General features: G+C 53.0%; 47 protein-coding genes (2 of these 47 cut by a window edge). 39 read left to right on the top strand and 8 right to left on the bottom strand.

Going from position 1 to position 57,671, the window contains the following annotated elements:
* Positions 1-17 carry the end of a 3'-5' exoribonuclease YhaM family protein gene (locus N0M98_RS12510; protein ID WP_259618071.1) on the top strand. 940 nt of this gene lie to the left of the window's left edge, so only the last 17 of its 957 coding nucleotides appear in the window; its start codon lies off the left edge, out of view; its stop codon occupies positions 15-17.
* A gap of 5 nt (positions 18-22) precedes the next feature.
* On the opposite strand, the gene N0M98_RS12515 is transcribed toward N0M98_RS12510, so the two are convergent.
* Positions 23-1,114 (bottom strand): sensor histidine kinase, encoded by a 1,092-nt coding sequence (locus tag N0M98_RS12515; RefSeq protein ID WP_259618072.1) that lies wholly within the window; start codon positions 1,112-1,114, stop codon positions 23-25.
* Positions 1,111-1,815: a response regulator transcription factor gene (locus N0M98_RS12520; RefSeq protein ID WP_249861266.1), complete on the bottom strand. Its 705-nt coding sequence runs from the start codon at positions 1,813-1,815 to the stop codon at positions 1,111-1,113. The genes N0M98_RS12515 and N0M98_RS12520 overlap by 4 nt, the downstream gene beginning before the upstream one ends.
* Positions 1,816-2,246: 431 nt before the next feature.
* On the opposite strand from N0M98_RS12520, the gene N0M98_RS12525 reads away from it, so the two are divergent.
* Both N0M98_RS12525 and N0M98_RS12530 read left to right on the top strand, forming a co-directional pair.
* Positions 2,247-2,879: a DUF2306 domain-containing protein gene (locus tag N0M98_RS12525; protein WP_259618073.1), complete on the top strand. Its 633-nt coding sequence runs from the start codon at positions 2,247-2,249 to the stop codon at positions 2,877-2,879.
* Positions 2,880-2,899: 20 nt separating this feature from the next.
* Positions 2,900-3,937 carry a DJ-1/PfpI family protein gene (locus tag N0M98_RS12530; protein WP_249861268.1) on the top strand — a complete coding sequence of 346 codons (1,038 nt, stop codon included), beginning with the start codon at positions 2,900-2,902 and terminating at the stop codon, positions 3,935-3,937.
* 132 nt (positions 3,938-4,069) lie between these two features.
* Here N0M98_RS12530 and N0M98_RS12535 read toward each other — a convergent pair whose 3' ends face one another.
* Both N0M98_RS12535 and N0M98_RS12540 read right to left on the bottom strand, forming a co-directional pair.
* Positions 4,070-5,689, bottom strand: a complete 1,620-nt coding sequence (locus N0M98_RS12535; protein ID WP_249861269.1) for an NAD(P)H-hydrate dehydratase — start codon at positions 5,687-5,689, stop codon at positions 4,070-4,072.
* A gap of 56 nt (positions 5,690-5,745) precedes the next feature.
* The gene (locus tag N0M98_RS12540; RefSeq protein WP_310943616.1) at positions 5,746-6,483 is read right to left on the bottom strand and encodes a phosphotransferase family protein; all 738 of its coding nucleotides are present in this window, start codon (positions 6,481-6,483) and stop codon (positions 5,746-5,748) included.
* Positions 6,484-7,624: 1,141 nt separating this feature from the next.
* Between N0M98_RS12540 and N0M98_RS12545 the strand changes: the two genes are divergently transcribed.
* The 4 genes from N0M98_RS12545 to N0M98_RS12560 all read left to right on the top strand — a co-directional run bounded on the left by N0M98_RS12545 (position 7,625) and on the right by N0M98_RS12560 (position 12,667).
* Positions 7,625-8,890: a class I SAM-dependent methyltransferase gene (locus N0M98_RS12545; protein ID WP_249861270.1), complete on the top strand. Its 1,266-nt coding sequence runs from the start codon at positions 7,625-7,627 to the stop codon at positions 8,888-8,890.
* 4 nt (positions 8,891-8,894) lie between these two features.
* Entirely contained in the window at positions 8,895-11,483 is a 2,589-nt protein-coding gene (locus N0M98_RS12550; RefSeq protein ID WP_259618075.1) for a metallophosphoesterase, read from the top strand.
* Positions 11,484-11,685: 202 nt separating this feature from the next.
* On the top strand, positions 11,686-12,033 hold the full coding sequence (locus tag N0M98_RS12555; RefSeq protein WP_375295479.1) for an ester cyclase: 348 nt from the start codon (positions 11,686-11,688) through the stop codon (positions 12,031-12,033).
* A 205-nt stretch (positions 12,034-12,238) separates the two neighbouring features.
* A complete protein-coding gene (locus N0M98_RS12560) occupies positions 12,239-12,667 on the top strand; it encodes an ester cyclase (RefSeq protein ID WP_249861273.1) in 429 nt (142 codons plus the stop codon).
* Between the two features lie 55 nt (positions 12,668-12,722).
* Here N0M98_RS12560 and N0M98_RS12565 read toward each other — a convergent pair whose 3' ends face one another.
* Positions 12,723-13,046, bottom strand: a complete 324-nt coding sequence (locus N0M98_RS12565) for an ArsR/SmtB family transcription factor (protein WP_375295480.1) — start codon at positions 13,044-13,046, stop codon at positions 12,723-12,725.
* Between the two features lie 395 nt (positions 13,047-13,441).
* Between N0M98_RS12565 and N0M98_RS12570 the strand changes: the two genes are divergently transcribed.
* From N0M98_RS12570 to N0M98_RS12595, 6 genes are all read left to right on the top strand, one after another.
* Entirely contained in the window at positions 13,442-13,801 is a 360-nt protein-coding gene (locus tag N0M98_RS12570; RefSeq protein ID WP_249861274.1) for a DUF3870 domain-containing protein, read from the top strand.
* Between the two features lie 134 nt (positions 13,802-13,935).
* The gene (dppA, locus tag N0M98_RS12575) at positions 13,936-14,760 is read left to right on the top strand and encodes a D-aminopeptidase DppA (protein WP_259618076.1); all 825 of its coding nucleotides are present in this window, start codon (positions 13,936-13,938) and stop codon (positions 14,758-14,760) included.
* Positions 14,761-14,898: 138 nt separating this feature from the next.
* Positions 14,899-15,831, top strand: coding sequence for a S66 peptidase family protein (locus tag N0M98_RS12580; RefSeq protein WP_259618077.1), 933 nt, complete (start codon positions 14,899-14,901; stop codon positions 15,829-15,831).
* Between the two features lie 13 nt (positions 15,832-15,844).
* Complete coding sequence (locus tag N0M98_RS12585; protein ID WP_249861276.1) at positions 15,845-16,948, top strand: dipeptide epimerase; 1,104 nt, start codon at positions 15,845-15,847, stop codon at positions 16,946-16,948.
* Complete coding sequence (locus tag N0M98_RS12590; RefSeq protein ID WP_259618078.1) at positions 16,945-17,880, top strand: C40 family peptidase; 936 nt, start codon at positions 16,945-16,947, stop codon at positions 17,878-17,880. The genes N0M98_RS12585 and N0M98_RS12590 overlap by 4 nt, the downstream gene beginning before the upstream one ends.
* A 350-nt stretch (positions 17,881-18,230) precedes the next feature.
* Positions 18,231-23,903 (top strand): right-handed parallel beta-helix repeat-containing protein, encoded by a 5,673-nt coding sequence (locus N0M98_RS12595; protein ID WP_259618079.1) that lies wholly within the window; start codon positions 18,231-18,233, stop codon positions 23,901-23,903.
* 80 nt (positions 23,904-23,983) lie between these two features.
* Here the strand turns inward: N0M98_RS12595 and N0M98_RS12600 are convergent, their stop codons facing one another.
* The 3 genes from N0M98_RS12600 to N0M98_RS12610 all read right to left on the bottom strand — a co-directional run bounded on the left by N0M98_RS12600 (position 23,984) and on the right by N0M98_RS12610 (position 28,109).
* Complete coding sequence (locus tag N0M98_RS12600; protein WP_259618080.1) at positions 23,984-24,310, bottom strand: hypothetical protein; 327 nt, start codon at positions 24,308-24,310, stop codon at positions 23,984-23,986.
* A gap of 137 nt (positions 24,311-24,447) precedes the next feature.
* Positions 24,448-27,210, bottom strand: coding sequence for a right-handed parallel beta-helix repeat-containing protein (locus N0M98_RS12605; RefSeq protein WP_249861280.1), 2,763 nt, complete (start codon positions 27,208-27,210; stop codon positions 24,448-24,450).
* Positions 27,211-27,254: 44 nt separating this feature from the next.
* A complete protein-coding gene (locus N0M98_RS12610; RefSeq protein ID WP_249861281.1) occupies positions 27,255-28,109 on the bottom strand; it encodes a fibronectin type III domain-containing protein in 855 nt (284 codons plus the stop codon).
* A 535-nt stretch (positions 28,110-28,644) separates the two neighbouring features.
* Here N0M98_RS12610 and N0M98_RS12615 point away from each other — a divergent pair.
* From N0M98_RS12615 to N0M98_RS12740, 26 genes are all read left to right on the top strand, one after another.
* Positions 28,645-29,406, top strand: coding sequence for a YveK family protein (locus N0M98_RS12615; protein ID WP_259618081.1), 762 nt, complete (start codon positions 28,645-28,647; stop codon positions 29,404-29,406).
* The gene (locus tag N0M98_RS12620) at positions 29,387-30,046 is read left to right on the top strand and encodes a CpsD/CapB family tyrosine-protein kinase (RefSeq protein ID WP_259618082.1); all 660 of its coding nucleotides are present in this window, start codon (positions 29,387-29,389) and stop codon (positions 30,044-30,046) included. The genes N0M98_RS12615 and N0M98_RS12620 overlap by 20 nt, the downstream gene beginning before the upstream one ends.
* A gap of 73 nt (positions 30,047-30,119) precedes the next feature.
* On the top strand, positions 30,120-31,427 hold the full coding sequence (locus N0M98_RS12625; protein ID WP_249861284.1) for an efflux RND transporter periplasmic adaptor subunit: 1,308 nt from the start codon (positions 30,120-30,122) through the stop codon (positions 31,425-31,427).
* A gap of 17 nt (positions 31,428-31,444) precedes the next feature.
* Positions 31,445-33,154 carry a hypothetical protein gene (locus N0M98_RS12630; RefSeq protein ID WP_259618083.1) on the top strand — a complete coding sequence of 570 codons (1,710 nt, stop codon included), beginning with the start codon at positions 31,445-31,447 and terminating at the stop codon, positions 33,152-33,154.
* A 192-nt stretch (positions 33,155-33,346) separates the two neighbouring features.
* Entirely contained in the window at positions 33,347-35,287 is a 1,941-nt protein-coding gene (locus N0M98_RS12635; protein WP_259618084.1) for an asparagine synthase-related protein, read from the top strand.
* Between the two features lie 17 nt (positions 35,288-35,304).
* Entirely contained in the window at positions 35,305-35,445 is a 141-nt protein-coding gene (locus N0M98_RS12640; protein WP_249861287.1) for a paeninodin family lasso peptide, read from the top strand.
* Positions 35,446-35,547: 102 nt separating this feature from the next.
* Positions 35,548-36,477, top strand: a complete 930-nt coding sequence (locus N0M98_RS12645; RefSeq protein WP_259618085.1) for a phosphoenolpyruvate carboxykinase (ATP) — start codon at positions 35,548-35,550, stop codon at positions 36,475-36,477.
* 3 nt (positions 36,478-36,480) lie between these two features.
* Complete coding sequence (locus N0M98_RS12650; RefSeq protein ID WP_249861289.1) at positions 36,481-36,771, top strand: lasso peptide biosynthesis PqqD family chaperone; 291 nt, start codon at positions 36,481-36,483, stop codon at positions 36,769-36,771.
* Positions 36,762-37,226, top strand: coding sequence for a lasso peptide biosynthesis B2 protein (locus N0M98_RS12655; protein WP_259618086.1), 465 nt, complete (start codon positions 36,762-36,764; stop codon positions 37,224-37,226). The genes N0M98_RS12650 and N0M98_RS12655 overlap by 10 nt, the downstream gene beginning before the upstream one ends.
* Positions 37,227-37,237: 11 nt before the next feature.
* Positions 37,238-38,428 carry a nucleotidyltransferase domain-containing protein gene (locus N0M98_RS12660; protein WP_375295481.1) on the top strand — a complete coding sequence of 397 codons (1,191 nt, stop codon included), beginning with the start codon at positions 37,238-37,240 and terminating at the stop codon, positions 38,426-38,428.
* Positions 38,425-40,257, top strand: coding sequence for an ABC transporter ATP-binding protein (locus N0M98_RS12665; protein ID WP_259618087.1), 1,833 nt, complete (start codon positions 38,425-38,427; stop codon positions 40,255-40,257). Before N0M98_RS12660 ends, N0M98_RS12665 begins: the two co-directional genes overlap by 4 nt.
* A gap of 20 nt (positions 40,258-40,277) precedes the next feature.
* Positions 40,278-41,318, top strand: a complete 1,041-nt coding sequence (locus N0M98_RS12670; RefSeq protein WP_259618088.1) for a glycosyltransferase family 2 protein — start codon at positions 40,278-40,280, stop codon at positions 41,316-41,318.
* Between the two features lie 47 nt (positions 41,319-41,365).
* Positions 41,366-42,532, top strand: a complete 1,167-nt coding sequence (locus tag N0M98_RS12675) for a polysaccharide pyruvyl transferase family protein (protein WP_259618089.1) — start codon at positions 41,366-41,368, stop codon at positions 42,530-42,532.
* Between the two features lie 8 nt (positions 42,533-42,540).
* Complete coding sequence (locus N0M98_RS12680) at positions 42,541-43,734, top strand: glycosyltransferase (RefSeq protein WP_249861295.1); 1,194 nt, start codon at positions 42,541-42,543, stop codon at positions 43,732-43,734.
* Between the two features lie 50 nt (positions 43,735-43,784).
* Entirely contained in the window at positions 43,785-45,029 is a 1,245-nt protein-coding gene (locus N0M98_RS12685) for a glycosyltransferase (RefSeq protein ID WP_249861296.1), read from the top strand.
* A gap of 23 nt (positions 45,030-45,052) precedes the next feature.
* Positions 45,053-46,234 carry a glycoside hydrolase family 88 protein gene (locus N0M98_RS12690; RefSeq protein ID WP_259618090.1) on the top strand — a complete coding sequence of 394 codons (1,182 nt, stop codon included), beginning with the start codon at positions 45,053-45,055 and terminating at the stop codon, positions 46,232-46,234.
* Between the two features lie 16 nt (positions 46,235-46,250).
* The gene (locus tag N0M98_RS12695; protein ID WP_259618091.1) at positions 46,251-46,784 is read left to right on the top strand and encodes an acyltransferase; all 534 of its coding nucleotides are present in this window, start codon (positions 46,251-46,253) and stop codon (positions 46,782-46,784) included.
* 48 nt (positions 46,785-46,832) lie between these two features.
* A complete protein-coding gene (locus N0M98_RS12700; RefSeq protein WP_259618108.1) occupies positions 46,833-48,395 on the top strand; it encodes a lipopolysaccharide biosynthesis protein in 1,563 nt (520 codons plus the stop codon).
* 495 nt (positions 48,396-48,890) lie between these two features.
* Positions 48,891-50,723 carry a polysaccharide biosynthesis protein gene (locus N0M98_RS12705; protein WP_283942783.1) on the top strand — a complete coding sequence of 611 codons (1,833 nt, stop codon included), beginning with the start codon at positions 48,891-48,893 and terminating at the stop codon, positions 50,721-50,723.
* 17 nt (positions 50,724-50,740) lie between these two features.
* Positions 50,741-51,619, top strand: coding sequence for a UTP--glucose-1-phosphate uridylyltransferase GalU (gene galU / locus N0M98_RS12710; RefSeq protein ID WP_283942784.1), 879 nt, complete (start codon positions 50,741-50,743; stop codon positions 51,617-51,619).
* Positions 51,620-51,628: 9 nt separating this feature from the next.
* The gene (locus N0M98_RS12715) at positions 51,629-52,795 is read left to right on the top strand and encodes a glycosyltransferase family 4 protein (protein WP_249861301.1); all 1,167 of its coding nucleotides are present in this window, start codon (positions 51,629-51,631) and stop codon (positions 52,793-52,795) included.
* Complete coding sequence (locus N0M98_RS12720; protein WP_259618092.1) at positions 52,758-53,825, top strand: glycosyltransferase; 1,068 nt, start codon at positions 52,758-52,760, stop codon at positions 53,823-53,825. The genes N0M98_RS12715 and N0M98_RS12720 overlap by 38 nt, the downstream gene beginning before the upstream one ends.
* Positions 53,826-53,861: 36 nt before the next feature.
* Positions 53,862-54,947 carry a glycosyltransferase family 1 protein gene (locus N0M98_RS12725; protein ID WP_249861303.1) on the top strand — a complete coding sequence of 362 codons (1,086 nt, stop codon included), beginning with the start codon at positions 53,862-53,864 and terminating at the stop codon, positions 54,945-54,947.
* Between the two features lie 7 nt (positions 54,948-54,954).
* The gene (locus N0M98_RS12730) at positions 54,955-55,860 is read left to right on the top strand and encodes a glycosyltransferase family 2 protein (RefSeq protein WP_249861304.1); all 906 of its coding nucleotides are present in this window, start codon (positions 54,955-54,957) and stop codon (positions 55,858-55,860) included.
* Positions 55,861-55,894: 34 nt separating this feature from the next.
* On the top strand, positions 55,895-56,953 hold the full coding sequence (locus N0M98_RS12735) for an EpsG family protein (RefSeq protein WP_259618093.1): 1,059 nt from the start codon (positions 55,895-55,897) through the stop codon (positions 56,951-56,953).
* A 26-nt stretch (positions 56,954-56,979) separates the two neighbouring features.
* Positions 56,980-57,671 carry the 5' portion of a glycosyltransferase family 32 protein gene (locus tag N0M98_RS12740; RefSeq protein ID WP_259618094.1) on the top strand. Its footprint extends 52 nt past the window's final position, so only the first 692 of its 744 coding nucleotides appear in the window; it begins with the start codon at positions 56,980-56,982; the stop codon falls past the right edge of the window.

The following is a 57,671-nucleotide window of genomic DNA, read 5'->3' on the forward strand; positions in this document are numbered from 1 at the left end:
ACCGGACGAAGCTGTAGCCGCCTTATTCGGATTCCGCTCCCGATGTACGGGGAATCCACCCGGTCAGCCTCGCGCCGCCTTGCGGATGGTTGTCCGCCGTCAAATCGCCGCCGTGCGCCCGGAAGATGCGTCTCGCTATCGTGAGTCCGAGGCCGGTTCCGCCGGACTCGCGGTTTCGCGACGACTCGCCGCGGTATAAGGGCTCGAACACGCGCTCAAGATCGGCCTCGGGAATACCCGGACCCGAATCCAGGACGGTCACTGCCGCCTTGTCCGGCGTCAAGGAGCAGATCGCTTCAATGACGCCGCCATGCGGCGTATGCCTGACGGCGTTATCCAGCAGGTTGTTGAACGCCCGTTCCAGCAAATAAGCGTCCCCGGTTACAAGTCCCGATTCGGCATCGGCCGGGGGCATTCGGAGGCGCAAGGCGATCGACTTGGCTTCGGCCGCATGACGCACGGTCTCAAGCGATTGTTGAACGATATCCGCAAGCTCGAACGCATCTTCCCGCTGCACGCTTTCCGTATGCTCCGTTTTGGCGAAGGCGAGCAGGTCGGAGACCAGCCGGTCCAATTGCTCGGATTTTTGTTTACATACTTTCACATAATGATTCCTTTGTTCAGGGCTGGAGGCGATATTGCGCTCCAGCCCTTCCAAATATCCCCGGAGAGCAAACAGCGGCGTGCGCAAATCATGCGCGATGGCGCCGATGAAAAACCGCCGTTCTTCTTCCAGCGCGGATTGCTGCCGGACGGACTCGCGCAGCCCGGCCGCCATCTTATCGAAGCCGCGGCGAACCTCCGCAATCTCCCGGACCCCCGAAGGCGGCAGCTCAATATCCAAATTTCCCTCCGCAATTTGCCCGGCGGCTCTGCCCATCGCCTCCAATGGCTCGATGATCCATTTGCGAAAGCCGTAACCGAACACGGCAATTGCGGCCAGAAAGCCGACGGACGCAGCCAGCCATATCCCGATTCGGCTCGGCCCTTGTTCCGCACCGATCTGTATCGATTTGGTTTCGATGAGATGAACGACGACGTAAACGATCCAAGCAAGGCTCGAGATCATAAACAGCGAGCCGAACAGCACCGTGCGAACCTTAAACGCCCTCATTGCGGTAGTCCCTCAAACCGGTATCCGATTCCCCAAACATTCGTGATGTACGGCGGCTGACCGGGTTCGGCCTCGATTTTTTCACGCATTCTCGCCATGAGCACCCGCACGGTATGTTTATCTCCGACCCCGTCCCAAAACTGGTCCAATAACTGTTCATAAGTAAATACTTGCCGGGGATGCTCGGCCAATAGTCGGAATACTTCAAATTCCTTGGGGGTCAAGAATACCTGTTCTCCGTTAACGCTGATTTCCCTCGTGGCGAAGTTTAGCTGAAGCCGCCCGTAATCGATGACCTTTCCGGCTGTCTGTCCGGTCCCCTGCCCGGACGCTGCGGCACGGCGCAGCACCGCCTTGACCCGGGCGATCACTTCAACGGGGGAAGCGGTTTTCACGATATAGTCGTCTCCCCCGATGCCGAGTCCCCGGATTTTGTGAATGTCGTCGTCCCGTGCGCTTAGAAACAGGATCGGGACATTGCTCGTCTCGCGGATTTTTCGGCACAGCTCGAATCCGTCTTGCCCCGGCATCATGACGTCCACAATGAGACAGTCCGCCGGTTGCCGGCGGAACGCGGCCAAGGCGGAGTTCGCATCATGGGCCGTGACGACCCGAAACCCGTCATTGATCAAAAAGTCTCTCATCAGTTCGACGATGCTGACATCGTCGTCGACGACCATAATTGTTTTCGGCTGATTCATGGAAACCACGACCTTTTCGGTACGACATAAGCGTGTCTACACACACTGACAGTATATCATGTTCCTTTGAGACGGCGCATACGATGACCGGTTAGAGACCGGTTAGAGACGGTTTTGTGACAGTTTCGGTCCCCGTTCTGCAACAGATTCGGGTTATGCTGGAAGCGCGGTGAAAAACGAGCGGAGGGGCCATTTGAATCTGGAAAAGCGATAGCGTTCGCCTTTGAAACCGGATGTTCTCCATGTAAAAAGAAAGTAACCATCTACAAAATCCGGTTTCAACAGCGATTGGAGGATCAAATGGGCGCAGCGGACTTTTTCACCACACTTCAAAGGCCGGATAGGAAATCGGTCAAGAAAGGAGCAGACATGTATGAAACAGGGAAAAGGTCCAAGCCGGGCCCATTTGAAGCAGACGGGAGAGGAGCCGGATGAGTAGGAAGCGCCTCTATCAAGCCGTGGCGGCGCTCGCGGTCGTTTCTATTGTCTGGGCGCTCTTGAACCGATATGTATCGGACCCGGGCGCAGCGGAATTCCTGGCCCGCAAGAGCGGCCTCAGGCGCGCGGTTCATGTACCGGCATGGCTCACCATGCTGGATGTGCATATTCTTTTTGCTTCCGTCGCTTTGCTGGCTGGCGCCGTGAATTTCTCGAATCGGCTGCTTCGGCAGTATCGGAGCGTGCATCGCTTGAACGGGTACGTTTATTTATTGAGCGTGCTTGCGGTGCTGCTGACATCCGGGTACTTGGCGCCGTATGCGACGGGAGGGAAAGCCGTCAGCGTCATGTTTAACTTGTGGAACATCGTTTGGTTTGCTGCGACGCTGACCGCATTTGTGTACATCAAACGGAAAAAGATAGCCGAGCACCGCCGTTGGATGATGCGAAGCTACGCCTTTTGTTTCACTAATCTGGCGATTCATTTATTTATGCTCTTGTTTGCCGACGGGCTTGGCTTGGAATATGAGACAGCCTATTCCTATAGCGTCATGGCGGCCATGCCGTCGCTGCTGCTGACCGCCGAAGCGGCTATCAGGGCAGGCGGAGCCGGCGGTCATGCATGAAAGAAAAGGGGAGAGTAGCGATGTTCAATATTCAAATCGTTTTATTCGATGGCTTTGATCTTATGGATGCCATCGGTCCTTATGAAGTGTTTACGGCCGCGAACATGCTGAGCGGAAGCGATTTTCAAGTGAATTTCGTCAGTGCGGAAGGGACGAGAATCGTCCCGAGCGGCATGAACGGTCCCGGATTGCCCGCTTCAGGATTCATCGATCCGGATTGCGGCGGTATTCTGCTCATTCCGGGCGCTATGGGCAAGGTCGGGCCGGAAGATACGAGCGAGGATAGCGTAATGACGCAGCTGCTGCGGGCGAAGGAGAGCGCGCTTATGCCGATGCTGCGGCAAGCGGTAAGCAATGAGAAGATGACGGTCTCCACCGTATGCGGCGGAGCGATGCTGCTCGCCATGGACGGCCTGCTTGAGGACCGTTACGCCGTCACGCATGTTCTGGGGATGGAGGCGCTCCGCGCCATGGGGGCCAAGCCCGTATCCGCAAGAGTCGTCGTGGACGGCAGGCTCGTCACCGGCGGCGGGGTCACATCCGGACTCGATGTCGCCTTATACTTGGTCGAGCGGGAATGGGGGCCCCGAATCTCGCATGCGGTGGAGCAGCTGTTTGAATATGAGCGCAGGGGGACGGTATGGACCGAAGCGGGCATCGCGCCGCTGGAGCACTCGAAGCCGGGCGATCCGGGAGACGAGCGAGAGCTTGATCCTGTACGGCCGGAGAGGACGAAAGAATCGCTGCGGGCCATCGAAGGGATATGGGATTTGACGATCTCCACTCCGGTCGGCAAGCTTCCGGTCGTGATGACGATCTCCAAGGCGAACGGCACGGTTCGAGGCACGTTCCGGCAGGGCGACGAAATATCCGAATGCACGGACCTGCATATTCAGAACGGCAGCGAACTGACATGGTCGCTTCGCGTGAAAAAGCCGATGCGGCTGCAGTTGAAATTTGCCGTTACCGTAGACGGGGACCGGCTATCCGGTACGGCAACGGCGAAGATGCTGCCGTCTTCGAAAGTTCAAGGCATTCGCAGACGCGAACCGTCTTAGCGCGGAACGGCTGCGGTTACCCATGGCCGCATGCGGAGAAAGCGATGGCATCGGCGAGCGGACGCAGAAGGGCGCGCGTCCCGGACCGCCGCCGTCCGATCATCGGCCGTTCTCCGCAGTACAGGACTTGCCTTATAGCATGTCCGCGATGTCGCCGGCGAGCATCGAGCCCGTGGAGCGACGCTGCGCCTGCGCCCGGTCTCCTGCGGCGCCGTGGAGATAGACGCCGAGCCCGGCCGCCTGCTCCGCCGTAAAGCCTTGCGCCAGCAAGCTCGCAATGATGCCTGCCAGCACGTCTCCCGAGCCGCCCGTCGCCATTCCGGGATTGCCGTTCACGTTAATATAGACCGAGCCGGCGGCGGTTGCGACGACCGTGCGAGCGCCCTTCAGCACGAGCGTCACCCCGTGCTTCATCGCATAGCGGCGGGCGAGACCGATCCGGTCGTGCTGCACCTCAGGCGTGCTAACGCCGGCGAGCCGCGCCATTTCGCCGGGATGCGGCGTAAGCACCGTCGGCGACGGACGTCTCGGCCAAGCGGCGAAGTTCTGCGCATCCGCCAGCATATTCAACGCGTCCGCGTCGATAACGAGCGGCGACGCGACGGACTCCCATGCCGCGCGCAGCCAGGCGCTGTCGCCCGGAAAGCGGCCCATGCCGGGGCCGATCAGCATGGCCTGTTTGCCTTCGGCGAGGGAGAGCAGCGCTTGCTCCGCTGCGCCGATCGTTCTCTCGGACGGCCCGGCGTCGCTTCCGTCATGTGAGGCGGCCGGGGCAGTAGTGCCTTCTCCCAGCGAGCCCCATTCTCCCGTACCTCCGTCGGGCACGGCGGCCAACATCAGCTCGGGAATCTGCCCGATGAGCGAATCCAGCAGCCGGTCGGGCACCGCCAGGGTGACCAGGCCGCAGCCGGCGCGCAGCGCGGATTTGGCGCTGAGCAGGGCCGCGCCGCTCATACGGCGCGAGCCTGCGGCGATCAGCGCATGCCCGTAGGTCCCTTTATGCGTATTCTGCCGGCGCGGCATGGCGGGATCGACGCCAAGGATACGCCGCAATACGCTCTCGTTCAGCACGTACGTTTGCACGCCGAGCTCGTCGGCGAGCTTCGCGGGAATGCCGATGGGCGCGCAAACGACTTGGCCCGCGTAATCCGCGCCGGGGTACTGCATCAGCCCGCGCTTGAGAAACGCGAGAGCGACGGTTAGCTTGGCCCGGATGCACGGCTCATGGACGGCGCCGGTGTCGGCGTCAAGCCCGCTCGGCAGATCGACGGCGACGATCGGCAGACCGGAGGCGTTAGCCTCCCGGATGAGCGCCGCGTACGGCCCGCGCGGAGCGCCCGCCGCGCCTACGCCGAGCAGCGCGTCGACGATGCCGTCATACGCCCGCCAGTCGAGCGGTTCCGCGCCGTATACCCGAGCGGGTATCCCCAGGCGCTCGATAATGCGGCGCTGCGCGACGGCATCCGCCGAAGCCATCCGTTCGGGCGCTTCGGCGTAAACCACCTCCGCCTCGAAGCCGGCTTCGAGCAGATGGCGGGCGATCACCAGACCGTCGCCGCCGTTATTGCCTTTTCCGGCCAAGATGACCCAGCGGGCGGGGCCGTCTGCGGAGACCGTCCGGCTAAACAGCGTTTCAATGCGACGCGCAACCTCCCGTCCCGCATTTTCCATCAGCACATTGGCCGGAATACCGATAGTCTCTATCGTGTACCGGTCCAGATTCCGCATCTCATCGGAGTTTACGACATACATTGCTGTTCATCTCCTTGCAGGTGATAGGTTTATTTTAGGGACGGCTTGCCCGCGGGTTAGAAAAATTCATAAAGCCCGTTTTCAAAATATCGATATTCCCGCTCGCTTATGATCTTTCTTCCGTACCCTTCGAAGAAAGCTTCTCTCTCCGCATCCGTTTCCATAGCGCCGGGCTTCGGACGAACGGCCAAAGATACGTCATATCTCGGGTCGCCGAACGCCCCGCCGCTCCAGTCAATAATCCCCGTTATGCTTCCGTCATGAACCAGCGCGTTATCGAGGGTGAAATCGCCGTGAATTAGCGTGTTTTCGATGGGCGCAGGCTTGCTTCTCTTCAATAATTCCAGCAGCTCCGCCGTTCCGTCGGTAGCGTAACGGGCAAGGTTGAACTCCGCCTTGCGCAGCATGTCGTCCAGCCAATCGGCATCGCCCACGAGTGCTTCGGGGCAGAGAGCCGCATGAATTTGCGCCAAACTTGCGCCGAAACGGAAGATCAACTCCTGCTTCTTGTCCGCACTGTTCTCCTTGGTCAATGCCTCTCTTAACGTTTCGCCTTCAAAACATTGCAGCAAAGCCCACGACTGGTTCTCCTCTTTTTGTTCGACGAACCGGTATACGCGGGGAACGGGCAGCGCGGCACCGCTGTGCAAACAGGACAGGACGCCGACTTCCCTGGATAACCAGGCGCAGTATTGCTCGCCTTTGGCTCTTTTGAGCACGAAGCGGCCGTGCGCGCATTCGATGATGCCTACATCTGACGTATGACCCTGGCGCGGAAAACGAATGCTTTTCACCGTTCCTGAATGCTCGATGATTTCCCGGGGAATTTCGCGTAAAAGGATGGGGGGCAAGGCGATCACCTCGGCGTTTTTTTCCTAATTTTAGCATGTTTGCCGCTTTTATTGAACCAAGCTTTTGGCGCCGGTATTGGAAGCGTAGAGCGGGCCGCTATGCTTCACCGTATCTCGGAATAAAGCAGTGATAAGGCAGATGGAGCAAGCGAGAACAGTCTGGAGAAGTAGCGTTCGTCTTTGAAATTGGATTCTCTCTATAAAAAAGCGAAAAAACAATCCAAAGCATCCGATTTCTCAATAGCAATTGGAAGATGCCCTTGCTTGCGCAGCGGGCGTTTTTAACTTCGCTTTCAAACACTGCTCCTCCGAGCATCGTTCTCAGGAGCGGGTAAACGCTCGAACGGCCTGGAAGGGAGATGCAGAAGGTGTAGCCTCCGGAACCGAGCATCGAATCGTTTCTAAGTCTAACGGACACCGGGGAGCTTATGTCGGCACAAACAGACGTTTTTTAAACGTAGCGGACGTCATGGCGCTTACTTAGCTGCGAATGGCTTTCAACGGAGGCTTTGTCAACAAATAGCTGCATCTGTGTCCGTTAGAAATCCCAGAAGGCCGATAGGGTTTATATAACGGCCACTGTGTCCGTTGCGAATATGCTGCGTTAGCGCTCGCTTTTGCAGTGGATTTTCCGTGCTATAGAAGGGGCGCCTACTGTGCGCATGCGAAAGCATCTTTCGATCGCTGCCCGCCCCGAATTTCTTGAATAATTGGCCCTTGAATGGGTTTGTGAATCGGTAGCAAAGACGAACGCTGGCACTTCTCCAGATTCAAATGGCCGGAGAGCCGATAGAGAGTTGGAACAGCGTTAGCGCTTGCCTTTACAGCGGATTTTCCCCGCTTGAGGGGGGTTCAACATGAAAGAACCCGGCTGCAACAGCGAGTGAAGCCTCTATCGACCGCAGGCCACGAATCAATCACCGAATGGATCTACAAAAGTCAATCCGCCGGACAGACTCATATAAGCCCGCCGATAAAGTGAGCGACGATTTCGTTATCGTAATACTTTCACCCTGTTCGCGAAGCCGGATTCGCGCGATGATAAGGCTATCTATTACAAGCACCGGCCAAGGAGAGGTGAACGATGGCTATAGTTCAATTGAAATCGACGAACCCCGAATTTTCTTTTATCATCAAAAAAAATCCGCAGTCGGGCATGCAGCTCCGCTCCGTACGCAAAGGGCTGGCCTACGGCTGGTATACGGACCCGTCCGCGTACAACGTCTATTTCAAGGATGCGGATAACGACATTTCCTATAAGCAGGATGCAGGCGAGCAATTCGAATATTTGAATGTGTCTCGCTACAACACGCCGCTTTTTCCGCTCAATGCGATCGGGGATTTTTTCTCCGCTCCGCTGAAAACCCAAGATCCGCGGGATACGGAAGGGTATGAGCATACGTTTTGGATCAATATGATTCATATTCCGTTAGCCCGCTATGTCGGCTTCTTCGACAAGCATTTTCCCGAACTGACTTTCGAGCTTCGGCATCATGCCCATCACAGCTATTCGCTTGCCGTCACAACCCGGCACAGCCTCTACCGGCTGCTTCACGCCGTCAGCGCATTATGTTTGTTTCTGGCGATGTTCGGCGAGGAGCAGCTCGATATTACGGAAGATATTCTGGACAAATACGTCCGCAGCATCCAGGTGATCGACGCTCCGTTCTATATCCGCAGTTTGTTCGCGCGCCATTTCCTGTCTTCGAAAGACCGCTTCAAGAAATATAGGGCGATGCTTGAGGACACCGGCCGCTACGCCATTCAACTTGATTTCGGCGGGACGGCGCATCAGCGGAGGCGTCATATCGGCAGCAGGCTTGCGTTCGACAAGTCGATTCTGGACATCGGCTGCGGGGAAGGCTTCTATGCCTCCGCATTCGCGGGCAAAACGAACGGCAGCTACTATGCCGTAGACATTAACGAAGAGGCGGTTGCCGCCGTCAACCGTAAAGCGCAGGCCAAGGAGCTCGACAATATCGTCACCTTCGGCTCGATAGAGCAGTTTCTCGAAACCTACAACGGCGAAGAGGTCGATATCATTGTGACCGAAGTCGTGGAGCATATGAGCGAGGAGGAAGCGGCCGCATTGATCCGCCTGATCGGCGAGCGCATCCGGTTCGGACAATGCATCATTACGACGCCGAACGCGGAATTCAACCGCTACTATGAATTGTCCGGGTTCCGCCATGAAGATCATAAGTGGGAGATGAGCCGGGAGCAGTTCAGCCGGTGGCTGTCGGAAGCCGCCGCGGGGCTCGATCTTGAATGCGAATGGATGGCGATAGGCGATCGGGTGAACGATGTGCCGACGACGCAGGGCGCGATTTTGAAGAAAAAGGAGGGGTAAGCTTATGGAGATGCGTACCCGTGTGCATACGATATTTATGTTGATCGGTTCTACGGAATGCGGCAAGACGACCTTCGCCAACGAAGTGCTGATGCCCGGGCTGAAGCGGGCTGCGGGAGAGACGCCGGGCAGAAGGCTGAACGTGCAGTATTTATCGTCCGACGATATTCGACAGGAGCTGCTCGGCTATGACTACGATAAGTACGATCAGGTGATGTTGGAGGCGAGCGAGCAGGCTTTCCGGCTGCTATTCGAAAAGCTGAAGCTGGTGACTTCCTTTCCGGTATCGGCCGAATTCGTTGTTATCGATACGACCGGTTTGTCCGAGGATTTCCGGGCTCAGGTGCGGGCCGTCGCGCGGGATCGGCAGTACCGCCTGGAGGCGGTCGTGTTCGACTATCGGCAAAGATCCGATTATTACGCTTCGGAACGGTCGAAAAAGCTGATCTCCCAGCATATTGCAAGGCTGAAGCGGGAAGTGCTGGGAGCGCTGGCGCGCGAAGGCTACGATCAGGTGCATAAAATCCGCTGCAAAGATTTTTACTCGCCGGAAGAGAAGACGCCGAATGCCGCATATACGGTCGTTATCGACAATTGGGACGATTACGCGGCGACGATGCTCCCTCCGGATCAGAAATATATCGTCGTCGGCGACGTTCACGAATGCCTGAGCGATTTGAAGGGTCTTTTGCAAAGCTGCGGCTACAAGCTGGAGGACGGGCGGCTTGCGGCGACGGACAAAACGGCCGGCACCAAGATCATTTTGGCGGGAGACTGGATTGACAAGGGCGGCCATACGCGGGAAACGGTGGAATTTTTGTATGATAACCGCGAGCATTTTTTGTTTGTTAAAGGCAATCACGAGCATTTCGTCGATAAGTATACGAGGGGCGATATTCAGGGAGCCGATCCCGAATTGCTGGATTCCTATTTCGGCTCGACTCGGGTGCTGCTGCAGGATGAGGAGCTGCTGGGCAAATTCCGCTCGCTGGTCGCGCTGTCCCGGCCGTTTTATTGGCGGAGCGGGGGGCAGGGCCCGTCATTTTACGTCACTCATGCGCCCTGCCGCAGCAAGTACATCGGCAAGCTGGACGCCGACTCCTTGCGCCATCAGCGAAACCTGCGCATCGACCGCGAAGCGCCGCTGGAGGAGCAGCTCGCTTTTCTCAAGGAAGAGGCGGTGGTCAACCATCCGTATCATTTATTCGGCCATATCGCGGCCAAGCGGCCGGCACGCATTCTGAACAAGCTTCATATCGATACCGGCGCTGTGCACGGCAATATGCTGACGTCGGTCAGTATGGCGCATCGGCCGTTCTATAAATCTCATCCGTCCGGGCAGACCGTGCTGGACGAACCGCTACAGGAGCTTTTCCCGGCAACGAGGTCCGTTTCGCTTCAAGACTTGGAGGAGGAGGATCTGCGGCGGCTGCGCTACTGCTCCCGCAACAAAATCAATTTTATATCCGGCACGATGTCGCCTGCGGATAAGGACGAGGCGGCGCAGGAGCTGGAGTCGCTGAAGCGCGGCTTAAGCTATTTTGCCGGACGCGGCGTTCGCGAGGTCGTGCTGCAGCCCAAATATATGGGCTCCCGCTGCAATATTTATTTGCATCGAGACGCGGAGCAATGCTTCGCCGTCAGCCGCAACGGGTACAAGATCGCACGGCTCGATCTGTCCGCCGTCTTCGGGAAGCTGCTGGGCAAATTCGGCGCTTATATAGAACGGAACCGGATCGCGATGCTCCTTCTGGACGGAGAGCTGATGCCCTGGAAAGCGCTCGGCGACGGGTTGATTCAGAAGCAATTTATGCCTATCGGCAAAGCGCTGGAGAGCGAATTCGCCTTTCTCCGGCAGAACGGATTCGAGGCGGCTTGGGAGGAGCTGCTCGCCCAATACGATGCAAGCGGCTTTGAGCAGGATCAATTCCATCTGTCCAAAAAAGCGCTGAACGACAAATACGGGAACGCGGCGTATCATAATTACAAATACGTCCGCGAAGCTGCCGCCGCGCACGTCCCGCTGCAGGAGCATATCGACGCTTATCAGGTGTACAAAAAGCAGCTGGAGCTGTATGCCGGGGACGGCGAGCCGGAATTCAAGCCGTTTGCGCTGCTGAAGACGGTGTACGAGAACGGGGAGGAGCGCCTGCCTGAAGGATCGACGTCGGAGCTGTACCGCTTCGTATCGGATGACGATTATCTGCTGCTGGATCTGGCCGATCCCGAATGCTTCGCCCGAGCCGAGGCGTACTTTGCCCGTCTGACCGTCGCCAATCATATGGAGGGCGTCGTCATCAAGCCGGAACGGCCGGACGATACCGCCGTTCCTTATATGAAGGTGCGCAACCCGGAGTACTTGTCGATCATTTACGGCTACGATTACCGCTTCGCGCACAAATACAAGAAGCTGATCAAGCAGAAGAACATCGCGCCGAAGCTGCGTACGTCGCTGAACGAGTACCGGCTGGGGCAGGCGATGCTGGCGATCCCGTTCGACGCGATCGATGCGGACAACGAAGATTACCGGAACGCCGCCGCGAACTTGCTGTTCGAGACGGCGAAGGAGAAGGAGATAGACCCGCGGCTGTGAGGCGGCTCCATCAGAGATACCGCTGTAGAGCGGCTCGTTGTGGATCGATGAAGGTTTTTCGAACAAGCGCAAACAGGCCGGAGCTTGGCAATCAAGCTTCGGCCTGTTTGTGCTGTTCTCATGGCTGAACGGGGGTGGAGATGGTATCGGGCGGATCGCGAGAATCACATTCGCCAATCGGCAAAAAGGAGATGTTGAAGCCATGTCATCGATAGAGCAAAAAAATACGGAAACGGCGGCCGCGCTAATCGGAGAGCTGATCCGCAAGGGCGTTTTGGAGCGGACGGATCAGTTTTTCTCCGGGCAACTTTGCGAGGCTTTTACAGAGCGCAGCTACGATATCGAAGAGACGCTGGCGCAAGGCGATAAGGTCGTAGCCCGAGTCGTCATTACAGCGGCGCACAGCGGAATGTTTGCGGGAGCGGCGCCTACGGGCAGGCGGGTGAAGATCACCCAGTTCCATGAATTTCGGATCGTGAGCGGCAACATAGAGGAACATCGCGGCTGGTTCGATACCGGGACGCTGCTGCCGCAGCTGCAGGCTAAGTAAAGGCTGTTATCTATAAAGCATGGTGAACAAAGAGCGGAGGGCCCATTTTGAATCTGGAAAGGCGTAGCGTTCTCCTAAGAAAAACGGATTTTCTCCTTGAAAAAAGGAAACAACTACCCAAAAATCCAATTTCGACAGCAAAAACAACCCGGGCTGCGGCGTCATAGAGCCGATCCGGCGCATCATATCCGAAGGAGATGAACGTATGATGAAATCGATAGAGCAGCAAAATACGGAAACGGTAGCCGCGTTTATCGAGGCGTTTTGGAATGAGAGCCGTTTTGATTGTATGGATCGGTATTTGTCGCCGGATTACCAAGAGCATTCGTATCAATTGCGGGACGGCTTGAAGCAGTTTGCGGGCAAAATATTGGAGGCTTTTCCGGACAACGCCGTAGAGGAAAGCATAGCCCAAGAGGAGCAAGTTCTCGTCAGAATGACGGTGAAAGGCACGCATCAAGGGATGTTTTTTGGAACGGAGCCGACGGGGCGGACGATCGATGTCACGCTGTATCGCCAATACCGGGTTACCGGCGGCAAGATCGCCGAGCATCGCGGGCTGGATCGATATGGTGACGATGTGGAGCCAAATCCGCGGGGCTGTTTAGCAGTTCCGTTCCACTGCAGAACATAGCTGAGCGCAGCGAAGCCGGGCATCGTCCTCTCGAATAAGGGAGGGATGCCCGGCTTTATTCTTCTTCTTGCAGCAGCTGGTTTAATAGAGACATTCTCTCGGTCCAGAACTTCCTGTAAAACGATACCCAATCCTCAACTTCTCTTAACGGCGCCGCATGGAGACGATATCTCGTTTCTCTCCCGGCTTTTCGGCTGGTGACAAGTCCGGCATCCTTAAGAATGGTCAAATGCTTGGATACAGCCGTGCGGCCCATTTGAAAATGAGCGGTTAATTCGTTGAGAGGCAGCTCCTCTGCTCCCGCGAGCAGACGCAGCAGGGCGCGCCGGGTTGGATCGGCTATGGCAGAATAGACATCCCTCGATTGATCGTCTTCCATCGTCATTCTCTCCACTGAGCATTGTTGTTAAGTCACTAGAAGGTATTCTTTTTATATTAAGTAGCAATGGGTATCATGTCAAGTGCGAAAATGTAATTTTTAACCATATTGGAAACTATTAGTCCACGGTGAAGCGTTGGAGAACCAATTCTCCTCGTGCCGCGCTCTCCGTCCCTGAAGCAGAGTGGGGATGAGGGTGTTTGCTTCGTATCGCGCCGTGGTCCCCTGGACCGCAAAATCGCATTTTAAAAGGAGATTCGGTATTTACAAACTTGTCGAACGGGTGTTAGACTTTATGTACACCGTTAGCGTTTCAATCCCCGCCGGTCGTAGGAAGCGCCCCTTCCCACATCCCGTGCAGGGAGCAGGCGAAATGCTAATAAGGAGCTGGTCTTGTGCGGTATGACAAAGATACGGTCTATATTATCGGGGATGCCCAGGTTTCGGTGAACAATCCGATTACACAGCAGTTCAACGCCTTTTTTATCGGCTTGGTCGTCGATACGACGAATCATAAGATCGTCGATGCCGGCTGTTCGTCGATGATTCCGTTGACCTCGGAATTTGTCCGCTCGCTTTTGATCGGGCAGAATATGCTGCAGCTGGAGACTGCATCCGATGAAATTCGCCGCAGATATCACGGATCTTCGCAGAAGGCGCTGATCGTAGCGTTTAAGGATGCCCAGAAAAAATATAAATCGGCGCTTCAAGGTCGAGAAGAGACGAAGCTTTCGTCTTCCGGCCCGACAGTGTAGGCTGCTTTATTTACTACTTCATTCGTAAATAAAACCCAGCAGACGGTAGATTAGGACGATACAAGTTCTGACGCTGTTTGCTGGGTTTTTCTCTTTGTCATTTTTTACTATTCGCAGGGGAGGTTAGCCAAGCGATGAAACTGTATATATCCGTCGATATGGAAGGGATCACCGGGCTCGTCGATCCGACGTTCGTCGATTCCAGGCAGTACAATTATACCCGCGGGCAGCGCATCATGACGGAGGAGGCCAATCATGTCATCGAAGCCGCCTTCGGCGAAGGCTGCAGCGAAGTTGTCGTGAACGACAGCCATTCCAAAATGAACAATTTGCTGATCGAAAAGCTGCACCCCGAGACTCAGCTGATTACGGGCGACGTGAAGCCGCTTTCCATGGTCCAAGGCTTGGATTCCTCGTTCGCGGGCGCTGCGTTTCTCGGCTATCACACGCGGGCCGGGCGGAAAGGAGTGCTCAGCCATACGATGATCTTCGGCGTGCGCAATATGTACATTAACGGCCTTGAGGTCGGCGAGCTCGGGTTCAATGCGATGGTGGCGGGGTATTACGGCGTTCCGGTACTGCTTGTCGCCGGTGACGACGAGACGGCGCTCGAAGCGGAGGCGCTGATCCCGGGGGTGACGACCGCGGTCGTGAAGAAACGTGTCTCGCGCACGGCTGCGCTCAGCCTGACGCCGGAGAAGAGCGGCGAGCTGCTGCGGCAGAAAACCCGCGAGGCGCTGGCCGGCCATAGCCGCGTGAAGCCGCTTATCCCTCCGGAGAAGCCAGTGCTGTCCGTCGAATTTGCCAACTACGGGCAGGCTGAGTGGGCGCATCTGATCCCCGGGACGTCGATTGATGGAGGCAGTCCTGTGGTCACTTTTCAAGCCAAGGACATCTTGGAGGCTTACCGGGCGATGATAGCTATGACCGAATTGGCGATGAAAGCTGCATTTAGTTAGGAGAAGAGACGCAATTTATGTTAAAACGGCCTCCGGCGCATATAATGAACCGGATCAAGCGTGAGCAGCCCGATGGAGGACGAACGTCAGGCAAGCTGCAAGTGCGGCGGGCGGCAGACGAAAGGAGAGAACGGCGTCATGAAGAAACCGGTTAGGCCCGGGGCGCTAAGCCCTGGGGATACGGTAGGCATTACGGCTCCTGCGAGCTGGGGCGACAGGCAGCGGATGGAAGAGTCGGCGCGTTATTTGGAACGGCTCGGTCTGCGCGTGCGGATGGGGGAGACGCTTGTGAAGCGGCACGGTTATTTGGCGGGAACCGACGAAGAGCGGGCGCGCGAGCTAAACGGCATGTTCGCCGACCCGGAGATCAAGGCGATCCTCTGCGCGCGGGGCGGTTACGGCACGGGAAGAATCGCCGATCTGCTCGATTACGGTTTGATCAGGGCGAATCCGAAGGTGTTCTGGGGATATAGCGATATTACATTTTTGCATATGGCCATGCTGCGCTATGCGGAGCTGGTGACGTTCCACGGCCCGATGCTGATCGATTTGGAGGAAGAGGAGCCCGACCCGTTAACTTTGCAAAATTACGAAACGTTGTTGAACCCGTCCGCGCTTCGTTATACGGAGGAGATTTCTCCGTTACATACGCTGGTCGAAGGGGAAGCGGCGGGCCAGCTGGTCGGAGGCAATCTGTCGCTGTTGGTCAGCACGCTCGGGACGCCTTATGAGGTCGGCACGAAGGGGCGCCTCCTGTTCATCGAGGAGATCGACGAGGAGCCTTACCGAGTCGACCGGATGCTGAATCAGCTGCGGCTGGCAGGCAAGTTCAGCGATGCGGAGGGCATCCTCATCTGCGATTTCAACAACTGCGAACCGAACAAGCGCAAGCAGTCGCTTACGCTGGAGCAAGTGTTCGGCGATTATATCGTTCCGGCGGGCAAACCGGCGATGTCGGGATTCAAGATCGGCCACTGCTCCCCGAATATTGCCGTTCCTATCGGCATTGAAGCCAGAATGAGCACCTCAGATAAAGTATTGGAATGTATCGAACCCGGTGTAAGGGGATAAGGAGGCAGCAGCCATGTTTATTCAATCCATAGAAGTGATGAGACAATCGACCCCGCTCAAAAAGCCGTTCAAGACCGCTCTGCGCACCGTGCATCACGCGGAATCCGTTCTTGTGCGCATCCAGTCGGACGACGGCCGAGTCGGCTGGGGAGAAGCACCTGCGACCATCGTCATAACGGGAGACAGCCTGGACAGCATTCAATCGGCCGTGGAGAACGTATTCGCTCCTTTGCTGGTCGGACGCAGCCTGCTTGCCTACGAGCAAATACTGCAGACGATTCATCATGCGATGGTCGGCAGCAGCAGCGCCAAGGCGGCGGTCGACATGGCCGTCTACGATTTGGTCGCACAGCACTGCGGTTTGCCGCTCTATCAATTCCTCGGCGGTTATAGGGACCAGATCGAAACGGATTTTACTGTCAGCGTCAATTCGCCCCAGGAAATGGGAGAGGATGCGGTACGTTACGTGCAGGAAGGGTTTAACGTGCTGAAAATTAAGGTAGGCAAAGACGATATTCAGGAAGATCTCGCACGGATCAAGGAGGTTCGAGACCGCGTCGGCAGCGGCATTCGGCTGCGGGTTGATGCGAATCAGGGCTGGCTGGCCAAGGACGCCATCCGGGCTATCCGCCGTATGGAAGACTGGGGGCTGGACATCGAACTTGTGGAGCAGCCCGTCAAAGCTCACGACATCGACGGACTGAAGGCTGTTACCGACGCTGTAGAGACGCCGGTGATGGCCGACGAGAGCGTGTTCTCGCCTGCGCAAGCTATCGAGGTGCTGCAGCGCCGCGCCGCGGATATGATCAATATTAAGCTGATGAAGGCCGGCGGGATCTACAAAGCGCAAACGATTAATCATATCGCCGAAGAATTCGGCGTGGAATGCATGGTCGGCAGCATGATCGAATCGCGCGTCGCCATTACGGCGGCGGCTCACCTGGCGGCCAGCAAGAAAAATATTACGCGATGCGACTTCGACGCCCCGCTCATGATGCTCAGCGATATTGTGGACGGGGGCGTGCGGTACGACGGCCGGGTTATGACGTTCCCGCAAGAAGCGGGTCTGGGCATCCGCAGCGTCGCTTATAATCAAAGCGTGGGGGTGGGGATATGAGCCAGGGCGAACGCAAAATTGTCGCCGTCTCCGTCGCTTGCGTATGGACGAAGCCGGATTCCTCCCGCCCCGTAGATGAGCCCGCGCTGCAGCGGCCGGCCGGGATCAGAGCGTGGCTGGACGCCATGACGCTGGAGGAGAAGCTCGATTTGTGCAACGGAAACCGGCTTCAGACGCAAGTCTTGTACGGAGCGGAGGTTATTGTTGCGGAGGTGTATGAAGAATGGGCGAAGATATTTATCCCCAGCCAAAGCACGCGCAAAGAGGCCGCGGGTTATCCGGGCTGGGTCCGCTCGGCCCAATTAGCCGATCCAGCGGCGGATTCGGGGCTTCTTCCGCGGGCCGATGTCGTCTCCGCCACCGCCTGGCTGCATACGGCCCCGGCTGCGGAGGCTCGCTCGCTGGAGCTGAGCTTTATGACGTCGCTTCCCGTTCTGGCGGAGGAGGCGTCCTGGGTGAAGGTGCGGACTCCGGACGGCATCGGTTATTTGCAAACCGGCGACGTGCGGATCACCGAATCGTCTCCGGCATCGGTTACCGCATCCTCGAACGGTCACGTTGGCGCCAGCATCCTCGAACAGGGGCGGCGTTTCCTGGGTCTTCCTTATCTGTGGGGAGGGCTGTCCTCCTTCGGATACGATTGCTCCGGTTTCGTATATTCCATGCACCGCTATGCGGGAATAACGATTCCCCGCGACGCCTCCGATCAGGCGCGGCACGGACTTTTGGTCGAGAAGGAGCGGCTCGAGCCCGGCGATCTGCTGTTCTTCGCATATGAGGAAGGGCGAGGGGCCGTCCATCATGTCGGCATGTATGCCGGAGACGGCCGAATGATTCATTCCCCGGAGACGGGCAAAACGATAGAAATTGTCGAATTAGGCGGCTATAAGCTGGCGCTTGAACATTGCGTTTCCAGAAGATATTGGAGTTAAACTTTTCCATACGGGCTATCTGCCGAAAGCAATCTTCTCCGTCGAGAGGGTTGTTTTTTTGTCGTAAAACCCCGGAGTATACGGGTTGCCAGGCTTTGGAACTGGTTAAATAAAGCTTATTGAGTGTTACGTTGGGCTGAAATACACTACAGGTAGCGCTGTCATTTCCTGTTGAGTCTGAAGTTTCAATCAGTTTAATAGGCAGTTTCAATAGGGTGATTAAACCTTCTTGCCGAATCAGAGGCGCTGGCGACTTGCGATGTGTAAATGCTTACATGGGGGAATGCGGATTTGGGAAAATACCGGGCAAGAGAAGTACTGACAAAAAACAAGGTAAGGAGAAATGCGGATTGAAACGACAACGATGGTTTTCATTGATGATGTCGCTTGTGCTGCTGCTATCATTGGTTCCGGCTCCGGCGTTTGCGGATTCGGGCGAATGGCAGTTCAATTTTTTCGGAGGAAATACGAGCAGCAGCAAAAATCCGAATCCGACGACCGATCCTGACGGATCTTTAATCATGTCGGCTAGCGGAGGCAAAATTTCCACCGGAGAAGAAGGGATATCCTTTTATTACCAAACATTATCTTTGCCCGAAGACGGTAACTTTGAGCTTCATGCGAAAGCCAAGGTGAACAGCTTCAATGCGGATGGACAAAATACGCCAGGGCAAAAATCGTTCGGTTTAATGATCAGAGGAAATATCGTGAACGGCGACACCCCCCAAACGTCCAATTATGTAGCCGTCGGCGGGTTTGGATCGACATCCAATTCGGCCAATACGATGCAGGCGTTTTACAAGCAGGGCGCTACTACAACTACATCAGGTACCGGTACTCAAACGAAACTGGCGATGCCGCAAGGCGTAAATCCTCCCGTTCCCGGCGAGGAATACGACCTAAGCATTAAGAAGATCGGCGATGCTTATGTGGTTTCGATTAACGGACAAAGTCAAACGATTGCTCCCGGCAGTTTGTTCAAGGATCAAATCTATGCCGGACTTTATGTATCGCGGGATGCGGTAATCGCTTTTAGCGACTATGAGCTTAAGGTGGATTCCAGAGCGCCGGAGAAGCTGCAGGTAAGCAGCTCCGCTATGAAGACGGATTATCTGGTCGGCGAGAGTCTTGATACGACTGGATTAAAGGTAACGGCCGTATATCCCGACAAAACGGAAGCGGTGCTGACCTCGGACGACTATGTCATCAGCGGGTTCGATAGCAGCAACGCGGGTACGAACACGCTCACGATTCATTTCAACGGCGCGACTGCGGAGATTGCGCTTCATGTGATCGCCCTTACGGTAACGGAGATGGATATTCAATACTATCCGGCTCAGACTGTCTACTACACGGGGGATACGTTCGATCCTTCGGGCTTTGAAGTGCTGGCGTCTTACTCTAACGGCAAAAAGGAGAAGCTCGAAGCGGACCAATACACCTTCTCCATTCCCGGTGCCGAAGCGACCGATGCGGGCTTTGTATTCAACAATCCCGGCACGTATACCGTTACGGTAAGCTCCGTGATAACTCCGGCGATGACGGCAAGCTTCGACGTTACGGTGAAGGATGCGAGCGTAACGGGGCTGGAGATTAAGCAGCTTCCTACGAAAACGGCATATTTTATCGGCGAAACATTGGATTTGGACGGGCTGGTCGTCTATGCCAAGTACAGCGATAACTCCTCGGTAAGATTGCTCAAAAACGAGTACACGGTAACCGGGCTGGACACAAGCTCGGCAGGCGAGAAGTATGTTACGCTAACTTATAAAGGAAAAACGGTCGACATTCCTCTTACAGTGAGAGTGAAGCAGCCGACGGGCATCGAAGTGACTCGCTACCCCAAAACCACTTATACCGTGGGCGAAGCGTTCGATGCTGCGGGACTGGAAGTATCCACGGTGTACGATAGCGGGGATAAAGAAGCTTTGAGCGGCGGGCAATACTCGGTCGACACAGCCGCTTATGACAGCAGCCGCGCAGGAACTTACGCGTTGTCGATTGTTCCGGCCGATACGGGCCTGGCCCCGATTTCTCTTAGCATTACGGTCAGAGAAGCGAAGGAATACGCATGGAAGAGCATCCGCTTCGGGCAATCCACGTCCGATGCGAAGAATACGGTTACGGTCAATCCGGACGGATCGGTGAAGCTGGAAGCCAAGGACGGCGGAGGCAAAGTAACCGGAGACCACGACGGTATCTCGTTCTATTACACGGAGCTGGACGCTTCCAAGGATAACTTCGTTTTATCCGCCGACATTACAGTGACGGAGTTTGCCAAAGACTCGTATGACGGCCAGGAGTCGTTCGGCATTATGGCCAGAGACGTCAACGGGACGGCCAAGGATTCGTCCGTCTTCGCCTCCAATATCGCTGCCGTAGGCGGCTTCAGCGGAGGAACGACCAAGCCGATCGGGACGCAGCTGTTCGTGAGAACCGGTGTAGCGAAGCCGGACGGCACGGGAAGCAAAGGCGTGCAGAGCATTATGCTCAAAAACGAGCGCCCTACGGCCAATAACACGTACCCTAAAGCCCCTTACCGGCTAACATTGTCCAAAACGAACAGCGGATATACAGGGAAGCTGAACGATGGGAACGAAGAGATTTTCTTTACACCGGATATTTTGAACGTCCAGGATTCCAAAATGTACGTAGGCTTCTTTACGGCGCGTCTTGCCACGATTGAAGTGAGCAATATCAGCTTGACGGTGACGGCGGCGGAGTCCGACGCGCCTAAGGTTGAGCCGAATCCTCAGCCGGCAACACCGACTTTCGATATCGTATCGCTGGATAAAACCTCCAACGCCGACTACGCGCTGCTGCTGAGTTCGAATGTCGACGGTACCGTGACAGTGAAGCAGGGACAGCAGGTTATTGCCCAAGATGCGGCAATTACGGGCGGTAAGACGCTTAAGATCCCGGCAACGCTCGCACGCAACAGCAATACGAATTTCAGCGTAACGTATTTGCCTAACGATACGGAGTATTTGACATCGTACGATAAGATCGTAAGAAACTTTACCGTAACGATGAAAACATATGCGGACAACGGCGATATCTACGTCACGCCTAACGGCTCCGACAGCGGACTGGGTACCGCGGAGAGCCCGCTCGATTTGGATACGGCGGTTCAATTCGTCAAACCGGGCCAGAAGATTATTCTGGCGGACGGCAGCTACGTTCGCAATGCGAAGCTTGAGATCAAGAAATACAACGACGGTACGGCCGAGGCGATGAAATATCTTGTTGCAGCACCCGGAGCCAAGCCTGTCATCGATTTCGACAAAAAATCCGAGGGCGTCGTGCTGAGCGGCAACTACTGGCATATCAAAGGCATCGATGTTGCCCGCTCGGCGGACAATACGAAGGGCTTCACCGTCGGCGGCAGCCACAACATCGTGGAAGGCAGCCGGTTCTATGAAAACGGCGATACCGGTCTGCAAATCAGCCGCACGGACAATTCCGACGATATCGCCGATTGGCCTTCTTATAACCTGATTCTTAACAGCGAATCGTTCGATAACCAAGATCCGTCCAATAATAATGCCGACGGTTTTGCCGCCAAATTAACGGCGGGCGTAGGCAATATTTTCCGCGGCTGCATTTCCCACAACAATATTGACGACGGTTGGGATTTGTATACCAAAGCAGGCTCCGGCGCTATCGGGCCGGTTACCATTGAGAACAGCATTGCGTACCATAACGGCACATTAACCAACGGTACGGTAGGCAGTGGCGACAAGAACGGATTTAAACTGGGCGGCGAAGGCATTCACGTTCCGCATTTGATCCGCAACAGCATCGCCTTCGGCAACGGCGCTTACGGGTTTACCAGCAACAGCAATCCGGGCGTCAAAGCGGAAAACAATATTTCTTTCAACAATGCGGGAGCGAATTTGAACTTCTCCACCTACACGGGGATTCAAACCGACTTTGAGATCAACGGTTTTGTTTCTTATCAGAAGGATTACACCAGCAAGGATAACTATCCGAAAGAACTGAACTCGGACAGCAACTATATGTTCAACGGCACCGTATCCGCGAATCAATCCGGGGTCGTGCTTACGGATGCGAATTTCGTCAGCTTGACGGAAGCCTTGCCTTATGAAAGAGACGCGGCAGGAAATATTATTTGGGGTGATTTCCTGAAATTCATCGCTCCGATTGTTCCGGCGGTTCCGGCGAATGTAAAAGCAACCGCCGGCGATGGCCAGGTGACTTTAAGCTGGAACACTGTAACGGGAGCTACTTATTATAACGTATACAGAAGCGACTTGGAGAACGGGACTTATGTCCAGGTAGGCTCCAGCGTAACCGACGCGACCTACGTAAACAATGGTTTGACCAACGGAACGACGTACTATTACCAAGTAACGGCGGTAAACCCAAGCGGAGAGAGCAAGCGCTCCGCAATCGTGAGCGCAACGCCGCAGCAATCGATTCTAGCGCCTGCAGCGCCGACGGGCTTGAAAGCGACGGGAGGATACTACTCGGTAAGCTTGTCGTGGACGGGGTCGGCAGGAGCAAGCGGTTATCATATTTACCAAAGCACGGCAGCCGACGGCGCGTTCTCGAAGGTAGCTTCCACCGTAACGGAAGCAGCGTATACCTTAACCGGTTTGAATGCCAAGACGGCCTACTATTACAAAGTAACGGCATGGAATGCCGCGGGCGAGAGCGATTATTCCGCTCCAGCAAGCGCAATTCCGTCCGGCTCCAATAATAGCGGCTCCCGCGGGGGCGGCGGGGGAGCCGGGGCTCCATCGACAGGCAACAGCGTGGAAACATCGGACGGCGGCACGAAAATTGTCGGTACGCCAGTGATCGAGACCGTTAACGGGAAGAGCGTCGCCACGGTCAAACTGGATGCGGCTGCGTTGACGAAGGCTCTGGAAGCCGTCAAGAACGAAGCGGCTCCAACCATTATCGTCGAAGTGAAAACGACGGAGTCCGTCTCCAGAGTGCAGATTCCTGCAGATGCATTGGCCCAAGCGGCCAAGACGGCTCCTAATGCGGTGCTGTCGATACAAACGGCAAACGCAACCTATGAATTGCCGCTGAAGGTACTGGATGCGGCCGAACTGGCTAAGCAGCTTGGAACGGAAGCGGAGAAAGTAACGATTAACGTCACGATTGAAAAAGTATCCGGCAGTGCGCTCAGCGAAATTACAGCTAAAGCGAAGGAAGCGGGAGTGACGCTGCTGTCCGCTCCTATCGAATTTACGATTACGGCGGAAGCCGGAAACCAAACGATTGCCGTCAGCGATTTCGGACGCACGTATGTGACAAGAACGATCGTTCTGACGCAGGCGCAAACGGGCGGGTTCGATGAAATTTCAGCGGTCATGTACAACCCGCAATCCGGGGAGTTCAGCTTCGTGCCTTCGGTCTTCAAGAACGCAGGAGGAGTGACGACGGCCGCTATCAAGCGGACGGGCAATAGCACGTATATGGTTGTTCAAGCAGCCAAAACCTTTGCCGATCTGAAAGGGCATTGGGCGCAAAAGGACGCCGAGCTGCTGGCATCCAAAGGATTGGTCAACGGCATGACGGCAACGACGTTTGCTCCGGATAACCGGATCACGCGTGCGGAATTCGCCGCGCTGCTGGTAAGAGCGGCAGGATTGACACCGCAGACGTCGTCTTCATTCTCCGATGTCAAAGCTTCCGACTGGTACGCAGGCGCTGTCGGCGCGGCTGCCAAGGCGGGATTGATCGACGGCTTCGAGAACGGAACGTTCCAGCCGAACGCAACGATTACCCGTGAACAAATGGCCGTCATGATCGACCGGACCCTCAAGTTCACAGGCAAACAAGGCAATACGAATACCGGCAAGCTTGCCGCATTCAAAGACAGCTCCACCATCTCGAGCTGGGCTCAAGATGCCGCAGCAGGAGCGGTCAATGCCGGAATCATTAACGGCTTGACCGACACCGAATTCGCGCCACGCGAGCAGGCTTCCCGCGCAGAAGCGGCCGTAATGCTCAAGCGGCTGCTGCAATTCGCGGAGCTGATGAACTAAGCGGATCGCCTTCCTGGCGAACAAGCGGCTAAGCAAATAAGAGTCTATCCCCCGAGAAAGAGGGATAGACTCTTTTGTTCTTAATAACAGAACCATTTCTTCCAAATGTCATACGATTCCTCAGGGGGGCAGTTGTCCTTATTTTTCTCGTACCAGTCCCGGAATTCATCTTCTTTTCCCCAATAATCATGGTATTCGTTATGCCCTTTGTTGCCGAAGATACGGGATAAGAAATCGTTGAACGACTGATTGATCTTGCTGTTGCTGTTATTATTGCTGTTCTTGTTGTTGTTGTAACTGTTGTTGTGGCCGCTGGAGTTGTAACCGTTTGAAGCGAAGGCGGAAGTCGGCAGTAACAGCGCGCTTACGACTAGAGCTGCGCATACTAATCTTTTGATAGGCGGCAAGGTGCGAAAGTCCTCCTTTGTTATGGGATTTAAGTAGGAAAAAAGTTCGTTATAAAGAATATACCTCATAATGAACATTTTGAGAACGAAAAATTTGCCGCTTAAGAAAATATAGCGATTCCTATTCGATAAGCGCTTTACGTGCCGATAAGTCCAAACGGTTTAAATACGGCCAGCAATCCGATTTCTTTCCACATCATATCGTTATCCGTGATCGTGCCGCCCGAGGCGGTTGGAAATGCAGGGACCGCGGAGCCGGACGTTCCGTTATTTTGGGCTTCATACACATGCCCTGCCGCAACAATTCGGCTTCCTTTCGAATAAGCCTTGCCCGCCGACCATGACAAATTGCTCGCATATCCGGCCGTCGTGCAAATCCAACCCACATATCCGCCCGGAGCGGGGGAGGCGTTATAGATGATTTGGCCCAGAGCGTATTTACCGCTCACCGGCACGGCGTTCATCCGATTATCGGTCAAGCCCGAGTTGATATCGAGATTGCCCAGCAGGCGGACGGCGGCGCTCGCATCCATCGTTACGTTGTTGAACAAGCATTCGGCAATCGTCATCGCCCCATCGTATGTGAGCCAGTGGAGATTGATCGCCGTATTTTCCATATAGCTCTTTGTAATGGCCGCTGTGTTTGGACTGTCCGGTTTATAAATTTTGGCGTTAAGGAAGGTGCCATTGCTCAAATTAGCGGCCCCGAAATTGACCTGTACGCCTTGGAATAGCGCGCCGTCAAGGTTAACCTTGGAATAAACGTTATTGGTGCCGAGCGTAATGTCTCCGCCCATAGCGCCTGTCTTGGCTCGCATCGCTTTGAGATTGCTGATGTGGCTGCTTTGCAAATTTCCCGTGCCTTCAATAATGGTGAGTCCGTCGATTGTGTTGGGTCTTCCGACATAGTTATCCGGCGGCTTAATGGAGACGTCGCAGTTTTTGACCGTAATGTTTTTTAACGCAGCGCCGGCAACAAGGGGGATAAACCCCGTGCTTCCGTCGTAGTTGTTATTGTCTCTCCAGTCCTTTTCTACCGTTATATTGGAAATGTAACAGCGACCGTAGTTGTAACGGGATATGTTAAAGCCGCTTGTTCCTGCGTCCGTAATGGTAACTGGCTTTCCTCCCTTGGTCTCCGATACTTGAAAGCTAATGCTGGTTACATTGACCGTATAGTACAATTTATCGACGCTGATGCCTGAGGGCACCTTACCGAACCATTGCTCGAAGCTGATTTGGGCTCCGTTGCCCATGCCGTGAGGAGTGTTGTAGGTAAATGTACCCGTTGTGACGTCGACCGCAGCCGGCATGCCGAAGTAGCCGTATATGCTGGAGCCGTAGAACAGCCCGTCTTTAATCTGGCAGTTGTCGACAAAAGCCCCCTGGACATTGGACAAATTCAAATGTGCTTTGTTCAGCACAGCTCCGTTCACGAAATTATTGCCGGATACGGTGAGAGAGCCGCCGATAAACGTGTTGTTGATATATTTGACATACCACTGGTTTTGGTAAGAGCTGACGCCTCCGACTGTATAGCCTTCGAACGTATTGTTCTGCAGCGTAATGTAAGTACCGTCAGCATTGACGAAATGGCCGCGTGCGTTGTGATGAATATAATTATTGTATATATAAATTCGGTAGTTCGTTTCGAGCCCGGAAGTTTGGTTCAGATAGATGCTTTTGAACGGAATATTGCTTTCTCCGACCATCGATTCGATATCGATCCCGAACATCGGAGGTATGCCGTTACGAAAGTCGCTGGTCGTCCCGTCGTCGGCATAGCCGATATGATGGATCGTATTGTTCATGACGTAGACGTCGTTAGGTCCGCACAGGGACATTCCCTGTCTGCGGCAATGATGGATCGTGCAGTCGTGAATATAAATATGCTGCCCTATCTGTTCCTGGCTATATTGGGACGGATCGTCGTAATAGACCCCGATGCCCGTCAAAATGCCGTCGCCGGTGCAATTGGCAATCTCGACGCCGCTTACTTCCACATAGTTAGAACTCAGAATACCGATACCTAAGCCGCTTTCATGCGTGTAGTAGGAGTTATCGATTTTGGCGCTGATTTGTGCAATCTGCTCGTCGGTTAACGGGGAAGAGGAAATATCGATAACGAACACCATCTTGTTCGCGTTATCGATCGTATCGAACCACCCCCGCCCGGTCGGCGCGGCAGGCGCGAATCCGCCGTTATTGCGGAGATTGACGAACGTATCCTTGGACACCGTATCTTTGTATTGATAAAAGCTGTACGAGGTTGCGGCGATGCCGTCAATCGACCATAAACGGAAGTTGGACAGAAGTCCCGGATTGGCATAACGATCAATCACTTCGCTGCGAATGAAATTCGGATCGTCGTTCAGCGAGCCGTCCGCATTGACGCCGCCGCGCGTAAATTTGACAAAGATTTCGAACCAATGGTTCTGCTTGTCGCCGATCAGCGTTCCGCCGGAAATTTTGGCGTGCCGGACTCCTTTGACTTCAATTATGCGGTAGCTTGGCGAGGAATTGGCCTGCAGCTGCAGAACGCAATCTGCGTGCAGCTCCAGATGCATGCCGCCCGGCATGGAGATGGCGGTTCCATTCGAATCGATCTGCACGCTGTATGTCCCTCCGGGCAGCAGGACATGATTGTATCCTTTCTCCTTAGCCCACGCTAATGCATCGTTAATTCCTTTGGTCGTAGCTTCGGGTTCGGTCCCGTCATTGCGAATGCCCCAAGACTCCGCCTGGATGAGATAAGAAACAGGGGAGCCCATGCCTGCTTGCAACTGCCCGAGCAGCGTTTTCAGATTCGTGTTCGGGTCGACATACACGGCATCGGACACCGTAATCGGATATATATATTCGTTGTCGTCGGTTTTTAATTTTTTCAGCTTGCCCTGCATAGGTTGCACCTCCTAAATTAAAAATGGATTGCGCAAGCGGCGCGCTAATTGCTCACCCATGTGCCTCCTTGCAGCTTGGCCGTCTGATTGTTGCCGCTTCGATCCGGAACGTCCGGCCCGGTGAACGGTTTGGTGAAATCATAGTAAGCAATCACATGTCCATTCAACAAAAATTGCACGCTATACAGCAGCCCTTTCATGGGAATGGCTCCGAGCTGGTTGGAGAATAGAGCGACGGGGGCCTTTCCGGGAGAAACAAGAGATAGAACAACCACGGTGCGCTGTCCGCTCGGGAGCACGGTGGTTGTACCGACCAAGCTTGTTTTATCTATTCCGTCGACCATCACGGATTTCCAGCCGGACTGCAGGAAATCCCGGCCCGAGCTGTCTCTGCCGAAGGTCGTTAGCGCAATGCCTCTGGAAGCGTCGAGGTAGGCGGAATAACCTCCCGCTTTCGGAGATGCGTTCATATCCATAATGACGGTATCGAACGACAGCGGTGAAGTCAGAATATATTCGTTGACGCCGTTCATTGACAAGGCGTAGGTTTGCGCCAAAGTTGTAACCATAACGCTGACACCGCTGGAACTAAGACCGTCTTGACTTTTGGCTCTAACCGTGAAGGTATATGCGGTTTGCGGGCTTAGGCCGTCTACCGTATACGTCGTGGCGGCTGTTGTCCCTACCGGGGCCGAGCCGTTGTAAATGTCATAAGCCGCGATAGTCGGCGATGTGCTCGCTGTCCAGGATAAAGTAACCCGGGTAGCTCGTACATCCGCTACGATCAGCTGAGTCACTTCGTTCGGAGGAACGGTGTTGATGACGGTAACGCCTTCTCCTCCCGCCCAATCTTCGTAATAAACGGAATTGTCTGCTGGACTGTCATTTTCACCAGCCATGGACATCACCTCTTTATTTAATGTCGTAAAACCGGAGACAGAATCACAGAGGATAGGGGGATGCAAAATGCTGCCCCCTAAGCTAGCGGCCCAACCGCCGTTAGGCGATGCTTCAAGGAAGATCGCAAACCTCCCCCTAGTCGATAGAGTGTTTATTGCCATAAAGGAAAATATAAGTTATCGGGGGTCCCGCCAAGAATCAATTCAAATAGAACCGGACACGCAGGTTCATGCATCGTGGAAAGGCAACGAATATAAGCTGTTCTCAAAGTATAATATGTCCCAAAAATTGGAATTGTGAATGGGCATTTCATTCATCATTGTATGCTAAAGAGAACGAAGGCAGCGTTCGACGGTAAGTTTCAAGACGGTGTTTTTAATTCTGTGAAATTTGATACAAAATGGATCAAACCCTAGGAAAACGCTGTTGACATGATACAAAAAGTGTCATAAAGTAGTATCTATAGCCAATGATACAAAAGGTATCAATGAAGCCGGGAGTTAGCTGAAAGAATACTTCCTACGGAGGAGAAGCATGGAAATTAATTTAAAAGAGTATATCATGATGATAAAAAAGCGGCTGTGGATTGTCGTACTATTCGTACTTGCCTCCACGATGTTGACCGCCTTCTACAGCACCGTCAACTATCAGCCCGTCTATATGGCCGCAACCAAATTGATCGTTAACAAAACGAGCGAAAAGGACATGACGGGCAAGGAGCAAATCGATTATGCGGCGATCGGCGTCAATATTGCTCTCATCAATACATATAAGGAAATTATTAAAACCCCCGCCATTATGGATAAAGTCGTGCAGCGCTATCCCGACCTGAACTTGTCCGCAGAACAACTCATCGCTATGACCAACGTATCCGATTTGCATGAAACCCAGGTTATGACGATCGTTGCCCAGAGCGGCTCCTATGAAAAAGCGGTCAAAATTGCCAATGCCGTCTCCGATGTGTTCCAGACGGAAATTCCCAAAATTATGAAGGTCGATAACGTAACGATATTAAATCGGGCCAAGATGCAAGACAACCCCGTCCCCATTAACAAAAAATCGAACCAATACATCGTATTAAGCTTCGCTGCCTCGCTGGTCATTTCTATCGGAATCATCTTTTTATTAGAAGCTTTGGACGATACGGTCAAGACGGAGGATGATGTGCGCGAAATGTTCGGAGCGTCGACTCTGGCTCTGATTCCCAAATTGAAGGATAAAGAGATAAATGCGGGCAAACGAAGCAAGTCCCGAAGGAAGGTAGGTGAGGTTGCACATGCCAAAACCATCCAATAGCGAGATTATGATGGAGCAAAATCCAAGTTCGGCCGCCTCGGAAGCATACCGTTCGTTACGGTTCAATGTCGAGGCATCGGCCTTCGATGACGGAATCAAGACCGTGACGATCACTTCCGCCGCAAGAGGCGAGGGCAAATCGACGACGGCGCTCAATCTGGCTTTCGCTTACGCTCAGATCGGCAAGAAGGTCGTGCTGGTCGATGCGGATATGCGCCAGCCTTCCCTGCACCGCACATTGGGCGAGGAGGGGAGCAGGGGGTTGTCGGGTTATTTATCCGCCTATTGTTCCATGAATGAGATTGTGCAGGAGACTCATGTCAAGAACTTGTCCGTCATCACGGCAGGCGCCGTTCCGCCGAGTCCCGCCGATCTGCTCGCATCCCAGGAGATGGTCCTGCTGCTGGAAGCGCTGAAGAGAAACTACGATATGGTATTTATCGATACGCCTCCGGTACTTTCCTTAACGGACGCGAAAATTATGGCTTCGCAATGCGACGGCGTGCTGCTGGTCGTGGAATACGGCAAAGTGAAACGAAATGTAGCGAAGAAGGTGAAGGAAGAACTGGCACTAGCCAAAGCAAAGCTGCTCGGGATCGTCATGAACAAAATTAGCGGCCAGGCTGCGGAAGCGTACTGAGTGCGGAAGCTCTCCGCTATGCCGGCAATGATCGTGAAAAAACAGTGAATCTCGGAAGAAAGAGGGACTTATAGTGAGAAGAAAAAGACATAGGCTGGTCCGCCGGAGGGTCAAAACGGTTGCCGTGCTGGCTCTCAGCTTCGCCATCATTGCCGGCTGCTCGGAGACGATCCCGCTTGAGCACAACGCAGCCGGCGCCGGCAGCGGTCAGGAGCAGTCGCAATCGCAGCAGCCGCTGAAGAACGTCAAGGTTATGAAGGTCGCCAAGCAAAAAATCGGAGATCCGCTTGTTCATGCCGGCGATGTGCAGTCTTCAGTACAGTACGACATTGCGGCCAAAGCGAGCGGAGACGTAGAGGCTATTCTGAAAGCCCGCGGAGATATGGTTCAAGAAGGAGAAGTCATTATCAGGCTTAATTCCACGGACGCCCAGTTTCAGAAGGAAAAGGCGGCCCTTGCCGTTCAGACGGTTCAAGACGCCATTGCGAAGGCCAAGGAACGGGCGAAGAAAGACATGGATAACCAGAAGCGGGAGCTTGCCAACTCCATTCAAAAGAGCGAGCAAAATTTGGTCGATCTGACCAAAACGTATAACAAGACCAAAAACGATTACGAGGTCGGGCTGGCTACGAAGCTGCAGGTGTACCAAATGGAGGTTCAGCTCCGCAACGCCCGCATGGATTTGGAGCAGCTGAAGCAGAAGTCGGATATGCTTGAGCCTATCGATGCGACTTCCGAATTGGAAACTCAGCTGAAAGGGGCTCAAATGACGCAGCTTCAGGTAGAGCAATCGATGAGTTACTTGGAGGTTAAGGCGCCGGCGAGCGGGATACTGACCGAGATGCCGCTCGAAACGGGGATGTCGCTGCAGCAAGGAGCCAAAATCGGCGTTATTCAGAAGCTGGACCCGATCAAGATCAAGGCCCAACTGAAGGAAGAGGAATATAAGTATGTCACGGGAAAATCCGAGCTGACCTATTATTTGCAGGGGGCGGCGCAGAAAAATAAAGGGAAAATCAGCTTCTTGGCCAAGGTAATCGATCCGGATACGAAAGCGTACGAAATCAATGTCGATGTACCGAACCAAAATATGGAGTTAAAGCCCGGAATGAAGGTATGGCTGCAATTGACGGAGGATCAGGATCAGATCGTCGTGGCGGTACCTACTTACAGCATCGTCAAGGAAGGCGACGACAACTATGTTTTCGTGCTGAATGGGGATACGGTCGAGAAGCGCAAAGTGCAGCTGGGCCGGCTCAACGATTCTATCCAGGAGATTACCTCCGGAGTGAATGAGGGCGAGCAAGTTGTCGTTGAAGGCATGAATCAGCTGAATGATAAGGAAAAAGTCAAGTCCGCTGCTGTGGAACAGCAAAAATAAAATTGGAGTGAACCGAATTGATAACGAAGTGGAAACGAATCTTGGTAGTATTCGCCTTGTTGGTCTCCTTGCTGATCCCTCCGATGCCTCCTCTCGCAACGGCTCAAGAGGGGGCGCCTGCACCTGCGGATTATTATGTGACGGAAACGGTGAAAGCATCGGTAAAAAATATTCTTAACGAGCAGGCGCCCGAAGGGGTGAGAATCGCCGCCGTCGTCAGACTGTATAACGAAGGCTCCCGTCTGACCCGGGTGCCGGATTATGAAGTGCGGGCAAAGACGGACGGTGGAATCGAGTATACGCTTCGGCCGAGCGCGGCCAACGCTATTGCGATACAGCCCAAGGAAACCGTCGAGCTGACTTACATGATTGTCGTCGACCGGGAGGACGCCTTCTCGGTATCACAAATCTCGTGGGTTGACGTGGATGAATTCGTCTCTCCGAGAAAAGAAACGACGATGCTGTCGATTCCCGTATCCTCGATTGAATGGAGAGGGGATCTCGGAGCATTCAGCGATCCGTCGGCTAATAAGCAGTGGGGTGAAGCCTTCACGATCGCCGAGCTGTCGCCGGTTATCGAATATAAGCCGATCAGTCTGATAGAGCAGAATACGCCCCAGGGACCGAAAAGCATTCTCACGCTGCTTGCTGAGAACAAAGGCGATAAGAAGAAAACGATCCCGGATTTCTTGATCAACGGCAAAGCCGAACAAAAAGTATTTACCGGCAAGAGGCTGGAGCAGGATGTGGTAGCTCTTGAACCGAACGAGCAGAAATATATTCATTACGCCATCCCCGCAGGAAAGAAGGAGGAAATGAAGAGTCTCACCGTTCTGACGCCGGAAAGCTTCGCGGTTGACGATAAGACGAAGATCGATTATTCCATCGGCCGGTTCAGCATCGCGCTTCCGGACGGCAATGCCGCCGCCGCTTCGGTTGAGCAGTCCGAACCTTATGAAATGAATCAATGGATTCGTTTCGATCCGTTAAACCGCGTCATTCAGCCCGAAATCGGCGTTGCGCTGGTAGATTTGCACATTCATGACAGCGTAGGCGGTGGCTTTAAGGCGGCAGTCGCCAAGTTCAAGCTGCAAAACCGCAGCGATCGCCCTATGCCCGTCCCCAAATTCCAGGCGCAGTTAGTCAGCGCGGCGGGCAACCAATATACGGGAAACCGGCAAACTACCGTAGTGGAGACATTAGCCCCGAATATCAGCTACGTCATCTATTATACGTTCGTGCTTCCCACGACGGAGAAAGGCGAACGGCTGACGATGGAAATTTTGGATGGTGACAGCGTTGCCCCCTATAATATCCCTATCGCCAGACTGAAGACGAAGGCTCAATCCGATCAAAGCGATGGAGATATCCAGTTTTACCCGTTCACGGTCAAATTCAACAGCTGGAAAGAAGAGGTGTTCTATGGCTCGGCGAAGTCCAGTCTGCCTTATTCTTACAAGCTGGCCTTGGATTTGGACGTGAAGCTGCAAGATCAATCCGTCGTCGATCAGAGCTTCCCCAAATTAAAGGTCGAGCTCGTAGACGCAAGCGGCAATGTCATAGGCGCAAAGGCGCTTCCTTTCACCGGAGACAACCGCGTAGCCAGCGGCATACAAACGTTCAGCATGGATTCGACGCTGTTCGAATTTTCCAATACGCTGCGCGTGTATGAAACGGTCGACACGCCTTTCGGAGAAGCGGATCGGCTCGTTGCGACGCTCCAATAAAGATTCCTTTAGAATGGCTGCGGAAGCGCAAGAAACCGATTGACAGCTTTCGATGAAGATGCTATTCTGAGATCGTTCTTAATAAAGAACAATATTTGTTCGTTATGGATAATTTGAAATAACTAATTCATTATAACGAACTTCGCTCGGGCAGCGGAAGCCTGGAATCATGTCGGATTACGGAGGAACAGGATGAGCGCCATCGCTGGAATTTATCATTTAGACAACGAGCCGGTACTTGCCGAGCATGGCCGGACGATGATGCGAGAGCTGGAGAAATATCCTGCCGATGCGATCCGTACATGGAACAGCGGGGCGGTATTCCTGGGCTGCCATGTCCAGCACATTACCCCGGAAGCCGTTTATGAGCAGCTGCCCTACTATGACGCCGACAGGCAGATTGTCATTGCGGCGGATGCGATATTGGATAACCGGCCGGAGCTAGTTCGCTTGCTGGAAGTGGATTATGAGCGCAGGCGCAAAATTACCGACAGCGAGCTGATCCTGCTTGCTTACGAGAGGTGGGGGCAGGAGGCTCCGCAGCATTTGATCGGCGACTTCGCCTTTATGCTGTGGGATGCAAAAGCGCGTCAGCTCTTCGGGGCGAGAGATTTCTCCGGCTCGCGCACGCTGTACTACTGCCGCAGCGGCATGCGTTTCGCCTTCTGCACCGTGATCGGGCCGCTTCTGTCGCTCCCGCGCATGAAAGCGGAACTGAATGAAAGCTGGCTGGCGGAATATCTCGCCATATCGGGCATGATTGATGTTGTCGACACGGCGGCAACCGTCTATAAGGATATCGAGCAGCTGCCGCCTGCCCACAGCATCACGGTGACGTCATCCGGAGCGAGGCTCAGCCGTTACTGCACCTTGACTCCCGGGAAGCCGCTGCGGCTGAAATCGGACGGAGAATACGTCGAGGCGTTTCAATCCGTGTTCGGCGAGGCCGTAACGAGCCGTTTACGCACGCATCGTCAGGTAGGGGCCCAACTGAGCGGGGGATTGGATTCCGGCTCCATCGCCGGGTTTGCCGCAGGAGCGCTGCGCAAGGAGAACAAACCGCTGCATACGTTCAGCTATGTTCCTTCCGGCGACTTTCATGACTATACTTCCAAGCGGTATATGGCGAACGAGCGTCCGTTCATTGAAGCGACGGTCCGGCATGTCGGCAATATCCGAGACCATTATCTGGATTTCGAAGGGAGAAATTCCTTTCTGGAGGTGGAAGACTTCCTCGATTTGATGGAGATGCCCTACAAATTTTTCGAAAATTCCTTTTGGCTTAAAGGGATCTTCGAGAAAGCCCGCGACGAGCAGGTTGGGGTGCTGCTGAACGGCGGCCGGGGCAATCTGTCTATCTCCTGGGGATCGGCTAACGAGTACTACGCTATTCTTCTCAAAAGGCTGAAATGGGTCAAATTGTTCAAGGAACTGGACCAATACAGCACTAAAACCGGAGGAAGCCGCTACCGCCGACTGCCTCTCATAGCCCGAACGGCCTTCCCGTTTATCGATAGGATGGTCCCTCAGGCTGATGCTTACCCGTTCCCGCCGCTCATTCATCCGGAATTCGCCCGAAGGACCGGAGTATTTAAAAAGCTGCAGCGCTTCGGGATCGACGAATCCGGCTGGTACGGCGGTATAGATGCTTACGAGATGAGAAAAAGACATTTTGAAGAGCTGTTTCATTGGAATGCGAGCAATACGCTGGCCGCGAAGCTTTCGCTGCGCTACGGCTTATGGAAGAGAGATCCGACGAACGATCTGCGTGTGATTCGCTTTTGCCTGTCGGTTCCGGAGGAGCAGTATGTGCAAGGCGGGATGGACCGGGCGCTGATCCGAAGGGCGACGGAGCACGTGCTGCCCGATCAGGTCAGGCTGAATCAGAAGGTCCGGGGGGTACAGGGTGCGGATTGGGTTCACCGTATGATTCCGCATTGGAACGCATTTAGGGAAGAGCTTCATCGGCTCTGCGCCGACGAGAGGATGCGGCAAATATTAAACGTTCCTGCAATAGAGAAGGCGCTGCACAAGCTGCGGGAAGGGGTTCGTCCCGAACATGCGATCGACCCGGATTATAAAGTCCTCATGCGCAGCTTGATCGTCTACCGGTTTATAAGCCGATTAACATGAAGGGAGGTGAATAAAGCATGGTGAAAAAAGAGTGGCAGCAGCCTAAATTGGAAGTGCTGGATGTGAAGCAGACGATGGCTTCGACTCATAACGGGCCTCTTACCGATGAAGCTTACATACCGGGCAGAAACTCTGATGATCCTCGCTTCACTAGCTAATGCCTTATTTATAGCTTCAGCACTAAGGGCCCTTATACATCACCGAGAGTATAGGGGCTCTTCTCTTAGCTTAACCAACCGAACGTATTTGGAGTGAGTACCATGATTCAGACGGAAAATAAGGTCGTATACAAAGCTTTTGACTTATCCATCGCAAGCGGCATGGAATTGCCGGAATTGCCCGTGATTCATCGCAGTACCGGGCGGGCCGATGTGGAAATCATAGTCGACCCTGCTGCGCGGTTCGGAGCCGGGCTCGAAAGCCGCCCTTATTACCATGACGTGCGGAACGGAGAAGTGACGTTCCATGTTCCCGGCAATGCGAATTACTCGATTCGGGAAGGAAGGGTCATTACGGTAGCGCCTCTGCCGTCGGCCGATGAAGGTCTGACACGGCTGTACGTGCTCGGAACCTGCATGGGCGCGCTGCTAATGCAAAGAAGAAAGTATCCGCTGCACGGAAGCGCCGTTGCTATCGGGGGCAAAGCCTATGCCATCGTAGGGGAATCGGGAGCGGGCAAATCGACCTTGGCTTCCGCCTTTATCCAGGCCGGCTATACGCTGGTAAGCGACGATCTGATCTCCGTATCGCTGTCTCCCGTGGACGAAACGGCTGTCGTAACACCGTCGTTTCCGCAGCAAAAGCTGTGGCGGGAAAGTCTTGAGCAGTTCGGCATGGAAACCGGTACATACCGGTCGATCTACGGCAGGGAGACCAAGTACAGCGTGCCCGTCGCGACGCATTATTGCGCTCAGCCTTTGCCGCTCGGCGGCGTTATCGAACTGGTCAAAACGGAGGAGCCGGAGGTTTCCATCCATCCAATCTCCAAGCTGGACCGGCTTCAGACGCTTTTCCGGCATACGTTCCGCCATTTTCTAATCCCCCGTTTGGGCCTGATGGAATGGCATTTCCAAACTTCGGCCGCGATAGCGGGGCAGGCAGCTATGTTCCAGTTGAGAAGACCTGCCGGCGGTTTTACCGCTCCTCAGTTAGTATCGCTGCTTTTAGAGAATTTGCGTATGGAGGAATAGAGCATGATTCCAAATCAGAGTATTGCTTTAACCGATCGTTTTGTGCAAGGAGCGGGAAATATCGTCAGCGACATGGACGGGGAGAAAGTGATGCTGAGCATTCATAACAGCAAGTATTACAACTTGGGCGAAGTCGGAGGCGACATCTGGGAGCAGCTGGCGCAGCCGGCCGAGGTAGAGCGTATCGTAGATTCGCTCATGCGGCAATATGAAGTGGAGCGGGACGATTGCGAGCATCAGGTCGTATCGTTTCTGCAGCATTTGCTGGAGGAAGGATTAATTCAGTGGGCGTAATACGCAAAGCTAGAAATTGGCTTTCTTTAGATTGGAAAACAATGCTTGCTTTTATCGAAGCTTATGTATATTTAGGCTGGGCGCGCTTTCTCGTGTCACGGCCGTTTGCCGAAATAACGCCTTCGCTCGGCGAGGCGATGGAAGAGACTCCCGAGACGAGGCTTTCGGAACAAGAAGGACGGTTAAGGGTCGTTTACGACGCGGTTCAGATTATGAGCCGGCATACGTTCTGGGAGAGCAAATGCCTCGTCAGGGCGATCGCCGCTTTGAAGATGCTGGAGAGGCGCCGTATCGAGAGCACGCTGTATCTGGGAACGGCCAAGGATGAAGCGGGCAAGCTGATCGCCCATGCCTGGCTGCGCAGCGGCCCTTACTATATTACAGGAGCGGAAGAAATGGGGCGGTTCCGGGTAGTCGGGAAATTCGCCAAACGGATAAGCGATAAAGGAAAATGAAGGTGAATACAATGAGTACTGATTTTCGTTTGGATACGGCGTCTTTCCCCGAGGAGCTGAACCTCATGCTTGCCCTGCTGGGCGGGGAAGCGGGCGATAAGCTGCAAGCGGCCGGGATCGACTGGGACTTGTTTCTGCAGCTGGCAAGACATCACCGGGTCTATCCTTCCCTGTACCATAAGCTGCAGCAGGCCGGAATAAGCGCGATTCCCGCGCATGTGATGCAGGCGCTGCGCGCCGATTATCAGCAAAACATATTCCGGATGCTGCAGCTGAGCGGGGAAATGGAGCAAATCTGCAGAACGCTCGGCGAAGCGAACATTCGCACGCTAGTATTGAAGGGACCCGTTCTGGCGGCCGATCTATACGGCGATCTGTCGCTTCGCACATGCGGGGACCTCGATCTGCTCGTTCCGATTGACGATCTGGATCGGGCGGAGCAGCTGCTCGTCCGGCTCGGTTATATCAAAGACGAGTACATCCAAACCGTACTTAGCGACTGGAAGTGGAGACATCATCATATCACCTTCTTTCACAGGCAAATAGGAATCAAGATTGAGCTTCATTGGCGGCTCGGCCCTGGCCCCGGAACCGAACCCGGCTTCCATTCCTTATGGCAAAGAAAGAGACTCAGCGCGATTACCCGGCATCCCGTTTACTATTTAGGGAGAGAGGATTTATTCCTGTTTCTGGTCTCCCACGGCGCGCGCCACGGGTGGTCCCGCCTGCGGTGGCTGACGGATATCCATCAGCTGTGCCTGCAGCCGCTGGATGATAACAAGCTGCGCGGGCTGCTGGTCAAGTATCGGTATTCGCATATTGCGGCGCAGGCATGGATCTTATCCTCGCAGCTGCTGCATACGCCGCTAAACGAATCTTGCCGCCGATGGTCGAAGGGACGGCGAGCGCGGAGCCTCGCACAAGGAGCGCTCTATTATGTCGGGCAAATGATCAACTTGCACTCCGAGCCTTTGCCGGAAGACGTATCCCGTTATCATAAACGCCATCTGTTCTCGCTTATGTCCTGTCAGACCAAACTGCTGTTCATGATGAGCTTCTTGTATCCGTACCCGCAAGACGCGGAGACGCTGACGCTGCCCAAAGCTTTGCATTTTCTTTATTTCCCTCTGCGTCCTTTTTTATGGGCTTGGAGAAAAACAAAGAAAGTACGCCTTATCGTAGCGAGGAGCGGAATAAAATGAAGCAGATGCTGTACTTTGCCCGTAAAATGCATGCCTACGCCGGCAATATTTTATTTGTCAATTTGCTCGGGATGATGTTTGTCAGCTTTCTCGACGGAATAGGCATGTTCCTGCTGATTCCGCTGCTGAGCCTAATCGGCATCCTCCAGATCAACGCCGGAAGTATCCCTTGGGCGAGCAGCCTGGACTGGTTGAAGGAGCTGCCGGGCCCGCTCAGCCTGCTCGTCGTGCTGGGGATTTATGCCGCGCTCGTGATCGGGCAGGCCTTAATCCAGCGCAATTTAAGCCTCAGAGATATTCGAATCCACACCGGGTTTATCAACCACGTCCGGATGGAAACGTATCGTTCTTTGTTGCAGGCCGACTGGGACTTCTTTATTAAACGGAGAAAGTCGGATTTTATCCATGCGATGACCGATGAGCTTGGACGGGTGACGAACGGCACATACGTATTTTTACAGTTTGTGGCATCGTTGGTGTTTACCCTCATCCAGATCGCCATCGCCTTTTGGCTGTCGGCCAAACTGACCCTGTTCGTGATAGGCTGCGGCCTGCTGCTCGCATTTTTCTCCCGCGTGCTGATCCGGAGATCGAGAACGCTCGGCGGCCAAACGTCGGAGCTGGCCAGAAGCTATATTGCCGGAATTACGGACCATTTTAACGGAATTAAAGATATTAAGAGCAATATGCTGGAGGAATCCCGCAACCGTTGGCTTGCAGAGTGGTGCGAACGAATCGGCGTGGAGAGGTACGAACACGCCAAGCTGCGTTCCGACTCTCAGCTGTACTATAAGGCGGCCTCCGCACTGATCATAGTAGCGTTCGTTTATTTATCGATCTATCTGTTTCATACGCAGGGGGGGCAATTGCTGCTCATCATGATGATCTTCTCGCGGCTGTGGCCGCGCTTCACCGGCATCCAGTCCAATCTGGAGCAGATCGCTTCGGCCCTTCCCGCGTTTGCTTCGCTGCTGCAGCTTCAAGAGCAGTGCCGGGCGTCGAGAGAAATCCGGGACGGCGAGCTTGCGCCGGAGGACGTCGCGCCGCTTGCCGTGGAACGCGGCCTGGAATGCCGCGGCGTCAGCTTCCGCTATAACCGGCAGGAGCCGGTACATGCATTGGAGCAGATCGATCTGCACATTCCGGCTATGCGGATGACGGCGGTGATCGGACGGTCGGGCGCAGGGAAAAGCACCTTGATCGATATGCTGATGGGGCTGCTGCGGCCCGAAGAAGGGCAAGTGCTGGTTGACGGGATTCCCTTAAGCGGCCGTCTTCTGCAGCGTCTCAGGAAGGCCGTCGGCTACGTGCCGCAGGACCCGCTGCTGTTCGGCGGCAGCATCAGAGAGAACCTGCTTCTGATCGATCCTGAAGCGTCGGAACGCCAGCTCTGGGAGGCGCTGGAATTCGCGGCTGCGGACGAATTCGTCAGGCGGCTGCCCCAAGGGCTGGATACGCTGATCGGAGACCGGGGAGTGCGGCTGTCGGGAGGGGAACGCCAGCGGCTTGTGCTTGCGAGAGCGATCCTGCGCCGCCCTTCGATTCTCGTGCTGGATGAAGCGACCAGCGCGCTGGACGCCGAGAACGAAGCTCTGATTCAGGAGGCGCTGGAGAGGCTCAAGGGCAAGATGACGATCGTCGTTATCGCGCATCGCCTGTCGACCATTCGCAACGCCGACCAAGTTATCGTGCTCGATCAGGGCAAGATCGTTCAGCAGGGCGGCTTCACGCAGCTGTCCAAGGAGCGGGGCAAGCTGTTCGCGCATTTGCTGCGCAATCAGATGATGCCGGAAGCTAGGAATAACGACTGGGAGCAACTGACTGTCTAGTTGGAGAATGGAGGGAAGGAATGGAGACGAAGGTCAGCGTGATTATACCCGTTTATAATGCTGAGCGTTACTTGGCCGAATGCATCGAATCCCTAATGAAGCAGTCGCTTCAGGAATGCGAGTTTCTGTTTATTAACGACGGCTCTACCGATCAGAGCGTAAGCGTGATCGAGAATTACGCTCGGCAGGATAGGAGAATCAAGCTCGTCCGGCAGGATAACCAAGGTGTTAGTGCTGCACGCAACACGGGTCTGCGGGCTGCGTCCGGCGAATATGTCGGGTTTGTTGATGCGGATGATTATATCGAACCCGATATGATGGCCGTTCTATACAAAGCGGCCAAACAGTACGCAAGCGATGTTGTAATTTCAAACTTTGAAACAGAGATCGAGGGACACTGGGTACAGACCCGATTTCCCTTTCTCACAAACCGGCTGCTTGACCGGGAGTTTGTCAGAAGGGAAATACTTCCTTATTTTTTAAGATCCGATCAATTAAACTCTGTGTGGAACAAACTGTATAGGAACGAACTTATACAGGATTGCGGCGCTGCTTTTCCGGATAAGGTAGCGCTTGGGGAAGACGGAATTTTTAATATGCGGGTATTTTGTCATGCTTCCAGCGCCGTATATCTCGATTACTGCGGCTATCATTACCGAGAGGTAGATGGCAGCGCGACAAGAGATATCATCGGCAAGGATTACTTCCAGCGTGCTTTGGAAGTTTATCTCACGGATGTCCCCGAGATGAAAGCTATTCCACTGGGCAGGGAAGAAATCCGTAAGCTGAAAGCGGCTCGGCTTATCCATAGTGTCATGTCGTATGTTTACCTTTATTTCCAAGCTGCGCAAAAAGTGAGTTTTAAGGCCAGGTTCGCTTATGTCAGCCGGATGATAGCGAATCCGCATGTGCAAGAAGCGCTGGCTTTTTACGCCGATGAAAAAGCCGGGAAATTGGGACGCTACGACCGGTGGCTGTTGGAGGCAATACGCGGGAGATCGGCGATAAGTCTCTACTGCATCACGTCTTATAGCAAATTGAGAAGCGCGGCGAATAAATAGAGTGATATCGTGAATGATCTGGCTAATTAACGGGAGGAATAAGGAAAATGAAGATTATGATGTTTGCTCATGGCGGAAGCTTGAACAGAGGCTGCGAGGCCATAGTGAGGTCCTCAACAAGTCTGATTAAAGAGCGAATCCGCGATGCGAAAGTATACTTGGCGTCCGGCAAGCCCGAGACCGATCAGATCATCACCAAATTGGACGGCATTTATGACGGATCTGCCCAAGGCATCCGTAAATATTCCTATGACTGGTTTGTTTCCGCCGTTAAAATGAAGCTGTTTCAGGATGAAACGTATGCGCTCGGGAAAATTCACGATAACATTGTTAGACATATTCCCGGCATGGATGTCTGTTTATCGATTGGCGGAGACAATTACTGCTACGGGGAACAACCGGGGTGGTATGAGATTAACCGGAGAGTCAAAGCATCGGGGAAAAAATTGGTGTTATGGGGCTGCTCAATCGGTGAGGAGGATATGTCGGAAAAGAAACTTGAGGATTTAAAGCGATTCGACCTTATCTTGGCTCGGGAGACGCTGACCTATAATATGCTGGTTCAGAAAGGGCTGACTAACGTTCAATTATGCGCCGATCCGGCTTTTACGATGGAGAAAGAAGAGCTGGAACTGCCGTCGGGTTGGCAGGATGGCAATACGGTCGGTCTAAACTTTAGTCCGCTTGTATGGAAACGCAACGTTCAATCTCAGCAAGCAGTGCGGGAGCTGATTAGCCATATACTGACCACGACCGATATGACCATCGCGCTGACTCCGCATGTAATGGAGGGGGGCAATAACGATTATGAGATGCTTCGGCAGTATTATGAGGAATTCCGAGCTACAGACCGAGTGATTTTGCTGCCGGGAGATTTAAATGCCGTTCAGTATAAGGGCTATATTTCGAGAATGAGATTTTTTGTCGGCGCAAGAACTCATGCTACTATAGCGGCTTATTCCAATTTCGTTCCAACGATGGTATTGGGATACAGCATCAAATCCAAGGGGATTTCCAAAGATATTTTCGGTGAGGAAAAGCTGGTGCTCGGAATTAAGGAAATATCAGACGGTGTCCTTCTTAAAGCAAAATTCGACGAGATGATCCGGGAAGAGCGAGAATTGAGGCAGCGGCTGCAAACATCGATTCCGCACATAAAAAAAATGTCTTATAAAGCCGTTGAACATCTTGGCAAGCTGGTTCAGAGCCGTTGAGGTGGAGTATGAAAAAAAATCTGCTATTTATTATGCCGAGCCTAATGTCCGGCGGCGGGGAAAAAAGCCTGGTAACTCTGCTGAATCAAATTGATTTCCAACAATACAATGTCGATTTGTTTCTGTTGGATCATAACGGCCTGTTTATGGAACTGATCCCGGAGAAGGTTGAGCTGCTGCCTTTAACGGGAGTGTATCATGAGTTCAGGCTGCCTATGCTTAAGGCGTTCCGGAAGCTGTTGCGGCAAGGGTATATTGCACTTGCGTTTCATCGAATAGCATTTACTTTGAGTAATAGAGGCAAGCGCAACATATCACAAAGAGAACAGTACAGCTGGAGGCACATGGCTTCATTTTTAGACCGGCTGCCTAAAACTTATGATGCGGCTATAGGGTTTATGGAGAAAACATCCATCTACTTTTGCGTCGATAAAGTGAATGCGCATCAAAAAATAGGGTGGGTTCATACGGATTATGATCAAATGGGAATGGATTCGCGGTTCGATCACCATTATTACAAGCAACTGGACCGTATCGTAACGGTGTCGGAAGAGTGTGCCAACGTATTAAAAAGACGATTTCCCGATCAACAACATAAGGTGGAGGTAATATATAATATCGTATCTCCCGAATCTATCATCTCTCTGGCCAACCAATCGAAAACGGATGTATATCAAAAAAACAAAGATGAAACGATCATCGTCTCCGTGGGAAGGCTTCACGACCAGAAAGGCTTCGATATGGCCATTGAGTCATGCAGGAAACTGGTTGACCGGGGATATCGCATTAAATGGAATATTATAGGGGAGGGGGAAGAGAGAGGACGACTGGAGCATTTAATTCAAGAATACGATTTATGCGATTACGTTCGATTGCTGGGTTTAAGGTCGAATCCTTATCCCTATATTAAGCAGGCTGATATTTACGCGCAAACTTCCAAGTTTGAAGGCAAGTCCATTGCGATCGACGAGGCCAAAATACTAAACAAACCTATTCTGGTTACTAATTTCAGTACGGCTAGGGATCAGATCAGCGACGGCGTCGATGGGCTCATTGTAGACATGAACGCGGAGGCGATAGCGGAAGGTATTGAAATACTCATTAACGATAAGCAGTTAAGAACGAGATTAATCTATAACTTATCCCGAACGGCGTTAGGCACCGAGGGAGAGATAGAAAAGTTTTATCAATTGTTGACTTAGTACGGAAGCGATCTGCTCCGATTTCTATCATCAAGTTGCAGGAGGAAACGATGAAGCAGAAGATATTGTTTGTCATGAACAATTTGCAATGCGGAGGCGCGGAAAAAGCGCTGATTTCGCTGCTCGAGACGATCGATTACTCCTTGTATGAGGTCGATCTGTATTTGCTCAGGCACTCGGGAATTTTTATGAGCAAAATACCGGCAGCGGTGAAGCTACTGGGAGAACCGCAAGAATATCAGTATTACGATATGCCGATTCGCAAAGCGGTGCTCAACTGCTTAAAACGGGGCAGGATTAACATTGCTTCATTCAGACTGCGGGCGGGTGTTATCTATAAAACGGAAAAAAACAGCGTTCGATGTGAGCAGAGAGTGTGGAAGTATCTGTCGAAATCGTTGAAAAGCATAGATCAGGTCTACGATATTGCCATAGGCTACCTGGAAAAAAATCCGATTTATTTCTGTATTGACAAAGTGAAGGCACGTAAAAAAATCGGCTTTATTCACAATGATTATGACCGCTTGGGCATGGACCCTTCCTATGATAAGACCTACTTCGATAAGCTCGATCATCTAGTTACGGTGTCCGGGGAATGCGGCACTATTTTGAAGAAGCGGTTTCCGAAGTATGCGCACAAGGTAGAAGTCATGCATAATATCGTATCGCCGGCAGCGATTCGAAATTTGGCTATGGAAGATGCGGACTGGAACGCCGCAAACACGATACCCGATTCGCCCGTCGGGCAAACGCCGCCAATCAAGAAGGATTCCGCGATAAAGCTGGTTTCCATCGGCCGACTAAATTATCAGAAGGGCTTTGAAATGGCCGTACAAACCTGCAAGGAGCTTGTAGAAGGAGGATATCCTGTACAATGGTATGTCATTGGGGAAGGAGAGGAGCGGAAAACACTTGAGCGAATGATTAGCGAAAATGGGCTTCAAGACCGGTTTCACCTGCTTGGAGTGAAGGAAAATCCGTATCCTTATATCAGAGAGGCCGATATTTACGTGCAGCCTTCCAGATTTGAGGGGAAATCCATCGCGATAGACGAAGCCAAAATTTTGCATAAGCCAATTGTTGTCACCAATTTCAGTACGGCAAAGGATCAGATCACCGACAGACATAACGGATTGATCGTAGAGATGGATGCCCGGTCCATCGCTCAAGGAATCAAGGCGCTATTGGAAGATGCTTCGTTGCGACGGCAATTGTCGGTTAATTTAGAGAAGGAGCCGCTTGGCACCGAAACGGAAATCGAAAAGCTGTATGCGTTATTTGACTCAAAAAAATAAGCAAGGTAGAAAGGACAGATTCTGTGATACCTCTCATCGTATGTCTACTGCTGTTTGCTCTCATCATTGTGGTCATATTGATCGACATTGTCCCTATCTTCAAAGATTGGCTGAGCCGGATTCATATTGGAAGATTCCAAGACAAGCAACTATGGAGCCGCTCGATCACGAACGTCGGAATTCAATGGCTCAATCATACTCCTCAAATTAAAGTGACTGATAATACGAGACTGGTCGCTATCGATATGCTGAAGGGCAACTATTCGAAGAACTCTATTCAGCATTGGCAGGAAGCTTCCCTGCTCATGGGTCTGGCCGAGTATGTGAAGCGAAGCGGCGATCAGGAAGTAAAGCGGGAAATTGAGAAGTTTTTGGCCTCCAAGTTTGACCGTGATGGCGAGTGGGTGGAAAAGCCCGAGCAAGTGGACGCGGCCATTTTGGCTTATGCCGTTATGAAGCTCGATTTCATCAATACTGATCATTACAAGAAGGCGCTCGAGACGACATGGGAACTTATTCGCGATCATCTAGGAACGGACGGCACGGTGGCTTACCGCAAATTTATGCCTAACTATCGGTATGTTGATACGATCGGTTTCATCTGCCCGTTTCTCGTTTGCTACGGTCTTCGTTACCGCCAGGAAGCTTGCGTGGATTTGGCTGTCAAGCAAATTTTATCTTATGAAAAGCACGGCATGCTGGAAGGGCATCATATCCCCAGCCACGCTTATCAAATCGATAACAAGCTGCCTCTCGGATTGTACGGCTGGGGGCGCGGGCTCGGCTGGTTCGCCATCGGGCTTGTCGATGCCTGGAATGAGCTTCCCGCAGGGCATAAGGCCAAGAAGACGCTGGAAAACAGTGTACGCAAATTCGCCGTCGCCGCGATGGCGTTCCAGCAAGCCGACGGAAATTGGAGCTGGACAGTAACGCGTCAAGAATGTAGAGCCGATTCTTCAACGACCGCGACACTGGGCTGGTTTATGCAGCAGGCTTCCAAGATTGAGGATATATCGGCGGGCTGCTTGGAAAGCGCAGACCGCGCCGTTCGTTATCTTATGAAGGCAACCCGCCGAAACGGGGCCGTCGATTTCTCGCAAGGCGATACGAAGGATATCGGAGTTTATTCGATGCTTTTTAACATATTGCCGTTTACGCAAGGTTTTTGTATAAGGCTAGTGAATTCCGTTCATATCGGTTCTTAAGGTTGTGATGAATTCAATGTTAAAGAAGATCATTTGTTTCATGAGGGCGCGCATTCGCAAGTATTTATTGGAGGAGTTTTGGCTGGAGGACTACATCCGGATGGGGATGAAAGTAGGCCGAAACTGTTCGATTCAGCCTGGAGTGGTGTTCGATTATTCGCACTGCTGGTTGATCCGTATCGGCGATAATGTCACGATTGCTCCCTACGCTTATCTGTTGACTCATGATGCAAGCACTAAGCAGTTGAACCAGTATACCAAAGTCGGCAGCATCACAGTAGAGGACGATGTATTTATAGGAGCTCGCGCTCTAATCATGCCCGGAGTTACTCTAGGGCGGGGATGTATTGTCGCTGCAGGCAGTATTGTTACCAAGTCTGTGCCTCCAGAGGTCATCGTTGGCGGTGCTCCGGCCAAGTTCATCTGCACAGTAGAGGAATATGCGCGTAAAAATAACGAGCTCTTGGAAAAGAAAACAGTGTATGATCGAGACTTCACGATCGGCGGCCGGATTTCAGCGGAAAAAAACGCAAAATGTATGAAGAACTAATCAACGATATTGGCTATGTGGTCTAATCTTTAAATAATGGGGAAAATGATGCGAACAAAAAACTCGATCATCAACATATCGGTAGGGCTCGGCAACCAGCTCATCATTACGCTGCTCAGCTTTTTTTCCAGAACGGTGTTTATCCATACGCTGGGCTTGGATTACTTGGGGGTGAACGGGCTCTTCACGAACATCCTGTCTATGCTCTCGCTCGCAGAAGCGGGGATCGGTTCCAGCATTATTTATAATCTGTACAAACCGGTGGCGGATCAGGACCAACATAAAATCATTCTGCTGATGAAGCTGTATAAAAAGGCGTATTGGATCATAGCTATCATTGTGTCGCTGCTGGGATTGTCGCTGATGCCGTTTCTCCCGCATTTCGTCAAAGACTCGAGTGTGGAGCATGTTCACCTGATCTATCTCGTATTTTTGATCAATACGGTCGCCCCTTATTTTTACCAGCATAAAAACTCGTTCTTGAGCGTTCAGCAAAAAGGATATATTGTAACCGGCCTGTATTCCGTCTCATCTATCGTGTCGGCCGGCCTTAGAATCGGCATTTTGTACTATACGCAAAATTATATTTTGTATTTGGTTATAGACAGCTTCATCACGATTGCCAACAGCATCATTCTCTCGGTCATCGTCGATAAAATGTATCCGTATTTGAAAAATAAAGTGAACGACGTGCTGGATGCGGTTACCAAAAGCAGCATTTTCAAAAATGTTAAAGCGATCGTCCTGCAAAATGTCGGCACATATCTGATCTTCGGAACGGACAATATCATCATCTCGACTTATGTCAGTATAGCCGCGGTAGGGCTGTATTCGAATTACAATATGCTGATCGACATATGTCGTACGTTCGTCAACCAAGTATTCAACAATCTGTATCACAGCATCGGCAATTTGGTGGCCAAGGAGAGCAAGGATAAAATTTACAGCGTCTACAAGGTGACTATGCTGCTTAATTTCTGGCTGTATTCCTTTTGCGCGATAGGCATGTACGTGCTTATTGAACCGTTCATTACGCTGTGGATCGGCCCGAAGTTTCTCATGGGGCAGCTTGTGCTCATTGTTCTGATGGTGACGTTCTATGAGAGAGGGATGAGAAATTCGATCAGCACGGTCAAGACGACGGCAGGCATCTTCCATGAGGACCGGTATGCCCCTTTGGCGCAGGCCGCGATCAATCTGGGCTTCTCGCTCTGGCTGGTTCAATCGATAGGGATTGCCGGGGTGTTCATCGGAACGTTAATCAGCGCCGTATTGGTTCCGTTCTGGACGACGCCGTATCTCGTGTACAAGAAAGTGTTCCAAAGGCCTTTGTTCCATTACTATGCTCGCTATTTGGGCTATGCGGGAATCGGGGCGGCCGCTTGTTATGCGACCTATCTGTTATGCGGCTGGATTCCCGGCGGTACGATCACGGGATTCATGCTGAAGGCCATTGTATGTCTGACAATACCGAACTTGATTTATGTAATGCTGTTCTATAAAACGGATGAATTTCAATATGTATGGGGCATTGCGTCCGGACTCGTGCCGAAGCTGCTTAAGAGGGGGAGAAGGACGGCGCATCCCGAAGTAAGCTCGGGAAATTCATAAGGCGGGAGGGTTGACAAATTCTTTATAAAGAACTACAATAAATATATTGTCGATGAACCCAACAGTCTCGACGTTCTTTTTTACCAAATTTGTTCTTTATAAAGAATTTTTCGACGGAATTCTTTGAAATAGCGGAAAATTCTATGCCATTGTACCCGATAATCGCCTCTTAGGACCTACTACAAGAGAACTACCGCTTGTCCCGTTTTTCAAGCCGCTGATGGCGGCATTTCCTAATAGAGAATATTTTTTTTTGCTAAAGTGTTCTTTATAAAGAACATGTAAAGGAATGTACCAAGTTCCGGCGATGTCTCCTTGCCGTTATCGATGGAGGCACTCGGCCATGCTGTGGGTTAATGGCAACCTTAGACGCCAGTCGTCAAGGGTGTGGCGTGAGGAAGGGTTAGATGCCCTGCATTTCATTAAAGGGTTTAAATATATGGTCTTTGTTCCAAAGGCCGTATACTTAAGAACTTTATTGAGAGGGTGAGCTTTTTGTCATACCGTCAAAGATTATCGTTGCTCATTATCGTCGATTCGTGCATTGTGCTCAGCGCTATCTTTTTCAGCCGGTTTTTGCTCAGCGCGGATCTCCATGTTGTCACGTTTCCCCTTGTCGTTAGTGCCATTACGCTGCTGCTCAGCCACCATGCGTTTGCGATGGTTTACAAGCTTTATAAGAAAGCCTGGCAGTATGCCAGTATCGGCGAACTGCTCTGCATCTTCAAGGCCGTGACGTTCTCGATTATCGCCGCCGCCTTGATTCAGGAAATTATCGTTCAGGATATTTACTTCCGGCTGCTCGCGGTGACCTGGATGCTGCACATGCTGCTGATCGGCGGCTCGCGCTTTTGCTGGCGGCTGTTCAGGGATTCGTACATCCCGCAAGCTGCGAATAAGAAGCGCACGCTCATTATCGGCGCCGGCTCGGCGGGGACGATGGTCGTCCGCCAGCTGATGAACAATCAGGAGGCGGAGCTGCAGCCGGTCGCTTTTATCGACGACAACGTGAAGATTCAGCAGCTCGATATTTTGGGCATTCCGGTCATCGGCGGCGTCGATCAGATCGAGCGGGCCGTCAAGGAGCTGCAGATCGACAGTATTATCATCGCGATTCCTTCGCTCGGCCGGAAAGGATTGAACACGATTTTCCAGGAATGCGCAAAAACCAAAGCCAAGACGCAAATTTTGCCGAGGCTGGAGGATCTGATGACCGGCAAGCTGTCCGTCAACCAGTTCCGCGACGTTCAGGTGGAGGATTTGCTGGGCCGGGAGCCGATTGAGCTCGATATCGACAGCATCTCCGATTACATAACCGGCAAGGTTGTGCTCGTCACAGGAGCCGGGGGCTCGATCGGGTCGGAAATTTGCCGGCAGATTACGAAGTTCAATCCGCTAAAGCTTGTTTTGCTCGGACACGGGGAGAACAGCATTTATTCCATCGAGATGGAATTGAAGGATCTATGCGAGCATACATCGATCGAGTTCATTACGGAAATTGCAGATATTCAAGACGGCAAGAAGATGATGTCGATTATGAGCAAGCATCGCCCGAACGTCGTGTATCACGCCGCCGCCCATAAGCATGTGCCGCTGATGGAGAAAAACCCGGAGGAAGCGGTCAAGAACAATGTGATCGGAACGATGAACGTCGCCAAGGCGGCAAGCAAATACGGAGTCAATACGTTCGTGATGATTTCTACCGACAAGGCGGTCAACCCGACCAGCGTTATGGGCGCAACCAAGCGGATGGCCGAAATGATCATCCAGCACATGGACAAAATTAGCGAAACCCGGTTCGTCGCCGTTCGCTTCGGCAATGTGCTCGGGAGCCGGGGCAGCGTCATCCCGCGCTTCAAGCAGCAGATTGAAAAGGGCGGGCCGGTGTCCGTCACGCATCCCGACATGATCCGCTATTTCATGACGATACCGGAAGCGTCGCGGCTTGTCATTCAAGCCGGCGCGCTGGCCCGGGGCGGAGAAATCTTCGTGCTGGACATGGGAGAGCCGGTAAAGATCGTCGATTTGGCCAAAAACTTAATCAAGCTGTCCGGCCATTCCGTGGAAGATATCGGCATCGAATTTACCGGCGTCCGTCCGGGGGAGAAGCTGTTTGAGGAGCTGTTGAAGGCGAACGAGATCGAAGAACAGCAAGTATATCCGAAAATTTATATCGGCAAGACGGCCGATCTGTACATGGATGAGATCAGAGATATGATATCGGTTTACTCTACTTTGGATAAAGCGAAGCTAAGAGAGCGGCTGCTCGACTTGGCGAACAGCAACAAGGTGATTCCGATGTCCAAAAAATTAATATCCATTGGTTAAAAAGGAGTGTTATGACGATGAAAGTTAGAAAAGCGATTATACCGGCCGCCGGGCTCGGCACCCGATTTCTTCCCGCCACGAAGGCGATGCCTAAAGAGATGCTGCCTATCGTCGATAAGCCGACCATTCAATATATCGTCGAAGAAGCGGTGGAATCCGGGATTGAGGATATTATTATTGTGACGGGCAAAGGCAAACGGGCGATTGAAGACCATTTCGACAGCTCCTTCGAATTGGAGCAAAATCTGCTGGAGAAGCAGAAGTTCGATCTGCTGAGCGAGGTTCAGAAGTCTACCAACATGGTCGACATTCACTATATCCGGCAAAAGGAGCCTAAAGGCCTGGGGCACGCGATCTGGTGCGCGCGCAAGTTCATCGGAGACGAACCGTTCGCCGTCCTGCTCGGCGACGATATCGTCCGCGCTCCGAAGCCGTGCTTGAAGCAGATGATCGAGCTGTACGATCATTACCGTTCCTCGATCATCGGGGTGAAGCATGTGTCCGATGCGGAAGTGTCGCGCTACGGGATCGTCGACGGCAATCCGATGGATGAGCGCTTCTACAAGGTGAAGCATCTGGTCGAGAAGCCGTCGCGGGAGAATGCGCCGTCGAATCTGGCGATCATGGGCCGCTACATATTAAGTCCTCGCATATTCGAGATTTTGCACGATCAGGCGCCGGGCGCAGGGTCCGAAATTCAGCTGACCGACGGCATCGCCGAGCTGAATAGGCGGGAAGCGGTATACGCCTATGAGTTTCACGGCACCCGCCACGATGTCGGCGAGAAGCTGGGCTTTATTCAGACGACGATCGAATTTGCGCTGCAGCGTGACGATCTGCGGTACGAACTGCTGGACTATATGTCCAAAGTGATGGAAAAAGAGCTGATTAAATAGGTGACGCATATGGCAAAAAAAGTGCTGTTCTGCGCAACGGTGGACTATCATTTCCAAGCGTTTCATCTTCCCTATATGAAGTGGTTCCAGGAGCAAGGGTGGGAGGTTCATGTTGCCGCCAGCGGGAAGCTGGAGCTCCCCTATACGGATAAGAAATTCGACATACCGTTTCGGCGTTCTCCGTTCAAGCTGGGCAATATCGACGTATACGCCAAGCTGAAATCTATTATCGACGATAACAATTATGAGCTGGTTCACTGCCACACGCCGATGGGAGGCGTGCTGGCCCGGCTGGCTGCGCGCGGGGCGCGCAGGCGCGGAACCCGAGTGCTGTATACCGCACACGGGTTTCATTTTTGCAAGGGGGCACCGCTCTTGAACTGGCTCGTTTACTATCCGATCGAGAAGATGCTGTCCCGCTATACGGACCGCCTGATCACCATTAACGAAGAAGATCACAGGCTGGCTGTGGAACGGCGGTTCAAGGCGGGACGCGTGGATCGCGTACATGGCGTCGGAGTCGACTTGGAGCGGTTCCGGCCGCTCGGCGATCAGGCGAGGCAGGAAGCGCGGGCGAAGCTGGGTTACGCCCCGGACGACTTCCTGATGTTTTATGCGGCGGAGTTCAACCGCAATAAAAATCAGCAGTGGCTGATCCGGGCGTTAGCCTTGGCCGGCAGCGACGCCCCCCGGGCTCGTCTGCTGCTGGCCGGAGAAGGCGAGCTCAAGGAAGCATGCGCCAACCTGGCGAGAGAGCTGGGCGTAGAACGGCAGGTCGAGTTTCTCGGCTACCGCAGCGATATCGCCGAGCTGCTGCCGCTATGCGACGCGGCCGTCGCTTCCAGTCTGAGGGAAGGGCTGCCCGTCAATATTATGGAGGCCATGGCCTGCGGGCTGCCCGTCATAGCGACGGAAAACCGCGGTCACTCCGAGCTGATCGCCGACGGCCTGAGCGGCTACGTAATCCGGGGACTGGATGAGCGGCAGTGCGCCGAGCGAATCGCGCAGCTGAGCCAATCCCGCGCGCTGCGCGAGCGGATGGGACGCGAGAGCAGAGACCGGATGCGCCACTATTCGCTGGAGCGGGTCGGGGTAGAATTAACCGGCATTTATGCCCATTACTTTCTGGAGGGCGGAGATGAAACCAAAAGTAAGTATAGTGGTGCCTATATATAATATGGAAGCTTATTTGGAGCGCTGTCTGGATGCGCTGCTGACGCAAACGCTGACCGCTATCGAGATTATCGCGGTAAACGACGGCTCCACCGACCGCTCCGGACATATTCTCGATCGTTATGCCCGGCAGGACAAGCGAATTATCGCGATTCACAAGAAGAACGGCGGCGTCTCCTCCGCTCGCAATGAAGGGATGAGGGCGGCTTCCGGGGAGTTCATCGGCTTCGTCGATCCCGACGATTGGGTCGACGGGCACATGTATGAGACCTTGTACGAACAGGCAGTCAGCGAGGATGCCGACATCGTGATGTGCACGTACATCCGCGAGTTCGGCACCCATGCCAAGGAGAAGATGTTCCAGCTTCCCGAGAAGGTCAGCTACGACGGACAGGAGGTGCGCGACCATCTTCTTAGACGTCTGATCGGTCCGCTGAACGAAGAGATCGCGAGCCCCGAGCTACTGGATGCATGGGGCACGGTGTGGTCCAAGCTGTACCGCGCCGATCTGCTTCAGCGGAACGGGCTCTCGTTCGTCGACCTTAAGATCGTCGGAACGAATGAAGATTCGCTGTTTAATATTCACGCTTGCTATCATGCGCGCAAATTCGTGTTTATCAATAAACCTTTTTACCATTATTGGAGGGTGAACGACAGCTCCGTCACCACCGGCTATAAGCCGGATTTGAAGGAACAATGGTTCAGCCTCTATCAGTTTATGGAAGATTTTATCGAAGCGAACGGGCTCCCCTCCGAATACCGGCAGGCGCTGCATAACCGGATCTGCCTGAATACGCTGGGACTCGGCTTGAATACGATAAGCCCCGGCAATAAAGCCCCGGCGTACAAGAAGGTTCAGAAGCTGTCGGCGATTTTGCGCGATCGGAGAATCCGGCAATCGTTCAGTCAGTTCGAGACCGGCCGCTGTTCGCATGTATGGAGAATCTTTTATTCCTTCGCCAAATTCCGCTTCGCAATCGGCTATTACTTGATGCTGTTAGCCGTGGAGCGGCTGAGAAAAATAGCAAGATAGGGGGGATCGGCGCTGAACGCGATCCGAGTGCTTCAAGTGGCTACCATTATGAACCGGGGCGGGCTGGAAACGATGCTCATGAACTATTACCGGCAAATGGACCGCAGCCGCATCCAATTCGATTTTATGGTGCATCGCGAGGAACAAGGCCATTACGATGAAGAAATTATGAAGCTGGGAGGACGCATCTTTCGGATGCCGCAGATCAAGCCCGGCAATTACAGGTTGTATTTTAAGCGATTGGATGCGTTCTTCGCCGAGCATTCGGAATACCGCGTCGTTCACTCGCACATCAACGAGAACAGCAGCTTTGTACTTCGCGCTGCGAAGCGGGCCGGCGTTCCTTGCCGCATAGCTCACAGTCATTTAAGCGATCTCGGGCTGGATTTGAAGCTGCCGTTTCGCTTATACGCGCGGTATGCAATGAAGGATAATCCGAATCAATATTTCGCCTGCTCCCGCAACGCCGGCCAATGGCTGTTCGGCAAAGACATCACATCTTCGGAGGGCATTACGGTTTTGAATAATGCCGTTCATGTCGAGCAGTTCCAATTCGACGCCTCCGTCCGCGATCGCATTAGAGGGGAACTGCAGGCCGGCGGCAAGCTGGTAATCGGGCATATCGGCCGATTCAATAAACAGAAAAATCACGGGTATCTGCTCGATATTTTTCAAGAGGTACACCGGCAGCGGCCTGATTCGATGCTCGTCATGGCAGGGGACGGTTATCTGCGCCCGGCCATCGAGAGAAAGGCAGCTGAGCTTGGACTCTCGCAGGCAGTCAGGTTTCTCGGCGTCAGGGAAGATGTCGCCGATCTGATGCAGGGGATGGACTGCTTCTTGTTCCCTTCGTTATTCGAAGGCTTGCCCGTCGTTATGGTCGAGGCCCAGGCCGCCGGACTGCGATGCTTCGCCTCCGATGCGATCACGCGGGATACGGATGTGACGGGGCGCGTGCAGTTCCTCAGTCTGAAGGCATCGCCGGAGGCTTGGGCTTCACGCATTCTTGCCTCGTCCTACGAGCATGCGGATACCTCGGAGCTGCTGCGTTCTCGCGGGTACGACGCCGCGTCGATGACCAAATGGCTTGCCGATTATTATTTGAAACATGTGGGGGGATAGATAGAGCATGTCTCCGACATTAACCGTATTTACGCCGACCTACAACCGCGCGTACACGCTTCATTTATGCTATGAAAGCTTGAAGAGGCAGACCAGCAGAGACTTCGTCTGGCTCATTATCGACGACGGCTCCTCGGATTCGACGCGGGAGCTGGTGCAGAGCTGGATTGATGAAGGAAGCGTGCCGATTCGCTACCATTACCAGGAAAATCAAGGCATGCACGGAGCGCATAACACCGCCTACGAACTGATCGACACGGAGCTTAATGTTTGCATCGATTCGGACGACTACATGGCGGACGACGCGGTCGAGAAGATCGTCTCCTTCTGGCGCAGCCACGGCAGCGCGAAGTATGCGGGTATTGTGGCGCTGGACGCTTCTGTGGACGGGACCATGATCGGAACCAGAATGCCGGATCATATCGAGGCCTCGACGCTGTCCGGCTTGTATGCCGTTCACAAGGTCAAAGGGGATAAGAAATTGGTGTATCGTTCGGAGCTGACGCGCAAATGTCCTCCGTATCCGATTTTTCCCGGTGAAAAATATTGCCCGTTGAGCTATAAATACGTCCTTATCGATCAAGAGTGCCCGCTGCTCATTATGAATGAGATCGTATGCTTTGTAGAATATTTGGCCGACGGGTCCAGCATGAATATGATCCATCAATATCGTCGAAACCCGAGAGGTTTCTTATTTTTTCGCCAGGTTGCAATGAAATTCGCTCCGACCTATAAGGATCGACTGCGGGAGATGATACATTACGTATCTGGGAATCTGATGATCCGCAATTACCGATTCCTCTTGGAATCGCCGTACAAATGGACGACACTGCTGGCGGTTCCCTTCGGGTTGGCGCTGTATGCTTACATCCAAAAGACGGGCAAATCCGCCATAATCAAAAATCATCTGTAGGTGCATGCCGCTTAAATTGAAGGGAATGAGGTATGTGGCGGTTTTATATGTGAATATAGCACTTGCCTACATCTTTAGCTTGTGCTCCAGGTGGTTCGTGAAGCCCTCCTCCGTCAAGGCGTTGAAGCCGAACATTTTGCTGGCTTTTTTCGCAGTAGCAACGCTGGTTCTGGTCTCCGGGCTGCGTAATAACATTGGCGACACGTACTACTATATGTACTCGTATCGCCTCAATAACTTTACTTGGGAGACTATCCGGGCGAACAAAGATATCGGTTTCGGTTTGTTTCAAATGGGTTTAAAACAAATTTCCGATAATCCGCAAATTCTCGTATTTTCTACGGCGTTAATAACCAATGTTCTGATCATATGGGTTCTCTACCGATATTCGAAGCTGTTTGAATTGAGCGTTTATTTGTATATAGCTTGCGGGCTTTATACCGTATCGATGAACGGCATTAGACAGTTTATGGCCGGGGCTATCGTGTTCGCCGCTACCAAATACATCTATGAAGGCAATTGGAAAAAATATATTTGCGTCGTTTTGTTCGCGTCGACGATTCATCAGAGTGCGTTTATTCTGATCCCGATCTACTTTATCGTCAGAAGAAAAGCATGGACAGGGGCAAGCTTCGCATTGCTTTTCTCCGCCGTTTTTTTGGCCATGGGGTACGGCCAGTTTTCGAATCTGTTATTTTCCGCGATTCAAGACACTCAGTACAGCAATTATAAAGATTTTCAAGAAGGCGGGGCCAACGTCATCAGGCTTGCCGTTCAAGCGGTGCCTGTCGTATTTGCCTTCTTGGGGCGGGACAAACTGCGGCAAATGGACCCCCGATTAGATTATATCGTAAATATGTGTATTCTCGGCGTCGTATTCATGGTCATTGCGACTCAGAACTGGATATTTGCCAGGTTTATCGTTTATTTCGGCTTATATAATTTGATCCTGCTTTCCTGGATTGTGCATCTCTTTGTCAAAAGGGAACAAAAATTTATTTATTATTCCATTGTCGTGCTTTACTTCGGCTATTTTTATTACGAAAATGTGATCTCTTTACATATGTACTATAGCAGCGATTATTTGAAATGAAGCAAGCTCGGAAAGGGGCTGAGGAGTTGAATAGCGGCAAGGCGGAAATTCCCCGCGTCATACATTATTGCTGGTTCGGTAAAGGGAAGAAGAATCAAATTATCGTCAATTGCATGAAAAGCTGGGCGAAGCATCTGAAGCCGTATGAAATCGTCGAATGGAATGAGGATAATTTCGACATCGCTTCCAACCTGTACGTTAAGCAAGCGTACGAAGCCGGCAAGTATGCTTTTGTCAGCGATTATGTCAGGCTTTACGCGCTGTATCATCATGGCGGCATTTATATGGATACGGACGTCGAGGTTTTAAAGTCTCTGGACCGGTTTCGGCACCATGAGGCTTTTTCCGGCTTTGAAGACGAGCAGCACGTTCCTACGGGAATTATGGGAGCCGTGCAAGGACATCCGTGGATCCAAGAGCTGCTGGATCATTACAAGGATATCCGCTTTTTGCAGCCGGACGGTTCATTGGATTTGACGACGAATACGAGGGTAATTACAGATCATTGTTTGAACAACGGGCTTGTTCTCAACAACCAGTATCAAGTGCTGCGCAATGGGGTAGCTTTATATCCCCGCACTTATTTTTGCCCGTATGACTACATCAACGGCGCCAACTATATAACGGATGACAGCTATACGATCCACCATTTTGCCAAATCGTGGCTTCCCGCCCATGTTCGCTGGAGAAGCCGCGTTAAGAAAAGCGTAAGCAAGCT

The sequence above is a fragment of the Paenibacillus doosanensis genome, assembly GCF_025060755.1.
In the GTDB taxonomy this organism is placed as follows: Bacteria; Bacillota; Bacilli; order Paenibacillales; family NBRC-103111; genus Paenibacillus_S; species Paenibacillus_S doosanensis.

What these genes read in the sequence shown, in the direction of transcription:
- N0M98_RS12515 (WP_259618072.1), bottom strand. Translation starts at nt 1,114, where the DNA reads ATGAGGGCGTTTAAGGTTCGCACGGTGCTGTTCGGCTCGCTGTTTATG.
- N0M98_RS12520 (WP_249861266.1), bottom strand. Translation starts at nt 1,815, where the DNA reads ATGAATCAGCCGAAAACAATTATGGTCGTCGACGACGATGTCAGCATC.
- N0M98_RS12525 (WP_259618073.1), top strand. Translation starts at nt 2,247, where the DNA reads ATGAGTAGGAAGCGCCTCTATCAAGCCGTGGCGGCGCTCGCGGTCGTT.
- N0M98_RS12530 (WP_249861268.1), top strand. Translation starts at nt 2,900, where the DNA reads ATGTTCAATATTCAAATCGTTTTATTCGATGGCTTTGATCTTATGGAT.
- N0M98_RS12535 (WP_249861269.1), bottom strand. Translation starts at nt 5,689, where the DNA reads ATGTATGTCGTAAACTCCGATGAGATGCGGAATCTGGACCGGTACACG.
- N0M98_RS12545 (WP_249861270.1), top strand. Translation starts at nt 7,625, where the DNA reads ATGGCTATAGTTCAATTGAAATCGACGAACCCCGAATTTTCTTTTATC.
- N0M98_RS12550 (WP_259618075.1), top strand. Translation starts at nt 8,895, where the DNA reads ATGGAGATGCGTACCCGTGTGCATACGATATTTATGTTGATCGGTTCT.
- N0M98_RS12555 (WP_375295479.1), top strand. Translation starts at nt 11,686, where the DNA reads ATGTCATCGATAGAGCAAAAAAATACGGAAACGGCGGCCGCGCTAATC.
- N0M98_RS12560 (WP_249861273.1), top strand. Translation starts at nt 12,239, where the DNA reads ATGATGAAATCGATAGAGCAGCAAAATACGGAAACGGTAGCCGCGTTT.
- N0M98_RS12565 (WP_375295480.1), bottom strand. Translation starts at nt 13,046, where the DNA reads ATGGAAGACGATCAATCGAGGGATGTCTATTCTGCCATAGCCGATCCA.
- dppA (WP_259618076.1), top strand. Translation starts at nt 13,936, where the DNA reads ATGAAACTGTATATATCCGTCGATATGGAAGGGATCACCGGGCTCGTC.
- N0M98_RS12580 (WP_259618077.1), top strand. Translation starts at nt 14,899, where the DNA reads ATGAAGAAACCGGTTAGGCCCGGGGCGCTAAGCCCTGGGGATACGGTA.
- N0M98_RS12585 (WP_249861276.1), top strand. Translation starts at nt 15,845, where the DNA reads ATGTTTATTCAATCCATAGAAGTGATGAGACAATCGACCCCGCTCAAA.
- N0M98_RS12590 (WP_259618078.1), top strand. Translation starts at nt 16,945, where the DNA reads ATGAGCCAGGGCGAACGCAAAATTGTCGCCGTCTCCGTCGCTTGCGTA.
- N0M98_RS12605 (WP_249861280.1), bottom strand. Translation starts at nt 27,210, where the DNA reads ATGCAGGGCAAGCTGAAAAAATTAAAAACCGACGACAACGAATATATA.
- N0M98_RS12610 (WP_249861281.1), bottom strand. Translation starts at nt 28,109, where the DNA reads ATGGCTGGTGAAAATGACAGTCCAGCAGACAATTCCGTTTATTACGAA.
- N0M98_RS12615 (WP_259618081.1), top strand. Translation starts at nt 28,645, where the DNA reads ATGGAAATTAATTTAAAAGAGTATATCATGATGATAAAAAAGCGGCTG.
- N0M98_RS12620 (WP_259618082.1), top strand. Translation starts at nt 29,387, where the DNA reads ATGCCAAAACCATCCAATAGCGAGATTATGATGGAGCAAAATCCAAGT.
- N0M98_RS12635 (WP_259618084.1), top strand. Translation starts at nt 33,347, where the DNA reads ATGAGCGCCATCGCTGGAATTTATCATTTAGACAACGAGCCGGTACTT.
- N0M98_RS12640 (WP_249861287.1), top strand. Translation starts at nt 35,305, where the DNA reads ATGGTGAAAAAAGAGTGGCAGCAGCCTAAATTGGAAGTGCTGGATGTG.
- N0M98_RS12645 (WP_259618085.1), top strand. Translation starts at nt 35,548, where the DNA reads ATGATTCAGACGGAAAATAAGGTCGTATACAAAGCTTTTGACTTATCC.
- N0M98_RS12650 (WP_249861289.1), top strand. Translation starts at nt 36,481, where the DNA reads ATGATTCCAAATCAGAGTATTGCTTTAACCGATCGTTTTGTGCAAGGA.
- N0M98_RS12660 (WP_375295481.1), top strand. Translation starts at nt 37,238, where the DNA reads ATGAGTACTGATTTTCGTTTGGATACGGCGTCTTTCCCCGAGGAGCTG.
- N0M98_RS12665 (WP_259618087.1), top strand. Translation starts at nt 38,425, where the DNA reads ATGAAGCAGATGCTGTACTTTGCCCGTAAAATGCATGCCTACGCCGGC.
- N0M98_RS12670 (WP_259618088.1), top strand. Translation starts at nt 40,278, where the DNA reads ATGGAGACGAAGGTCAGCGTGATTATACCCGTTTATAATGCTGAGCGT.
- N0M98_RS12675 (WP_259618089.1), top strand. Translation starts at nt 41,366, where the DNA reads ATGAAGATTATGATGTTTGCTCATGGCGGAAGCTTGAACAGAGGCTGC.
- N0M98_RS12680 (WP_249861295.1), top strand. Translation starts at nt 42,541, where the DNA reads ATGAAAAAAAATCTGCTATTTATTATGCCGAGCCTAATGTCCGGCGGC.
- N0M98_RS12685 (WP_249861296.1), top strand. Translation starts at nt 43,785, where the DNA reads ATGAAGCAGAAGATATTGTTTGTCATGAACAATTTGCAATGCGGAGGC.
- N0M98_RS12695 (WP_259618091.1), top strand. Translation starts at nt 46,251, where the DNA reads ATGTTAAAGAAGATCATTTGTTTCATGAGGGCGCGCATTCGCAAGTAT.
- N0M98_RS12700 (WP_259618108.1), top strand. Translation starts at nt 46,833, where the DNA reads ATGCGAACAAAAAACTCGATCATCAACATATCGGTAGGGCTCGGCAAC.
- galU (WP_283942784.1), top strand. Translation starts at nt 50,741, where the DNA reads ATGAAAGTTAGAAAAGCGATTATACCGGCCGCCGGGCTCGGCACCCGA.
- N0M98_RS12715 (WP_249861301.1), top strand. Translation starts at nt 51,629, where the DNA reads ATGGCAAAAAAAGTGCTGTTCTGCGCAACGGTGGACTATCATTTCCAA.
- N0M98_RS12720 (WP_259618092.1), top strand. Translation starts at nt 52,758, where the DNA reads ATGAAACCAAAAGTAAGTATAGTGGTGCCTATATATAATATGGAAGCT.
- N0M98_RS12730 (WP_249861304.1), top strand. Translation starts at nt 54,955, where the DNA reads ATGTCTCCGACATTAACCGTATTTACGCCGACCTACAACCGCGCGTAC.